A 56,686-nucleotide genomic window follows, 5' to 3' on the forward strand; every position below is an offset into this window, starting at 1 on the left:
GTCCCCAGGCCGAGACGTCACGGCCGCCGTCAGTCACAGGGCATCTGGTCGGCCATTGATCCCAGAGTGATGATGATCTTCCCGGCCGGGTGGCCTTCGGCCAGGTAACGGATGGCGTCGGGGGCATCGGCGAGGGGGTAGGTGCGGTCGACGACCGGGGTGACCGTGCCGGATTCGATCAGTCGCCCCAGTTCCTCCAATTCCTGGGCACGTTCTTTGGAAGCCAGGCCGCGCAGGTGCTGGCTGGTGAACATCGACACCAGGGGTGCGCGCATCTGGCGGGTGTAGCCACCGAGCAGTCCGCCGGCGTCATGCCCGCCGCCGGCCAGCACCAGCGTCCCACGCGGGGTCAGGGCACGTCGCAGCAGCGACAGCGGCCGGCACCCTGCGGTGTCGATGACCACGTCGTAGCGTGGCCCGTCGCGGTCAACCTCCGCATGGGTGTAGTCGATCACATCCTCAGCGCCGAGCGACCGCACCAGCTCCACCTTGCCGGTGCTGCACACGCCGGTCACACTTGCGCCGAACGCCTTGGCGATCTGCACGGCGAACGACCCGATGCCACCGGCCGCGCCGATGACCATCACCTTCTGCCCTGCCTGTACCCGGCCGCCGTCGCGGACGCACTCCAGCGCAGTCACCCCGGAGATGGGCACCGCAGCGGCCTGCTCGAACGACAGTCTGGGCGGCTTGAGGGCGAGCCGTTTGCAGGAGGCGGCCGTATACTCGGCGAACGTGCCGCACGCGCTGGTGCCATACACCTCATCACCGAGCTGGAAGCGGCTCACGCCGGCGCCGACCGCCGCCACAACCCCGGCCATCGCCCGGCCTCGCACCGCCACCCTGGGCCTTGTCAGCCCGAACGCGACACGCGCGCCGTAAGGCCGACCAGTCATGCAGACCCACACGCCCGGGTCGACACCGGCGGCACGCACCTGGACCAGCACCTGGTCCGCCCCGATCGACGGCTGGTCTACCTCGCGTAACTGGAGCACATCGGTCGAACCGTACATGTCCTGAACGATCGCTTTCATTTTGTCCCCTCCTGGGGGTCGGGGTATTGGAATACTTCATCGAGCGGGACCTTGAACACGCGTGCGATCTGGAAGGCCGTCTCCAGGGATGGCGAGTACCGGCCTTGCTCGATGGCGATGACGGTCTGCCGGGTCACGCCGAGGCGCTCGGCCAGTTCGGCCTGGGTCATCTCGTCATGTGCGAAACGGAGTGCACGGATGCGGTTGGTCACACGGGTCGGCTTCACCACTGAGGAAAGCTCCCGCGGTACGCGATGACCTTGGTGACATTGCCCAGGACCGACGACAGCACGAAGCCCAGGTAGATCGCGTTGGCCATCCAGAACCGCTCCCACCCGGCCATCGCCATGAACATCGCCGCGAGTGCGCCGATCGCCACGAACGAGTGGCCGACGTGATCACCCAGCCGTCCGATCTCTCGGTCCCGCACGTCCTTGACCAGGGACGCCTTCGGTTTCACCGCAGCGGCTATGACCTCGGCCACCATCGCGGCGACGATGGCTGTCCCCACGCTCCACAGCAGCGCCGCGGCATAGGGCACCTCGGCCAGCGGCCGCTCGCCGGCCCGGCCTAACACGACGACCACGTATCCGCTGTACGCGGCGACGGTCACCACCAGCCGGATCCAGGCCCGTTTCTCCTCGAGTGTCATGGTCGGCTCCTCGATGTACAGAATCTTTGACATCTCGAAAGTAGCAAATGCTTGACTTCATGTCTAGAAAGTTTGACATCTGATGGGCGGCCGGGGGCTGGTACCGGAACCCTGAAAGGGGTCGCTACCGTCGATCGTCGGCGCTTCCGGGTGGTCCGGCCCCGCCATATCGACGCCTTCACACTGCTGCCCAGTTGAAAGCCCAGGCCCAGTCGGTCAATCGAGCAGGGCGTCATCCACTTTGACAAGTGCCTCGCAAACGAGGGGTCACCGGTTCGAACCCTGGGCCGCGGGTCACCGAGGGCGGTTGCCCTTCCTTCTACGGCCGGCCGGCACGGCCCGGCGACCGGAGCCCTTCTGCGCGGGTTTTTGTGCCTGCCGCTGTGCCGGTTTCTCCGCAGGAGAGGCAGGGGTGCGGCCCCGCGAGCTGTTCACTGTCCGGCCGCGGACGATGCCGATGAAATCTTCCACCAGGTCAGTGGTCGCGTCCGTGGGCCAAGCCAGCGCGACCTGAGACTGCGGCGCGTCCGACACCGGCCGGTAAGTGAGATCCTTGCGATGGTGGAGGCGCGCCAGTGACTGCGGAACCAGGAGAAGCCCGGTGCCGGACGCTACCAGCGCGATCGCGTTCGCCGTTGTGGCCGGGCGGGTGAACGCGGGCAGCCCGGGCCGGACCGTCCACTCGATGGTGTCGTCCAGAGGATGGAGCACCTCGTCGTCGGTCAGGTCGGCGAGGGTCACCTCTTCGGCGGCGGTCGCCGCATGGTCTTTGGGCACCACGACCACCGTGGTCTCCATGTAGAGGGGAATCACGCTGAGTCCGTCCCGGTCGATCGGCAGCCTGACGAATCCGGCGTCGGCGCCGCCGTCCCGCAGGAGCCCCACCACCTCGGCGGCGGGAGCCGCGACCAGGGTGATCGGCACGTCGGGGATCCTCTCGGTCCAGACGTTGACCCATTTCGCGGGTGTCACCCCGGGCACGTACGCCAGCCGGAACACTCTGCCGGTCTCCCCATCAGTCACTTCCTCAGCGTACCGATGTCAGGGAACCCGTTCCGACTGACTACGCTTGGCGCCATGACCTCGCCCAAACCGAAGACCACCCAGACGATGAAGCCCGAGACCGCGGCCAAGAAGCTGGGTGTCCTCCTCTCGGCCACTCCCGCCGAGTTCCAGGCGGGTGTCGTCTCCAGGGACGAGCTGAACAAGTTGCAGTCGACGCCACCCGCCTGGCTCACTGACCTGCGCCGCAACGGCCCGCACCCCAAGCAGGTCGTGGCCGCGAAGCTCGGGGTCTCCATTTCCGGCCTGCTCAGAGGCGGGATCACCGAACCGCTCACCACCGCTGAGATCGACGCGCTGAAAGCGGAGAACCCAGAGTGGCTGGAGCGCGAGCGGTCCACCCAGGCCGAGGCCCGTAAAGACGCACTCCGCCTCAAGCAACGCTAGACAGCTGAGATCCCGCACGTCTCCGACCCGGACGTGCCGAGACGTGCGACCAACTCGTTCACGCGCTGGCTCAGAAGTAAATGTAACCAGGCGCTGGTTACATTTGCTCGAGCTCTGGTTGCATTTCATCCCGTTCCGATTCGGCTCCCCAGATACCGGAGAGTCCGGCATCCAGGAGCCGACTGTCCTCGCGAGGGCTGACGAGTTCTCGGCCGACGTGCTGCCGAGGCGTTCCCCGTCCGGCACCGCACGTCTGATTGAGCGCCTTGCCAGTTGTCTCAAAACCGCCACCGCTGCCCGCTCGCTGGGAGATGGCCTATCTGGAGCACAGTTCGTACACCGTCGCCCGGCACATGCAAGTCCATGCCACTCACCTGGCGCGCTGTCCATCGCCATGGCGCGGCATGTCTCCCTAACGTTGCTGCAATGGTGGAGCTGAAGGCGAATCTGCCCAGGTGGCGGCAGGTGCATGCGATCATCGCCGAGCGTATCCGCACGGGCGAGTACAAGGCGGGAGAGCGGATCCCGTCCTTGATCGACCTCATTGAGGAGTTCGGCATCGCCAACGCCACCGGGCAGAAGGTCATGCGCGCTCTCCGCGCCGATGGGCTGATCCGTACTGAGCCGGGCATGGGCAGCTTCGTGACCACCGCCGAAGAGCGCAAGGAGATCGAGCCCGAGCGGTCGAAGCCCTCAAAGGCTGGGTGACCCAGGAACCGTCATTGGAGGAACGCTCATTTGGACCGAGGGCCTGGCCTGCACGGCTGATGCCTTCTTGGCTGATGGCGGATGGAGTGCGTCAGACAGGGGAGGGGCGCTCCAAGTGGTCCCCGCTGATGCCGAGGCAGGCCACTACGCGCGATGCGTCAGGGGAGAGGAAGAGCTGGAAGTTGTAAGGGGGCTCGATGCTTTCACGATGCCGGGGAGTAGGTGCTGGAGTCCGGAGTTGGTCAGTTGCATGACCGCCTCGTCGAAGCCCAGGGTTGGGATGTTCTTCCGGCGCGTGTGACGTGCGCGACGCTGGTAGATCCTGATCAGGGAGAGCGTCTCGACCCGGTCCGGCCATATCGCGAAGTACGCTCCCGCCGTGAGCGCCCGGCAGCAGGCCTGGTCTGCTTCTCCTGCTTCACGGAGGAGTTGAGCGAGCGTCTCTCTGCCCACGAAGTCAGCGTATGCACCTGATGCCGCGGGGTGAGGTGGTGCGGCGGCGGTAGTAGTGCACGGTGACCAGGGCTAGCAGGGGGCCCCAAGCGGCCAGCGGCCAGTACGTGAGGTGGAAGATCACCGTCTGCCAGCCGTGCGTGACCAGCCCGGTGGGGTCGCCGTTGATCTTCTGCCCGAAGGTGATCATGGTCATCGCGTACGGGAAGATCAGCAACGTGAGCGCGCCCAGTCCCGCGGGGATGGTCGCGGCCATGACCGGTACCTGGCGGCCGCGCAGGACCGGTACCCAGCGCGGCCACCTCTCGCCCCACTCGCTGATCAGGCCAACGGCGAGAAAGGCCGCCGCCTCACTGACCACGCTGAGCAGCAGGATGTACCACCACCCGCCGATCGTCCCCTCTTGGTCGCCGGGAGAGGTGGGGCCGAACTCCAGTAGCGGCATGTTGAGGACGAAGCCGGCGATGCGCCACAGGCTGGAGGGCAGCACAACCAGCGGGATGGCGTAGGCGACCAGTACGGCCCAGCGGGGCACGCCTTCCGCGGTGCGGCCATGCAGTCTGCTCCAGACGGTGTGCGCGGGCATGGGGCTTCTCCTCGAACGAATGTCACGGGGTGGAGCCTTCGAGGATGGCCTTGTCCCGGGTGCCGTTCCTCCCCGGTGTGAGGGAGCGGCCTCCCCCGCGCAGGGGAGATCTCCGGCGTCGGCAGGCTGCGCCGGGTAGTCAGGGGGTCTGGTCTTGAGGGGTGGGGCGGCGTTTGCGGGGGGCGGCGGAGCGGGGCGGCCGGGCGCGCATGTGGTCGCGTACGCGGGTCATGATGTCGCCGAGCCGGCCCAGTTCGTCGTCGGTCAGGGGCTCGAACAGCAGCCGGTGGACGACCTGGATGTGGCCGGGCAGGACGCGGTTGACCAGGGCCACGCCTTTGTCGGTGATGGTGACCAGGGTGGCGCGTTCGTCGTCGGGGCTGGGGCCACGGGTGATGAGGCCGGCTTTCTCCAGCAGGCCGGCTTGGTAGGTCAGGCCGCTGCGGCTGTAGACGACGCCGTCGGCCAGAGAGGTCATGGTCAGCTGGCCGTCGGCGGCGGCGAGGAGGGTCAGGACCTGGAACTGCAGCGAAGTCCTGGTCTACGAGGAGGCGGACCGGCCGGTCGCGGGCGCAGGGCAGGTGGTGGTGCGGGTGGCCGGCACCTCGCTGAACCTGCTGGACGTCGCGATCCGCGCGGGCATCCTGCGGCACACCTACCCGGTGAACTTCCCGCACGTTCCGAACTGCGACGTGGCAGGAGTCATCACCGAGGTCGGCGAGCGTGTGAACGGCTGGAGCGCCGGGGACGCGGTGGTGGCGTTCCTCCCGGCGACCGCACCCGGCGCGGCCGCCGAGTACGTCACCGCCCCCGCGGACCTGCTGGCCGCCGCCCCCCGCACCGTCGAACTGGCCGACGCAGCGGCACTGCCCTTGGCCGGGCTGACGGCCTGGCAGGCGCTGTTCGAGCACGCCGAGGTGAAGGCGGGACAGAGCATCTTGATCAACGGCGCGGGCGGCGGGGCGGGCGGGTACGCCGTTCAGCTCGCCGCGCGGGCCGGTGCCGCCGTGACCGCGACCGCCGGCCCCCGCAGCCTCGACCGCGTCCGTTCCAACGGCGCGGGACGGATCGTCGACTACACCGCCACCCCCGTCCTGGAGGCGATGGCAGGGCAGCGGTTCGATGTGGTGCTGCACCTGGTGCGCAACAGCCCGGAGGAGACCGCGCGGCTGGTGGACCTGGTCGCCGACGGCGGGGCCTTCGTCAGCACGACCACGCCAGGCCCGGAGGACGCCGGGCGTGGGGTGCGAACGGAGCAGGTCTTCGTGCGCAGTGACGCCGCCCGGCTCGCCGAACTGGTTGCCCGCGTGGACGCCGGGACCCTGAGGATCGACGTGGCCGAGCGGAGGTCGCTGGCCGACCTGGCCGCCGTGCACGACCAGGCCGTCGCCGGGCGGCTCCGCGGCAAGACCGTCTTGATCCCATGACCTGGCTCCTGGCCGGCGCGGGTGCCGGAGTCGTACGGGCGATGTACGGATCGGACGCGAGGCCGACGTGGAGGCGATGACGGTCACCCTTGAGAAGGAGGGCCTTGGCTGATTGGCCTGTTTTGTCTGGCTGATCGGAGGAGGCGCGGGGCCGATCTCCGGCTGATGGGAGGAGGGTGGAGATCGGCGTCAGGCAGGATCCGATCGCCTCGTCTCGTTTCTAGATTCGGATCATGAAGACGGATCTGGGTGTTTTCCTCAAAGCGGCCATGCGCAGACCCGCGGTGATCGGGGCGTTCGCGCCCACGTCCGAGATTCTGGCCGCGCAGTTGGTCGAGGTGGTTCCGAGGCGGGGCGCGCCGACCGTGCTGGAGCTGGGCCCCGGGACCGGCGCGGTCAGTGGCCTCATCAGGTCGCGGTTGCCCGATGACGCGCGTTACCTCGCCGTCGAGGTCGATCGGGCGATGGTCGATCACTTGACGGTGACCAGGCCGTGGCTGGAGGTGTTGCACATGAGCGCCGCCGAGTTGGGCTCCCGCATCGGCGCGGGGGAGGTGGACGCGGTGGTGAGCGCGTTACCTTGGACGCTCATCCCCGAACGCACGCAGGGGCAGATCATCGAAGAGGTCGCCAAGGTGCTGGCGCCGGGCGGGAGCTTCACCACGATCGCGTACCTGACCGGCACCTCGTTCGGGCCGGGCAAACGGTTCCGGCGGCGGCTCGGCGCCTCCTTCGACGAGGTCCTGACGACCAGGACCGTCTGGCGGAACCTGCCACCCGCTCGGACGTATGTCTGCCGGCGCCCCATCGTGCCCTGAAGGTCAGGGCACGATCATGGGCTCCCCGTTGGCGCGGACGTTCTTGAGCACCAGGTCCTCGACGTGCTCGACCACGCTCGGCGTCGCGGTGGCGCCGAAGTCGACGTCCATCAGCGTGACCCCGCGGATCGGGGCGTCGGCGTAACCGCGCAGGTTGAGCGCGCGCTTGGCGGTTCGTACGGTCATGTTCCGTACGTCGATCCCGCCCACCCTCGGGTTGAACCCGTGCCCAGGACCCTCCTCGTAGAAGAAGTTGACGTCGATGACCGAGCCGCCGACCTGGCCGATCTCGAGGTCCCTGGCGTGGAAGCCCTCGACGAACCCGCCGCGTACGGAGTTGGTCTTGAACCGCAGCGCGATGTCGAGGTTGGGGCTGGACATCGCGCAGTCCCTGATGAAGACCTCGCGCACGCCGCCGGACATCTCACTGCCGATCGTCATGCCGCCGTGCCCGTCGCGGAAGGTACAGCCCTCGACGAGGATGTACTCGCTGGGGACGTTCACCCGGCGGCCGTCGGCGTTCCGCCCCGACTTGATCGCGATGCAGTCGTCGCCGGTGTCGAACGTGCAGCCGCGGATCACCACCATGCGGCTGGACTCGGGGTTGCAGCCGTCGTTGTTCGGGCCGTGCGTCATGACCGTGACGTTCTGGACGAGCACGTTCTGCGACAGTGTGGGGTGGATCTCCCACATCGGCGAGTTGACGATGGTGACGCCCTCGATCAGCACGTTCTCGCACCGGTAGGGCTGGATGAAGGACGGGCGCAGGTAGCCGCCCTCGCCGTACACCCGCTGCTTGACCGGCACCCCCTGCTCGGCCTGGACGAACAGCGCGGCCCTGGCCTCGGCCTGGCGCGGCTCGCCCGGCTCCCAGCCATGGTCGCCCGAGCCCTTCCACGGCCACCAGTGATCGTTGTCCGCCTGCCCGTCGAGCACGCCGGACCCGGTCACCGCGATGTTCCTCTGGCCGAAGGCGTAGATCAGCGGGGAGTAGTTGAGGAGCTCGACGCCCTCGAACCTGGTCAGCACCAGCGGCAGATACGCCTTCGGGTCGGTGCTGAACAGCAGTCGGGCGCCCTCGGTGACGTGCAGGTCCACGTTGCTCAACAAATGGATGGCGCCGGTCGCGAACCGCCCCTCCGGCACGTCCACGTGTCCGCCGCCCGCCTCGTGACACGCCCTGATCGCGGAACGGATGGCCGCCGTGCAGTCCGTGACCCCGTCCCCGGAGGCGCCGTAGTCCCTGATGTCGAATCGGCGGCGCGGGAACCTCGGCCCGCGCACCCGGGCCGCGATGCTGTCGGCTCGCGCCCACGGGTCGCGAGCGGTTACCGCGCCGAGAACCGGGGCGGCGAAGGCGGACATCGTCATGGCGCGCATGGCGTCGCGGCGGCCTAACATGGGCGGCTCCCTCCTGGTTTGGGGCACCCGGATCGTATGTCAACCCATTGCAGTGATCTAGACGTATCTGCGGCCAAGGCCCAGAAAGCTGGCTGCAACCGATTGCAGCCAGGGGTTCGCACGGCGATGCACGCAGACTGGGTGTAGGTGGTCATGAGGCCGCTTCGTCAGCGTTCGCAGACCACGCCGTCTCCGTCGCGGTCCTGGTGCCACGCGTACTCGGGGTCCTTGCCCCGTACGTACGGGCCGTAGCCCTTGGCGTTCGCCTCGCCGCAGGTCCGGAAGCGCGGGTCGTCGACGGAGGGCTTGGTTGGGGCGGGGGTGGGGGTGCCGCCTGGCTTGTCGCATTTGCCGGACCAGATGCGCAACTTTTCGGCCTGGGCCTTCGACCGTTCGGACCTGAAGAGCTTGAGGTATTTGTCGTTCGGCTTGAACAGGGCGGCCCTGCCGTACCCGAAGCGGATCAGGTTGCGGTTGACGTGCACGCCCTTGGCGGACCACACGTAATAGAGCCGGCGGCCGTAGCGGTCCTTCGCGGATTTGCCGGGGAGCAGGTAGGCGGTTTTCCCGATCGGCAGGAGCGCGGCGGTGCGGGCGGTGGCGGTTGCGGCCCAGCACTGTCCGGGGGACGATGTGAACGGGATTAGGACGTCATGCCCGCCGGGACGGTGTACAGGTCGAGTGGAATATTTACCTTGAGGTATGACCGGCGAACGGGGGATTCGCGGAAATTGAGGTGTGGGGCGGGAAAGATGCCTCTAAGGTCGTGTTCGTGACCAAGCTCAACCAGATCCTCGCGGTCGAAAAGGGCGTGAAGTCCGACGTCCAGCGCAAGGTGACCGACGCCTACCACCAGATCCAGAAGGCACCCCTGCTCTCCGGTATCTCCCGCACCTACCAGCCGATCGACGACGAGGGCGAACAGCTGCCGCCCGAGTCCACCCGGGTGCAGGTGCAGACGGAAGAGGTGCTCAAGGGAGTGGGCGCCGGCCTGACGCGGCTGTTCGACGTGACCGCCACCAAGGACTGGGCGAACTGTCACGCCAAGGCCAGCGTCAAGGTCGACGGCACGGTGCTGCTTGAGGACGTGCCCGTGACGTACCTGCTGTTCCTGGAGAAGCAGCTCACCGACGTCTACACGCTCGTCTCCAAGCTGCCCACCCTGGACCCGGCCGAGACATGGGCCCGCGACGAGCACTCCGACGCCTGGCGCACCGAGCCGGTCAAGACGACCCGCACCAAGAAGGTGCCGCGCAACCACGTGCTGGCCGAGGCGACGGAGAAGCATCCGGCGCAGGTGCAGGTGTACAACGAGGATGTCGTCGTCGGTTACTGGACGAAGGTGGTCTTCTCCGGCGCGCTGCCGCAGCGGCGCGTCAACGAGTTGCTCGCCCGGGTGCAGAAGCTGCAGGATGCGGTGAAGTACGCCCGAGAGGAGGCGAACGGTGCCGAGATCGTCGATCAGAAGATCGGTGAGAAGGTGTTCGGGTACCTGTTCGCCGGAAACGGATAACCCCATAGACCCCCTCGCCGCCGTGCGAGGGTGCGCCAGGAGCGCAAGCTGAGGCTGATGCCTGAGGCTGACCCAACGGTTGAAGTGGAGGTTCGAATCCTCCCCGGGGCTCGACGCGCCCCGGTAGCCCAATGGCAGAGGCGGCCGATCAAGTTCAGATTCTCGCTCCAGAATCAGCATTGACCGTCGAGCGCCGAATCGATCGAGAACGGGCTGGGATTGTTGAGTTGCCGGTTCGAATCCGGCCCGCCGCTCCAATCATGCGGCGGTGGCTCAATGGCAGAGCGCACATCTTGAGAAGTGACCCGTTCTCTTAAATGACGTCGGCGCCGAAACATGGCGGTTTCATTTCAGGCCCCCCGGCTTGGGTAGTCCGGGGGGCCGCCGCCTTTCCGCCGCTACCAGCGGTGGTGCACCTGCGGGCGGATCAGCTCGTCGTAGACCGAACGGACCGCTTCCAGCGCCGCCGCGTCGAGCGGGGCCAGGGCGGCGGCGGACGCGTTCGCGCCGGCCTGGGCGGGGTTGCGGGCGCCCGGAATGACCACGGAGACGCCCTCCTGGTTGAGGATCCACCGCAACGCGAACTGCGCCATCGTCTGCCCCTCCGGCACCAGGGGAGCCAGGCGCCGGACGGCCTCCAGGCCGGTGGCGAAGTCGACGCCCGAGAAGGTCTCGCCGATGTCGAACGCCTCCCCGTGCCGGTTGAAGGTCCTGTGGTCGTCGGGGGCGAAGGTCGTGTGCTCGTCGTAGCGGCCCGACAGCAGGCCGCTGGCCAGCGGGACCCGGGCGATGACGGCCACGCCCGCGGCGCGGGCGGCGGGGAGCACCCGCTCCAGGGGCTTGAGCCGCAACGCGTTGAAGATGATCTGGACGCCGGCCACGCCGGGACGGGCGATCGCCGTCAGCGCCTCATCGCAGGTCTCGACGCTGACCCCGTAGGCGGCGATCTTCTCCTCGGCCACGAGCGTGTCCAGGGCGTCGAACACCGCGTCCGCCGAGTACACCGGCGTGGGCGGGCAGTGGAGCTGGACCAGGTCGATGGTGTCCACGCCGAGGTTCTGGCGGGAACGCTCGTTCCAGGCGCGGAAGTTGGACATCACATAGTTTTCTGGGATTTGTTCCAGGCGGCGGCCCATCTTGGTGGCCACCGTGAGCTCGGGACGGCCTTTGACGAAGCGGCCCACGATCTGCTCGCTGCGGCCGTCGCCGTAGACGTCGGCCGTGTCGATGAAGGTGACTCCCGCGTCCACGGCCGCCCGCAGGGTGGCGAACGCCTCGTCCTCGGTCACCTGGCCCCAATCGGCGCCGAGCTGCCACGCGCCGAGGCCGACCACGCCCACCTGGCGTCCTGTGCGTCCCAACCCGCGCTCTTCCATGGTGAAACGTCCTTCCCCGTCTGGTCTGCTGCCTGGACCAGTGTCCCGGATGGCGACGGGTGACCGCGCCCGAGGCGGGGGACGCGCGAAGAGGGCCCGAGGCTCGAACAAAAGGACATGAGATGACGGGCCCACAGGCCCGTACGCTGAATGCCATGATTCGTCCAGCCACGCCCGATGACGTGCCCGCCATCGCCGACATGATCCGCGAGCTCGCCGACTACGAGAAGGCCCTCCACGAGGTGCGTGTCACCGAGGAGCAGCTGCACACGGCGCTCTTCGGCGAGCGCCCCGCCGTGTTCGTGCACATCGCGGAGGACGAGGGCGAGGTGGTCGGGTTCACGCTGTGGTTCCTCACCTTCTCCACCTGGAGAGGGGTGCACGGCATCTACATGGAGGACCTCTACGTGCGCCCGCGGCACCGGGGCGGCGGGCACGGCCTGGCGCTCATGGGGGAGCTGGCCGAAATCTGCGCGGAACGCGGATACCAGCGTCTCGAATGGTCGGTGCTCGACTGGAACGAGCCGTCCATCGGCTTCTACGACAAGCTGGGCGCGGTGCGCCAGGACGAGTGGCTGCGGTACCGGCTGACCGACGAGCCCCTGCGGCGGCTGGCCGAGCGCGACTGAGCGGCGGCCACGCGGGTCACGCAGCGTGACATGACCCGCGTGACGGCCTCGTTAAACGCCCGCGCGCGACCGTTCAGCCTCGGCTCGCTCGAACATCTCCGCGCCCGGTTCGGCCAGGTCGCGGTGGGTCTCCTCGATGCGCAGCGCCACTCCGAGCGCGACGAACGTCGGCGCCCACTCGCCGATGAAGATCCCCCAGCGGTCGGCCCGGTCCAGGCCCGATCGTGCCGCGTTCTTCGACATCAGCCAGGCTCCGCAGGCCAGGATGATCGACCCCGCCCCCGCGATGTACATGTGATCCGACCTGACGCCCATTTCGTGTAGCTTTTTGATCATATTTCCCCCTTTGCTGGAAATGCAGGTACCCGGGGGTCGGGTCGGTAACCGATCATTTCCAGCATGTTTCCGCGGTGACACTTGTGCGTGGCTTGTTACCGAGGTGAATCACATGTAACGAACGCACAGCCACGGACCGTCAAAGTGCGTAACGAGCGCTTCCTAGCTTGGGCATCCCGGACGCCGAGTGTAGGAGAGATCGATGGCGCGCTGGATCGCCGAGTGGCACCCCGATGACCCGGCCTTTTGGGAGAGTTCAGGCAAGCGCGTGGCACGGCGCAATCTGATCTTCTCGATCGCCGCCGAGCACCTCGGCTTCACCGTGTGGACGTTGTGGAGCATCGTGGCCACCAAGCTCGGGGCCTACGAGTTCACCACCGACCAGCTCTTCTGGCTGGTCGCGCTGCCCAACCTCGTCGGCTCGGTGCTCCGGGTGCCCTACACCTTCGGCCCCGCCAGATTCGGCGGGCGCAACTTCACCGTGGTCAGCGCGGTGCTGCTGCTCATCCCCGCCGTGCTCCTCGGCGTGGCGGTGAGCAACCCCGCGACGCCGTACTGGCTGTTCCTGGTGATCGCGGCGCTGGCCGGGTTCGGCGGCGGGAACTTCGCCTCCAGCATGGCCAACATCACCTACTTCTACCCCCGCAACCAGCAGGGGGTGGCGCTGGGGTTGAACGCGGCGGGCGGCAACATCGGGGTCAGCTCCGTCCAGCTCGTCATGCCGCTGGTGATCGGCGCGCTGGGCCTGGCCGCGGCCGGGTGGTTCTGGATCCCGTTCATCGTCGTGGCCGCCGCCTGCGCCTGGTTCTTCATGGACAACCTCACCAGCGCCAAGGCCGACCCGCGCGAGCAGCTCGCGGTGGCGGGCAAGGCCCAGACATGGATCATGTCGTTCCTCTACATCGGCACCTTCGGCTCCTTCATCGGCTACTCCACCGCCTTCCCCCTGCTGAGCGCGAACCTGTTCCCCGAGGCGCCCTTCGCCGCGGTGGCGTTCGCCGGGCCGCTGATCGGGTCGCTGATCAGGCCGGTGGGCGGCTGGCTGGCCGACAGGCTCGGCGGCGCCCCCGTCACGCTGTGGAACTTCGCCGCGATGGGCGGCGGAGTAGTGCTGGTCTGGATGGCCAGCACGTCGGGCAGCTTCTGGCTGTTCTTCCTGGCCTTCCAGGTGCTCTTCCTCACCTCCGGCGTCGGCAACGGCTCCACCTACCGGATGATCCCGGCCATCTTCCAGGCCAAGGCCGTGGCCGAGCGCGGCGAGGGCGAGGAGGCCCTGCTGTACGGCAAGCGCCAGGCCTCGGCCGCCATCGGCATCATCTCGGCCGTCGGAGCGCTCGGCGGGTTCCTCATCAACCGGGCGTTCGGCATGTCGTTCGCCGCGGCGGGCACCCCGGCCCCCGCCTTCCTCGCCTTCGGGGTGTTCTACATGGCCTGCCTCGCGCTGACCTGGTGGTGCTACACCCGCAAGGTCGGCGCCAAGGTCGTGGCGAGCCTGGCCTACGCCCGGGTCTGACCCAGTGGAAGAACCCGTGACCAAGACGCACTGCCCGTACTGCGCCCTGCAGTGCGGCATGGAGATCGGCCCGGGGCTGGCCATCAGCCCCAGGACCGACATCCCGGCCAACGCCTCCGGCGCCCTGTGCCAGAAGGGCTGGACGGCGGGCGAGCTGCTCACCAACGGCACGCGCCTGACCGCTCCGCTCCTGCACGGCCAGCCCGTGGAGTGGGACGTGGCGCTCGACTACGTGGCCTACCGGCTGTCCGCCATCCGCGCAGAACACGGCCCCGACGCCGTGGCCGTGTTCGGCGGGGGCGGGCTGACCAACGAGAAGGCCTACCAGCTCGGCAAGTTCGCCAGGGTCGCGCTCGGCACCAGCCAGATCGACTACAACGGCCGCTTCTGCATGTCATCGGCGGCCGCCGCCTCCATCAGGGCGTTCGGCATGGACCGGGGGATGCCGTTCCCGATCACCGACCTGGCCGGTGCCGACGTCGTCCTGCTGGCCGGCGGGAACGTGGCCGAGACCATGCCGCCGTTCGTGCGCCACCTGTCGGGCCCGCGCGTGATCGTCATCGACCCGCGCCGCACCCAGACCGCCAAACTGGCCTGGCTGCACCTGCAGCCCACGCCCGGCACCGACCTGGCGCTCGCGCTGGGGCTGCTGCACCTGGCCATCGCCGACGAGCTCGTGGACGAGGCGTACGTCGCCGCCCGCACCACCGGGTTCGACGAGGTACGCACCTCGGTGTCGGCCTGGTGGCCCGAGCGGGTCGAACGCGTCACCGGGGTGCCCGTCTACCGGATGCGCCAGGCCGTCAGGGCGCTGGCCGCCGCAGGCAACGCCTACGTCCTGACCGGGCGCGGTGCCGAGCAGCACGCCAAGGGCACCGACACCGTCTCGGCGTTCATCAACCTGGCGCTGGCGCTCGGCCTGCCCGGCACGTTCGGATCCGGCTACGGCTGCGTGACCGGCCAGGGCAACGGCCAGGGTGGCAGGGAGCACGGGCAGAAGGCCGACCAGCTCCCCGGCTACCGCAAGATCGACGATCCGGCGGCCAGGGAGCACGTCGCCGGCGTGTGGGGCGTTCCCGCCGCCAGCCTGCCGGGGCCCGGGCGCTCGGCGTACGAGCTGCTCGACGCTCTCGGCACCCAGGAAGGGCCGCGCGCGCTGCTGCTGTTCGGGTCCAACCCGATCATCTCGGCGCCTGCTTCCGAACGCGTCGCCGAGCGCATCGGCGCCCTCGACCTGCTGGTCACCTGCGACTTCGTCATGTCGGAGACCGCCGCGCTGGCCGACGTGGTGTTCCCCGTGACGCAGTGGGCCGAGGAGAGCGGTACCATGACGAACCTCGAAGGCCGCGTCCTGCTCCGCCGCCGGGCCGTCGACCCGCCCGAGGGCGTCAGGAGCGACCTCGACGTCATCGCCGGGCTCGCGGGACGGCTCGGGCACGACTTCCCCGCCGACCCCGCCGAGGTCTTCGACGAGCTGCGCCGCGCCAGCGCGGGCGGCCCGGCCGACTACTCCGGCATCACCTACGAACGCATCGCGGACGAGAGCGGCGTGTTCTGGCCCTGCCCGTCGCCGGGGCACCCGGGCACGCCGCGCCCGTTCCTCGACTCCTTCGCCACCCCGGACGGCCGCGCCAGGTTCGTGCCCGTCCAGCACCGTCCGGCCGCGGAGGAGACCGACGAGGACTACCCCGTCTACCTGACCACCGGCCGGGTGCTGGCCCACTACCAGAGCGGCGCCCAGACCCGCAGGATCGCGCCGCTGGTCAAGGCCGCCCCCGAGCCGTACGTCGAGCTGCATCCCGACCTGGCCGAGCAGCTCGGCATCGTCGTGGGGGACGTCGTGCGGGTCAGCAGCAGGCGAGGCCAGAGCAAGGCCGTGGCCAGGATCAGCGACGCCATCAGGCGCGACACCGTGTTCATGCCCTTCCACTGGGAGGGCGCCAACCGGCTCACCAACCCGGCCCTTGACCCGACGTCCAGGATGCCGGAGTTCAAGGTCTGCGCGGTCAGGGTGGAGAGGGACTCATGAGGCTTGTCGTCGTCGGCAACGGGATGGCCGGATCGCGGCTGGTCAGCGAGGTGCGCGAGCGGGATCCCGACATCAGGATCACCGTCTTCGGCGCCGAGCGGCGCCATCCCTACAACCGGGTGCTGCTGTCGAACGTGCTCGCCGGCAGCTCCAGGCCCGAGCAGGTGCGTCTGCTGGAGGCCTCCTGGTACGCCGCGCACGACGTGGAGGCCGTCTTCGGCAGCGCGGTCGCCCACATCGACAGGGAGACCAGGCACGTCGTCACCGAGGACGGGCGGCGCACGCCGTACGACCTGCTGGTCCTGGCCACCGGCAGCGACGCCGTGGTGCCTCCGATCCCCGGCGTGGAGCGGGCCATCCCGTTCCGCACGCTGGACGACTGCGAGCGCATCATCGAGGCCGCGGAACGCGCCGGCAACGCCGTGGTCGTCGGCGGCGGCCTGCTCGGCATCGAGGCCGCCCGAGGGCTCGCGGGCCGGGGGCTGCCCGTCACGCTGCTGCACCTGGCGGGCCACCTCATGGAGCGGCAGCTCGACGTCGAGGCGGGCGAGGTGCTCGGCGAGACGCTGGCCGGGCTCGGCGTCGAGATCCGCACCGGCCTCAGCGCCGCCTCCGTGGACGAGGACGGCGTCCGCGTGACCGGCGGCGAACTCATCGAGGCCGACCTGGTCGTGCTCGCCTGCGGCGTCCGCCCTGTTACGGGGCTCGCCGCCGACGCCGGGCTGGAGGTGCGGCGCGGCATCGTCGTGGACGACGAACTGCGCACCGACGACCCGGCGATCTTCGCGATCGGCGAGTGCGCCGAGCACGACGGCACCGTGTACGGCCTGGTCGCCCCCGCCTGGGAGCAGGCGGGCGTGGCCGCCGACGTCATCACCGGAGGCAAGGCCCTCTACCGAGGCTCCCGGCTGGTCACCCGGCTCAAGGCCAAGAGCGTCGAGCTGGCCGCGATGGGCGAGACCCAGCTGTCGGAGGAGCACGCGGAGGTGGTGCGCTTCAGCCACCGGGCCCGAGGCACCTACCGCAAGCTCGTCATCCGCGACGGCCGGCTGGTCGGCGCGATCGTGCTGGGCGAGAGCGACGCCGTCGGCACGCTCACCCAGCTGTTCGACCGTGGCGGGCCGGTGCCGGGGGACCGGGCCGGCCTGCTGTTCCCCGGGCTGTCGTCGGCGCCCGTGGCCGACAGCCCGGTGCTGATGCCGGACGCGGCCAAGGTCTGCCAGTGCAACAACGTGACCAAGGGCCAGATCAGGGCGTGCTGGGAGGCCGGGGCCCGCGACGTGGCCGGGGTGGCCGCCGCGACCAGGGCCACGACCGGCTGCGGGACCTGCAAGGACGCCGTGGAGGGCATCGTCGGCTGGTTGTGCGAGCAAGAAGGAGTGTCCGTATGAACAGGATCGTCGTCGTCGGATATGGGCCGGCCGCGCACCGGCTCGTCGAGACCCTCACCGGCAAGGGCTTCGAGGGCCGGATCACCGTGATCGGGGAGGAGCCCCGCCCGGCTTATGACCGGGTGGCGCTGACCTCCTACCTGTCGGGTACCGGAGCGGAGGACCTGACCTACGAGGTGCCCCCCGGGATCGTGACACGGCTGAACACCCGGGTGACCGGCATCGAGCGGGACGCCCGCCGCGTCACGCTGGCAGACGGCGGCGTCGAGCCGTACGACGTGCTGGTGCTGGCCACCGGCTCCACGCCGTTCGTGCCGCCGGTGCCGGGGGCCGAGCACGCCTTCGTCTACCGCAGGATCGAGGACCTGGACGCGATCAGGGTGGCCGCCAAGGACGCCGTCGAGGGCGTCGTCGTCGGCGGCGGGCTGCTCGGCCTGGAAGCCGCCGACGCGCTGCGGGCGCTCGGGCTGAAGGCGCACATCGTCGAGATGAGCCCCTGGCTGATGCCCCGGCAGGTCGACGAGGGCGGCGGCGCGCTGCTGAAGTCCCACATCGAGGGGCTCGGCCTGAGCGTGCACGCGGGCGCGGGCGTGCGGGAGATCGTCGCCGACGCGGGCGGCCAGGTCACCGGGCTGCGCAAACCCGACGGGACGCTGATCGAGGCGCAGGTCGTGGTCTTCTCCGCGGGCATCAGGCCGCGCGACGAGCTGGCCCGCTCCTGCGGGCTGGAGGTGGGCGAACGCGGCGGCATCGTGGTGGACCCCGCGATGCGCACCTCCGACCCCGCCGTGTACGCCATCGGCGAGTGCGCACTGGCCGCAGGCATGATCTACGGGCTGGTCGGGCCCTGCAACACGATGGCCGAGGTGGCGGCCGACCGGATCACGGGCGGGTCCTCGACGTTCGACGGCGCCGACATGTCCACCAAACTCAAGCTGCTCGGGGTCGAGGTGGCGCAGTTCGGGGCGATGTCCGGGGCGCTCGACGTGACCTACATGGACCCGGTGGCCGGCGTCTACAAGAAGTTGTTCATCAGCGACGACGCGCGGACGCTGCTCGGCGGCATCTGCGTGGGCGACGCCTCCCCGTACACCTCGCTGCGGCCCTTCGTCGGCAAGGAACTGCCGGCCTCGCCGTCCGACCTGCTGTTCAGCGGGGCGGGGGCCGCCCTGGACCTGCCGGACGACGCGCAGGTGTGCTCGTGCAACAACGTGTGCGCGGGCCAGATCCGCACCGCCATCGCCGACAAGGGCGTCGCCGACGTGCCGGGCGTCAAGGCGTGCACGCGGGCCGGGACGACCTGCGGAAGCTGCGTGCCGATGCTCAAGCAGCTCCTGGAGAAGTCGGGCGTCGAGGTCAGCAAGGCACTGTGCGAGCACTTCCCCTACTCGCGGGCCGAGCTGTTCGACATCGTCCGCGTCCGGAAGGTCACCACGTTCTCCCAGCTCATCTGCGAGCACGGGCACGGCAGGGGCTGCGACATCTGCAAACCGGCCGTGGCCTCGATCCTGGCCTCGCTGCACAACGGGCACGTGCTCGAAGGCGAGCGGGCCACGCTGCAGGACACCAACGACGCGTTCCTGGCCAACATCCAGAAGAACGGCACGTACTCGGTCGTCCCGCGCATCCCCGGCGGCGAGATCACGCCCGACAAGCTCATCGTCATCGGAGAGGTGGCGCGCGACTACGGGCTCTACACGAAGATCACCGGCGGGCAGCGGATCGACCTGTTCGGGGCCAGGATCGAGCAGCTCCCCGAGATCTGGCGGCGGCTGGTCGAGGCCGGATTCGAGTCGGGGCACGCCTACGGCAAGGCGCTGCGCACGGTCAAGTCCTGCGTCGGATCGACCTGGTGCCGCTACGGCGTGCAGGACTCGGTCGGCATGGCCATCGCGCTGGAACTGCGTTACCGAGGGCTGCGCTCGCCGCACAAGCTCAAGTCGGCCGTCTCCGGCTGCGCCCGCGAGTGCGCCGAGGCCCGCTCGAAGGACTTCGGCATCATCGCCACCGAGAAGGGCTGGAACCTGTACGTCGGCGGCAACGGCGGTTTCAAGCCCCGCCACGCCGACCTGCTGGCCAACGACCTGACCACCGACGAGCTGATCAGGACCATCGACCGGTTCCTGATGTTCTACATCCGCACGGCCGACCGCCTGCAGCGCACCGCCGCCTGGATCGAGTCGCTGGAGGGCGGGCTCGACTACCTCCGAGAGGTGATCATGGACGACTCGCTGGGCATCTGCGCCGACCTGGACGCGCAGATGGAACACCACATCGCCACGTACGCCGACGAATGGCAGGCCACACTCGACGACCCGGAGAAGCTGAGCAGGTTCGTCAGCTTCGTCAACGCGCCGGGCATGCCCGACCCGTCGATCGTGTTCGACACCGAGCGCGGCCAGATCAAGCCGGTGATGGCGCGATGACCTGGACGCGGATCTGCGACTACGACGCGCTGCTCCCGGAACGCGGCGTCTGCGCCCTGGTCGAGGGCGTGCAGGTGGCGGTCTTCCGCACCTACGACGGCGCCCTGCACGCGCTGGGCAACCTCGACCCGTTCAGCGGGGCGTACGTGCTCTCGCGCGGCATCGTCGGCACCAGGAGGGGCGAGCCGACCGTGGCCTCGCCGCTGCACAAGCAGGTGTTCTCGCTGGTGTCGGGGGTGTGCCTGGACGAGGGCGAGGTGGGGGTGCCCGTCTATCCGGTGCGGGTGGCGGGCGGGACCGTGGAGGTCAGCCTCGGTTGAGGCGCTTTCTCGCGTATCGGCTGCGCCGAGGGCCCACGCCCACTACGCTCTGGTCTCCACCGGAGGGTAGACGTGTGGGCTCCGGTGGGCCGCCGGCAGCACGCAGCGCCGATCTGAGTCGACATGGGCGCAGCGCTCGGCGTCCTCGCGCTGGGGGAGGGGTTCGGGGTTCGCGTGTGTTCGCGGCACTGGAGGGACGCTATAGGCGGCACCCCGTCGGCTGGTCTCGTGGCGGCAACGATCACAACACTGAACGGTCTCTCCAAAACCAGTGAAGCGTTACTGTGAGTAATACCCGGACCAGGTAAAGGGGTCGTGCGGAGTGGCTAAACTCCGCATTCGCCGACGACCGGCGCGGGCATCAAAGCGGCCATGAGCAAGATTTCTCAGTGCAGGGCACTCCTGCTGGTCGCGATAGTTCCCGCCGTCCTCGTCGCGGGCTGCTCGGGCAGCACCACGCAGGCGATGAAGGGCGCGGCCAGCCCGGCGACGCCGACGGACACCGGCTCCATGTCGCCGGGAGAGACGGGCATGGAGTCTCCGACGAGCACCGGCGGGGCCGGTCAGGCGCAGACGGCCGTCCAAAACTTCTTCAACGCCATGAAGTCGGGGAACGTCGACCAGATCGTCGGCTCCTTCTCCAACGACGCCGTGGTCGCCTGGGCCGGGCAGCCGACGGCCGAGGGCACGGCGGCGATCCGCAAGCTGTTCCAGGACAAGGCCAAGTCGATGGCGCAGGCCACCAACACCATCGACGAGTCGAAGGAACTCGGCACCGAGGACGCCGTGGTGCGCGCGACGAGCAAGACGGCCGACAAGAACTTCCGCGAACTGTTCCTGCTGTCGCAGGCCGGTGGCGACTGGAAGATCTCGCAGTTCATGAACAACCAGTCGTCCTGACACCAACCCTTCTCGACTACTCAGAGTGATGGCGTCGGCGGGCGGCCGGACCCTTCGGACGGCCGCCACGGTCGCCTCCATTGAGCGGACTTCGCCGCTCCGGAGAACCTGGAGTGCCTTCGCGGTGTACCGACAGCGGAGGTGGTCCTCATGAAGAGGCTTATGGCGTTATTGGTCGCCGTCGTGGCGCTGGCGCTCGGAGGCGGTCCCGCTGCCGCCGCCGGCGGGTTGGCGGTGACCTTCCTGGACCCCGGGCCGTCCCGGTTCGAGGCCGGTACGCCGTACACGCTGGGATTCTGGGTGCTGCAACAGGGCACCCATCTGTTCCCGGGCGATCTCGGGACGGTCGCGCTGCGGTTCACCCGCCAGGACGGCGAGAGCCTGCGGTTCGAGGGGACGGCGCTGCCCGAGGCCGGGCACTACGCCACGTCGGTGGTCGTGCCCGGCGGGGTGTGGAAGGTGGAGGGCATCCAGGGGGTGTTCCGGCCGTACGACGTGGGGACGCTCACCGTTCCCGGAGGGCTCACGATCAATCCGGTGCCGCCTGGCACGCTGGTCGGTGGGCAGAAGGACTATTGGGGGGCCGTGCGGCCGCCCGGGTTCCCGGTGGGCAAGGGGGCGCCCGTGGCCGCCTCTCCGGCTCCTTCGCCGTCCTCTGCTTCTTCGGCGCCGGTCGCGCCCGTCGCGGGCTCCGGCGGGGTTCCCGCGTACATGTTGCTGGTCGCCGGTGCGGGCGGGGCGGTGGTCGCGGTGCTGGCCCCGTACCTGTGGCGCAGGGTCCGCCCGGCGCGGTTTCGGGACGAGCCGGAGCGGCCGCTGGACGCCTCCTCCGAGACGATCGGCATCCCGCGTTAGCCGGTCCGCCCCGAACGGCCCTCGGAGATAACGGTTACTCCAGGTCGAACGTCGATTGACGGCGGAATAGCGGTCAGAAAAATGCGGCTTTGTCGGTGTAAGACGGGTTGCGAGCGCCTTGATCAACCCTTAGTGTTCGTGAGACATGTTCGCGTGCTCGGAAAACCTGAAGGGTAAAGGGCCAGTACAGGTTTACGGCCTGCACAGGAACCGCTCTGTGGGGGCATGAATGGCGCTCAGACCGCGCGCAGCATTGGCTGCGGTGGCGGAGACGGCAAGGGTGGGCGGTGTGATCCCACCGCCGCGGCCCGTGATCGTCGACTCCGCTTTCCCGTCGGTCAGCCCGGCCGTGAAGGGTTCCCTGCCGCCTCGGGGGACGTCGGCCGAGGTGAACGCGATCACCCCCGTTCATTCGCTGAGCGAGCGAACCCGGTCGAGGCACCGTACAGACCTCGATGACGTGACCTCCACCGAGGGGGACGCCCTGGTGACCGACTGACGATCGTCCAGCCGGAAAGGCGTCATACCAGCAGCGAACTGCGGAATTTACGTCACGTAAACATGCGTGAAAACTTTGTCCGGTTTTAGGGGGTTTTGTAGTAGCTATGGCTACGTATTACGAGAAACTCGGTGCGTCAACCGTGCGTGAAGTGGTCGACCGCTTCTACGCGGTCATCCTCGACGACGTCGACCTCAAGCCGTATTTCGACGGCATCGACATGCCGAGGCTCAAGCGCCACCTGGTCATGCTGCTGTGCTCCGTCCTCGGCGGCCCCGAGGCATACGAAGGCCGCGACCTGGCCGACGCGCACCGGGGCATGGGCATCACCGAGGAGCACTACGCGAGAGTCGGCGAGATCTTAGTCACCGTGCTCAGGGACGACCACGGCGCCGACGACGACCTCATCCAACACGTCACCACGGTCCTGGGCCAGGTACGCGGATCCATCGTGGAGAAGCCCGCAGAGGCAGCCGGGTAAGTGGACACGCAAGCTCTGAAGGAAAGCTGGCATCTGGTCGCCCGTTCGGGCGATCAGGTGCCGCTGTTCTTTTACTCGGCACTATTCCTGATGTATCCGGAGACCCGGGCCCTGTTCCCGGTGTCGATGGCCAATCAGCGAGACCGGCTCGTCAACGCGCTGGGGCACATCGTCAGCAACGTCGACCGGGTCGACGACCTGGTCCCGTTCCTGCAACAGCTCGGCCGCGACCACCGCAAGTTCGCCGTCGTCGCGCAGCACTATCCCGCTGTCGGGCAGGCCCTGCTCGCCACCCTGCAGCACTTCCTCGGCGACCGCTGGACGCCCGCGCTGGCACGCGACTGGACGGCGGCCTACGGCCTGGTCGCGAAGGTGATGAACGAGGCGGCCGAGGAGTCGGCGGCCACGACGCCGCCCTGGTGGGAGGGTGAGATCATCCTCCACGAACTGCGCGCCCCCGGCATCGCGGTGATCCGGGCCCGCCTGAACTACGCCTATGCCTTCCGCGCGGGGCAGTCCGCGTCCATCGCGACCCCGCTGCGACCGAGAATGTGGCGCTTCTACTCCTTCGCCAACGCGCCGCGCCGCGACAATACCATTGACCTGCACGTACGCGTGGTCGACGGCGGCGTGGTCAGCACCGCCCTGGCCCACGGAGCGCAGCGCGGTGACATCCTGCGGATCGGCGCACCGGTGGGCGACCGGCTGACGCTCGACGCGAACCCGCCCAGGGATCTCCTCCTGATCGGCGGCGGCACCGGCCTGGCTCCCCTCAAGGCGCTCGTGGAGCAGGTGGCCTACGAAGGGCAGCGCCGCAACGTCCACCTCTTCGTGGGCGCCAGGACATCCCGGGAGCTGTACGACATCGAGGCACTGTCCAAGATCGACATTGAGAACCCGTGGCTGCGTGTGGTGCCCGTCGTGTCCAACGACGCCTTCTACAGCGGTGAGCACGGTCACGTCGGGGACGTCGCGTTGAAGGCGTGGCACGGGCAGGATGTCTTCGTGTGCGGCTCAGAAGAGATGGTCCACAGCACGGTCGCCCGGCTCCTCGACGCCGGCGTGCCGCCCGAGCAAATCCGCTTCGACGAGTTCACCAGTGCTGGAGGTAGGGCGCAGTGACGGGAGAGACGCCGTGGGCACAGCACCCAGCGAACGATCGCCAGCCACTTCCGCCGGAACGGGTCCGCAACAAGGAGTTCTCGCGCACCAAGCTCGGCCAGCGCGGCTACAACGCGGAAGAGGTACGGGCCTTCCTGTACCGCATGGCCGACGACATCGCGTCCGGAGACATGGAGAAGGCCGACCTGCGCGCGGAGGTCGATCGCCTGAAGAACTGGTACAAGGACCACGGCACCGACGTCGCCAGCCCGGCCACGCAGCAGGCCAGGCTCAGCGTCGACGCGGTCAACCTCCTCTCCCGCGCCCAGCAGACCGCTGACCAGCAGATCGCCGAGGCGGAGGACTACGCCCGCCGGCTGGTGGCCCAGGCGCGCCACCAGTACGAGCAGATGCTCCAGGAGGCGCAGGTGCGGGCGGAGGAGGCCGCCAGCCAGGCGGTCAACGTCTATCGCTCAAGCGGTGAGGTCCACTCGGCCGAGGCCGAGGAGCTCGAACGCCGCATCGCCTACCTGCGCACCTTCGCCGAGGTCACCCAGGTCCAGTTGCGCGCCGTGCTCGAAGGGCTGGCGAACGAGGTCAACAAGCTGGGCAACGTGCCGGAGAACAGCAGGCAGGCCGCCTACTCCTCGCTCGGCCGGGAGTAGTCCGCGCCGCCGGCCCCGTGGCGATCGGGGCGGAGGCGAGCCCGGAGGCCGACACCTCCGGGCCGCCCGGCCTTCAGAGGCCGCGTTCCTGCTGGTCCAAGATCGCGACCGACACCGCGACCGCCCGGGCCGCGTCTCCGTCCTCGATCGCCCGCAGCAGGTCGCCGTGGGAGGTGTCGGGAACCAGCGCCGCCTGGTCCTGGTCCCTGACGCTGTCGCGCAGCGCCTCGCTCATGCTGCGGTACAGGTCGCCGAGCAGCGCGTTGTGCGCCGCGTCCGCCACCCGCAGGTGGAAGTCGACGTCGGCGTCGGCGAAGGCGTCGAGGTCTCCCTCGTGACCGGCCGCGTCCCGGCGCTCCAGCGTCTCCCGCATCGCCGCCAGGTCCGCCTCCGTGCGCCTGCCCGCCGCCAGCCGGGCCGCCACGAGGTCGAGCCCGCGGCGCACGTCGATGATGTCCATGGCGGCGGCGGTGTCGAGGCGGCGGCGCAGCGCGACCCTGGACTCGTCGGTGGCGGTCACGTACGTGCCGTCGCCCTGCCGGGTGTGCAGCAGCCCGGCGTGGGCCAGGACGCGCACGGCCTCCCGCACGGACAGCCTGCTCATGCCCAGGCTCTGCGCGAGCTGGCTCTCGGACGGGATCTTCGTGCCCACCGGCCACACACCGCCCGCGATCTCCCGCCGGAGTTCCTCGATGGCGGCGTCCACGAGCGAGGTCCGAGCGACGTTACGCATGCACCCTCTTCTCATCCGGCTGGGGGACCTCCACCCTAGACGCTGGAACGACCGTCACGTCCTTCACCTGCCAGCTCGGCGGCCAGACGGTCGATCGTGTCGCGGCCCTCCAGCGGGCGCAGCCACCGGGCGGGCAGGGCGTCGGCACCGTGGAGAGCGCCCAGTAGGTTGCCGCACACCGAGCCGGTCGAGTCGCTGTCGCCCGAGTGGTTGACCGACAGCAGCAGGGCGTCCTCCACCGAGGGCTCGACCAGGGCGCAGTACACGCCGATCGCCAGGGCCTCCTCGGCGATCCACGCGCCGCCGAGCGACTCGACCCGTTCCGGCGTCGGCTCGCCGTCGGCGGCCAGCGCCACGGCCGCGCGCAGGGCCGCGGTCGTCTCGTCGTGCGCCGGGCAGGAAGCCAGCAGGTCCAGGGTGAGGCGCACGGCCGACTCCAGGGGCTCGCCCGCCATGAGGTGAGCGATGATCGCGGCGAACGCCCCGGCGGCCAGGTAACCGGTCGGGTGCCCATGGGTGATCTGCGCGCACGCCACCGACAACCCGAACGCCTCCCGAGCCGCGCCCCCGCCCCCAGCCCCGGCCGTGGGGGTGGGCAGCAGGCCGAAGGGGGCGGAGCGCATGACCGTGCCGCAGCCCTTCGAGTTCGGGTTCACCGGCCCCGGCTCCCCGAGTGGGGCGGGGCCGGGGAACGGGTGGTGCAGGCCCGACAGGCAGGCGTTGCCCGGCGCCCGCCGCGAGTACAGCCACGCCTCCTCCCGCAGCCGGCCCGTGCGGTGGGGCAGGTCCGCGAGCGGCGGCGCGTGGTGGTCCTGGGTGTCGAGCCAGCGCAGGTACGCCTCCCGCACCGCCCCCAGCGCGCCGCCCGTCCAGTCGGCGCCGGGTTCGTTAGCATGATCGGCGCGGGCACGGATCAGGCCCTCGACGGTGAAGAGGGTCATCTGCGTGTCATCAGTGATAAGGCCGGTTTTACCGCGCCAAGTCGTGACATATCCAGTGATGCCGTCCGCCCCGTGATCCCTGCGGATCTCCCGCAGCGACTGGAACTCGATCGGCGCCCCGAGGGCGTCACCGATCGCGCCCCCGAGGAGGCAGCCCCGGACTCGATCCTGTACATCCATGTGTCGGATCTTGCCAGCTTCCGAGCCTTCTGGGAGATTTCACGGTATTTCGACATTCGTCCCGGAGGTAACGCGTGTCACCATTACGCCCAGCCCTCTTCGCAGTCGCCCTCACCCTGGCGATCGCCGCACCGGCCCAGGCCGTGGCGGCTCCGAAGATCACCGTTGAGAACGGCCGTACGCAGCCGGTCTTCTCCTACGCGGACGCCGTCCGCGAGCACGTCTACGTCGAGTCGCCCGTCGACAGCGACCTCGACGGCAAGCTCGACAAGGTCCGGGTGGACATCATCAGGCCCAAGGAGTCCGGTCCGGGGCTCAAGGTGCCGGTGATCATCGATGAGAGCCCCTACTACGACAACTCGGGCCGAGGCAACGAGGGCGAGCGAAAGGTTTACGACGCCGCCGGAAATGTCGTGAAATTTCCGCTCTTCTACGACAACTACTTCGTCCCCCGCGGCTACGCCGTCCTCAACGTCGACATGCTCGGCACCACCAAGTCTGAGGGCTGCCCCGACATCGGCGGCAAGGCCGACGTGCTGGGCGGCAAGGCCGTCATCGACTGGCTGAACGGCCGCGCCAAGGCGGTCAAGCCGGACGGCACCCCGGCGGTGGCCGACTGGACGACGGGCAACGCCGCCATGATCGGCAAGTCGTACGACGGCACCCTGGCCAACGCCGTCGCCGCCACCGGCGTCGAGGGCCTGAAGACCATCGTCCCGATCTCGGCCATCAGCTCCTGGTACAAGTACCAGCGCTCCAACGGCGTGATCTACAACTACGACTACGCCTCCTGGCTGGCCGGTTACATCGACACCGACCCCGCGGCCAAGTGCCAGCAGGTGCGCGACAGGATGGACGCCGAGGACGGCGACGACACGGGCGACTTCAACCGGTTCTGGGCCGAACGCGACTACATCGGCGGCCTGCTCGGCGACGTCTCCAAGGTCAAGGCCAGCGTGTTCGTCGTGCACACGGTCAACGACCTCAACGTCAAGCCCGACAACTTCTCCACCTGGTGGAAGGCCCTGGCCGACAGGAACGTGCCGCGGAAGATCTGGGTCGGCCAGACCCAGCACGTGGACCCGTTCGACTTCGACGGCCGCAGGGACCTGTGGGTGGACACCCTGCACCGCTGGTTCGACTACTGGCTGCACGGCGTGCGCAACGGCATCACGCAGGAGCCCCGCGCCGACGTCGAGGTCGGCCCGGCCCGCTGGATCACCCAGCGCGACTGGCCGGCGCCGTTCGCGATCAAGGGGACCCTGCGGCCCGCGCCCGACGGCTCGCTCGGGCTCAAGCCCGCCGCGAAGAACAGCACCGCCTCCTTCACCGACGTCGCCATGTCGGAGAACGACATGGTGGCCGACGTGGGCACGGCCAAGCCAGGACGCGTGGCGTTCACCACGGGCGCGCTCCCGCTCGACCTGCGTCTGTCCGGCACCCCGACAGCGGACCTGCGGGTCAAGCTGGACAAACCAACCGCCAACCTGACGGCCCTGCTCGTCGACTTCGGCGAGGACGCCCGCGTCGACTGGCGGCGTAACCAGGGCATCACCACGCTCACCGAGGAGGACTGCCACGGCGAGAGCACCGCGGACGACGACGCCTGCTACAAGAAGGTCGTCACGAACGTGGCCACCCGCCCGCTGGAGATCGTCGCCCGAGGCTGGATCGACGTGCAGAACCGCCGCTCGCTCAGCGCCTCCGAGCCGCTGCCCGTGGGCACGTACGGGACGGTCAAGTGGCTGACCCTGCCGCAGGACTACACCTTCAAGAAGGGCCACAGGATCGGCCTGGTGGTCGCCGGCACCGACTCCACCTACAGCGACGAGACCGGCACCGGCGCGAACGTCACGATCGACCTGGTCAAGAGCGGCGTCGTCGTCCCGTTCGTCCTGGGCACGCCGCTGGCCGAGATGCCGAAGGACACGGCGAAGTTCCGCGGCCCGCAGCAGCCGGACCTGCCCAAGCCCGAGACGAAGTTCCAGTTCTTCTAGTCACGTGAGGGGGTCTCGGGTCCGCCCGGGGCCCCTCACTCGCAGTTGCTCCAGTGGACGCCACGCTGCGCGTCCAGCACCCGCGTGCCCCTGTCCGTGGCCACGCTCCAGGCCACGGCCATGGTCAGGGAGCCCTTCCCGGCGGTGACGCCGCCGGTGCGGGTGCCGTCGCCGGTGGTCCTGCCCGTCCACCGGATGGTGATCCGGCCCCGCTCCACGGCCGGGCGCGCCGAGCAACCTGGCCGGGACCGCGGCGCCTGGATCTTGAAGGACGTGCCGGACACCGTGATGCCGTCCGTGGCGGTGGCCGAGGTGATCTGGCAGCGTCCCGTGCACGACAGCGAGAACGATCCGCCGCGCCCGGGACCCAGCGACAACGACGACGGCGACACCTTCGCCACCGGCGGCGCCGGTTTGGGCAGATCGGCCTTCTTGGCCACGCTCGCCAGCGCGGCCCCGGCGGCGGGGGCGGCGGTCGCGCTCGGCTTGGTGACCTCGGCCACCCGGCGCGAGGGCTCCTCCAGCAGCACGTTCGTCTGCGCGGCGGCCTTGGTGATCGCGGCCGGGTGCTGGCGGGCGTTCATGACGGCCCAGACCAGGCCCGCCACCAGCAGCCCGATGCCCAGCATGAGCCCGAGCCTGGCCACGGCCCTGATCGGCGCGCCCGTCTCGGCGTCGTCGTCCTCGGGCCGTTCGCGCCAGTAGTCCTCCAGGCGCGGGCCCGTGTCGCGCAGCGCGGGCAGTTCGCCGTTCAGCGTGATGCCGCCGTAGCGGACGAGCGTGCCGCCCGTGTGCGAGCCGTTGCTCTCGCCCTTGGAGACGGTGGTGTAGACGAGCTTGTCGCCGTACGCGCCGCCGCGGAAGGGCCGCGTCCGGCTGGGCGGTGTGAACGGATGCCGTCCCCGCGCCGCGCGAGCAGGCGGGGGCTCCTGGTCGGCGGCGTCCGCGCCCGCCGCCGACCAGGGCTTTCCCGAGGTCGCCGTCGTGGGGCCGGCGACCGGGGCGGATGGCTCGGCGTCGGCGGCGGGCGGAGGCGGCGTCGAGCCTGCCTCCACCAATGTGCGGGCCTGCACAGGAAAGCCGTCCGCCCGCCAGATGGGCCCTTCGCCGGGCAGCGGCTGCGCCAACGCCAGCCGGTTGGCCAGCGTGCCGGGCAGTGTTGTGATCGGCAGGCGGCGCAGCAGCGCGCCCGCCGTCATCGTCCTGGGCGCGGCCCGGCAGGTCGCACAGGACTGGATGTGACGGCCGATTCTGGCCCTGGCCCGCCGGCCGGGGGCCGTGACCCACTCCGCCACCCTGGCCGTCAGGTCGGTGCACCCGTTGCGGGAGCGGGCCGCGATGATCGCGGCGAACCACTTCTCCAGGGCGGCGGAGGCGTCCTCGACCAGGCTCCGCACCTCGGCCTGCCCGAGCTCGAAGATCGCGGCGAGCTCGGGGTCGGACAGGCCGTGGCGGACGGACAGGTCGAGCAGTTCCCGGTGCGGGCGCTCCAGGGACAGCAGGGCCTCGGGCAGCAGCTCCGACATGCGCCCTGGACGCGACCAGGAGCCGATGCTCGCGGGCTTGGCGACGACCGCGCGGTGGGCCCTGGCCACCGCGTACAGCCAGGGCCGGCGCAGGGCCGGATCCACGACCCGGTCGGCGTACAGGTGGGTGGTCAGCATCGCGCCGGCCACCGCCTGCTCCGCGTCGCCCGGCGCGAGCTCGGTGCGGCAGTAGTCGTAGAGGCGAGCTCCGTGCTTGTCGCACAGGTCGCGAATGACTTGGCGTGCATCGTCAGACAGGGTTCGCCACATTCGTCCGCCCTCCTCCTATCGACTACGACGCTGTCAGCTCTTCTCGGGAACGGTGTCCAGCAGCGAGGCCTGCGCCAGGTAGGCGCGGGTCGCGGCGGGATCGCCCGCGATGGCCCGCAGCCCCGCCATGGCCGCCGCGAGCCGGGCGCTGTCGCGTTCGCGCACGCCCGCCGGCCGGGTCTCGCCGCGTGGGACGACCCGCTGCAGCAGCACGGAACGCCGCCGCCAGGCCCACGCCTCCAGCGCGGCGGGCGGGGCGAACCCGCCGATCACCGCCGCGATCACCTGGCCGACCTCGACGGCGTCGTGGATGCCCGCGTTCATGTTGAGCCCGCCGACCGTCGAGGTCAGGTGGGCCGCGTCACCCACGAACAGCACCCGCCCGCACCGGTAGGAGGTCAGCACCCCCCTGGACAACCCGAACCTGTCGGCGCCCGTCACGTGGATCGGTTCGCTGGCCCCGGGCAGCGCCCGGCGGATCAGCAGCGACAGGTTCGCGGCCGACAGCGGCTCGTGCGCGTCGCACGGGATCTTGAAGATGATCCGCCAGTGGTCGGGCAGCGCGAGCAGCGTGCACGACTGCTGCACGTCCCGTACGTACGTCAGCGGCGCCATGCTCGGCAGCAACCGGTCGAGCGGCGAGTCGGTGAACACCCGTAGAGCCTGCGTCGGATACGCCGACCTGGGGAACGGCAGCCCGAGCGAGCCCCGGACGGTGCTGTTCGCGCCGTCGGCGGCGATCATGTACCGGGCCCGCGTCCAGGTGTGGCCGACGCGGACCCGGATCCCTGTGCCGCCCTCGGTCACGCCGTCCACGCGGGTGCCGAAACGCACGTCGACGTCGGGGTAGGCGCTCAGGGCGGACAGCAGCAGCGGGGTGAGCGAGGTCTGGTCGGCGTGGATCCTGAACGGATGCTTGGTCAGGCCGTTCAGCCGGTTCATGCCCATTTCGGCAAGCACGATCCCCGACCGGTCGCGCCACTGCACCCGGTCCACCACGCGGCCCTCGGCGACGAGCCGGGAGGCCACGCCGAGGTCGTCGAGCAGGTCGAGCGTGGCGGGGTGAAAGGTGCAGGCGCGGGCCTGCCTGGGCAGCTCGTTCTCCCGCTCCAGCACGGTGACCGGGATCCCGGCCCTGGCCAGCGAGAGCGCCGCGGCCAGCCCCGCGGGGCCCGCGCCGACCACGATGACGCCGTTCATGCCGGGCGCCTCCCCTGCGCCGCCATGGGGCGGCGGTGGGGCACCTGGCCGAGCGTCACGTGCTCTCCGACGGTCCGCGACAGGGCCCACCAGGCCGTGCAGAGGTTCGAGGTGAGCAGCAGCCGGTCGGTGCCGGTGCTGAGCGGGCCGAGCACGGGCAGCGTGGCCATGCCGGTGCCGGTGAACAGCAGCGCCGCGTCCATGGGCAGCTCCGCGAGCTTGACCTGGCGGATCAGCTCGGCCGGGGTGAGCGCGTAGGAGGAGTAGCCGCCCTTCGCGCTGACCTGCACGACCTGGGTGACGTTGAGCCCGGCGCTCTTCCAGAAGCGCTCGGCCAGCTCCGTCAGCCAGGGCTGGTACGGCGAGACGAGCACGATGTCCTTCACGCCGACGTGCTCCATCGCCTCGCGCGTGGCCTGTGTGGCCGTGGTGAACGGCACTCCCGCCGCCGCGGTCAGCTCGGCGCACTGGTCGCGGTCCTCGTCGGGGCCGAGCAGGTAGCGGGGCTCGCTGCAGGCCATGACCATCGCGCTCAGCGGCAGGCCGTCGAAGGCGCGCAGCATGCCGGGCAGGGCCTCGTTGTAGCCCTCCAGCCGTTCGGCGTAGCTCTCCAGGTGTTCCGCCCTGGCGGGGCCGCTCCGCACGGGGAAGCGGGTGACGTGCATGTCGGCGCGTGACCCGAACAGCCGGGTCAGTTCGGGCTCCGCCGACGGGTTCGCGGGCGCCACGATCACGCCCACTTTCCCTCGGCTCATAACGCACCCCCGAGACATGCGGGTGCGGTGACGGTGCGCATGGGTCTCCTCCTGCGGGGGACGGCGGGGTTCACGAGTCGCGGTCGGAGATCGCCCGCGCGGAGACCTGCCGGATACGCCGCAGCCGGTGCACGGTACGCGCCGGTTCCGCCGCAGGCGGGGCGTCGTCCCGGTCCTCGGCCCAGGACGGCGACGCGCCTGGCCTTGCGCCGCGTGCGTGGACTTCGTGAGGTTGTGACCTGCGCACTTCGTCGGCGAGCATGATCGCTCCTATTCTTCACGGGTTGACGACTCGGGAGCCGGGCAGGCGGAAGCGGGCCTCGGCCGCGCCTCGTACCTGGTCGTGCCGGCGCGGCGAGGAGCCGGCGGGACATCGCCGGCCCCTCTTCCGCCGCGCAGTGAGATCGATGTCCGGTCTCATGACTCGACGCCCCGGCGACCCGCACCAGCGCCGTGGCGGCGAGCAAGACGGCGGCCATGGAACGGCCACCGGCGTGGAGGCGTGTCCGGGCAGGGGCCCGTCCCGCGACGGCCGGTCGATCGGCATCGTGGCGCCTGTCACGCCGATCGCCTGGCCCGCCTTCGCCTCTGTTCCGACGGCGCCCAAAGCGCCCCCGCGACACCGCCGGGGCCGCGGGTCGTGCGCGCCCGCACGGCGCCACGGGATCGCGGGCGATCCCGTCGGCGCTCCTGCGAACGCGCCCCCGCGGCCCGGCGGAGGCGGGCTGAGCCGGCCCCAGGCGCAACCCCTCAAGATGACCAGCACGCCAGCCGCGACCGCGCTGGTCAACAACACCGCGCCGACTGAGTCGGGCACGTGCCGCACGGTGTCGTGGGGGTTGGGAAGCGCCGGGGCCAGCGCTAAAAGCGCTGCCACCAGTCCTGGGCAGGGGACGGACGGGCCGGGTTCGGCCGAAGTCCGCCTGCCGCCTGTTGGCAACGCCGGCATTCCGGCGCCCACGCCCGCGCGACACGGCGCGCGAAGGCGGGTCCGGGGTTCGCGGAGGGGTGCCGGCGTCATCGCGCCGTCCCCGCGGTCATCGTCACGTTGGGCACGCTGACGCAGACCATCCGCTCTGTCAGCCCGGCCCGCGGTCCTGACGCGCGTTCGCGGGCCGGCACCGCACCGCCGGCCACCGTACGCGCGACTTTGGAGGCGAGCGCGAGGTGTTCGCCGCAGCGCCGGCACACCTTGGCCTCCAGCCCGGCCACCTGGGCCAGTCTGAGCCGCAGCGGCTCCAGGGACGACCGGCGTTCGAGGCCGTCCAGGTCGGCCAGCCGTGCGGGCCAGCGCAGCGCGTCACCACAGCGAGCTTCCACCTCGGCAGGAAGTCCCCGGACGGGGAATCCCTCGTGGCGCAGCCGGGTGGAGATCATGACGGCCATGAACGCCGTCTTGTCGAAGTCGGCCAGCCGTCCCGTCAGGGCCGCGCTCAGCATGCGGGCGCGATGGCTCAGGCAGACCGCACTCCACCCGAGCAACAGCAGCCGATCAGGTCCCGCCTCCGTGTGCCAGCCGGCCAGCCGCAGTTCGCGGGCCATCCGGTGGTAGAAGCGCCAACGGTTACGGGGGCTGTCCAGCCAGACCTGGACACCGCCGAGCGGCAGGCTCGCGACGTGCACGCCGGCTCCCACCACCGGCCCGGCCACGCGCGCGCAGATGCGCTGGACCACCTGCTCCTGCCCACTGGGGGCCGGATCGTCCAAGAACCAGGAACTGCCCGACGAATCCATGGTCACGTCCGGCCACCTCCTCGCCGGGGAACTCTCCAGAACCACTCTGACTGTTAAGCCTCAGTTACCACGTGCTCCGATAGTCCGCTTCCGAACGGGTCTATGTCAACTGACAGTTTGCGCATAAGTTGATAGCTACCCGCGCGGCAGAGCTTGCCCGCGTGGGAGGGGACAGTGCGGCTCGCGTCCCTTACGCTGGAAAAGTTCACGGGCGGTAGGAGGTGTGCCGTGGCGAACTTCGCCGAGCGGCTCGATCTCGCGCTGACCAAGCGCGGCTTCACCGGCGCGCAGCTCGCCTCCGCACTGACGGAGGCCGGCATCCCGATCACCCGTGCCTACGTCAGCCAGCTCCGCACGGGCAAGCAGACCAACCCCACGCTCCAGGTGCTCAGGGCGCTGGCCTCGTGCCTGCAGGTGAGCGTCGGCTGGCTGGTCGGCGACGACTACCTGGAGTCGGGCTCGGTCGAGGACCTGCAGGTGCGGGCGGCCACGATCGGCCTGTCCGCGTCAGGGTTGTCGGAGAGCTCACTGGAGGTGCTGCGTGGCGTGGTCGAGCTCGCCCGCAAGGCCGAGGGCCTGCCCGACGAGCCCGAGCCCGCCGCCGGCATCCCCGAGGCGGCCACGCCGCTGAGCGGGTCGCAGCGCAGGGCGCTGGGCGAGCGGCTGCACGGCCTGCGCCAGAGCGCCCAGCTCTCCGTCGAGCAGGTCGAGACCGCGATCGGCAAGGGCGCCGCGGCGATCCCGGCCATCGAGGAGGGCCGCATCGCCCCCGCCCCCATCACCGTCGAGCGCCTGCTCACCGTCTACGGCATCTCCTCGCCGCCCATCCGCGAGTACGTGCTCTCGCTGGCCAGGGGCGAGCGCGAGGCCGCCTGGTACGACGTCGAGTCGGTGCCGGTGTGGCTGGCCACGACCTACGCACTCGAACAGCGGGCCACCGTGATCCGCACGTTCCACACCCAGTTCATCCCGCCGCTGCTGCAGACCGAGGAGTACGCCAGGGCCGCCATCACCGTCTCGGGCCCGGCCATTCTCGGGCAGCCGACGGTCGACGACGCGCTCGCCCTCGTGCAGGCCCGCCAGGAGGCCCTGGCGGCCGACAGCACGGTCGTGTTGTGGGCCGTGATCGACGAGAGCGTCCTGACGCGCTCGATCGTGGGGGCCCACGTCCAGCTCCGCCAGCTCGACAGGCTCGTCGAGCACGCCAAGCGGCCCAACGTCTCGCTGCACATCCTGCCGATGGACGATCCTGCCTACGTGCCGCGCACCGGCCCGTTCACGCTCTGGCGCTTCGTCGAGGCGTTCGAGCCCGACATCGCCTGCGCCCACGGCATCGAGTCCGACGAGCTGATCACCGACACGACCGCGGTCGAGGCCTACCACCAGGCGTTCACGAAGTTGTCGGTCACGACGAGCACCCGCGAGGAGACCTCCGAGGTGCTGAATTTCCATCGCGAAAGACTGTCGCGTTCGCTGGGAAAGTGATCTCTTTCCCACATAAATGATCGTTTATGCCTGGGGGAGGGTTACCCACATATACCCAAAACTAATGGGATTTCGTGTTGTCATCCGTGCCCGAGCGAGCATCATATGTTCTGGGTCATCGAGTGGGGTCCGTAAGGATCAGCTTTTCCCGAGAATGTGGGCGAGGGGAAAGGGGCAACACTCAATGCGTCAGCGTGCCATCCGAAATCTGGCGAAGCTGGAGCTGACCCAAGCAAGGATCACCCGGATTCTCGACGCCGCGGCGGGTGGGAAGAACAACTTCGTCGTGGACAGAGAAGCGGTGCGCCGTTATGACCAGGCCGCCCCCATCGCGACGACGGCCGCCTGCGCGGTGCTCCACTATCTGTGCCGAGTGGTCCGTCATCTGGCGATCGAGGGTGTCGACCAGTTCGTGGTCGTCGGGAGTGGCGTGCCCAGCGGCCTGCCGGCCGGCAGGCAGTTGCACGACGTCGCCCGCGACGCGCTCACGGGCTCGGCGCCCCGCGTGGTGTACGTGGAGAGCGACCCGATGGTGCTCGCCGGAGCCAGGGCGACCATCGAGCCTGTCACCGATCTCGTCCGCGTCGTGGAGGGCGACGTGCGCGAGATCGACGACCTGCTCGACGACAGGGTCCTGCAGACCTTCCTCGACTGGGACCGGCCGATGGCCGTGCTGCTGCTGTCGACCCACAGCCTGAACGACGACGAGTACTTCCAGTACGTGATCAAGCGGATTCGGCAGGTGGTGCCGGAAAGGAGCTGCCTGTCGCTGCTGCAGACCACGTTCGACGCGATACCGCCGGAGCTGCTGCCGGCGATCCGCGACCTGCTGGCGATGACGCTGCCGGGTCACGCGATTCGCACCAGGCAGGAGGTTGAGGCGTTGCTCGACGGTCTGGTGCTGCTGGATCCGGGGCTGGTGTGGGTTCCGGAGTGGCGGCCCGACGGCCACGGCACCGCCTGCCTTGATCAGCCGAGTTCGTCGGGAAACTACGGCGCCGTGGCCCGCGTCCCCTGAGGGGCGCGGCCGCGGCGGCCGGCCCGGTCGGCGGGGCTCAGTCCCACCAGAACGACCAGGCGGGCTCGCCGATGATCTGCTCGGCATAGCTCTGCAGGTCGCCGGGCCCCTGGACGACGTTGTCCGGGCAGAACGCCCAGTGCTCGGCCGCCACGTGTAACGCGTGCTCCGGCTCGACCGGCGGCGCCGCCACGCTCACGTCCAAAGTGTTGAACCCGACGCTCACCACCCTGGCCCCGAACCGCTCCTCCCAGCTTCTGACCACGGCCGCCATGGGGACCATCCACTCGTTGTGGTGCAGCGCGCCCTGCCAGCCCATCACGGCCAGCGCGTCCGCGCCGCTGGGGGCGGCCACCAGGCCGAGCGGCATCCCCTTGACCGCCAGTTCGCCTGCCAGCCAGTCGGCCACCGCCTCAGGATCGGCCCTGAGCGTGCCGGGCGGGGCGGGCCCCGGGCAGATGGCCCCGTACGGCTCCAGCTCGTCCAGCGCCTCCTGCGGCATCTGCGCCACCCACTCCATCCACACCTCGGTCATGAACCCCTCGGCGGTGAAGTGGTCGATCTGGCGGGGTTCGTCCGGCACGATCTGCCCGATTGCCCACGGTTGCGCAGACTCGTCCAGGAGCAGCGGCCACAGGCCGCTGTAGGGGTGCCATTCGCGCAGCCGCGCCCAGTCGCCGGCGTGGGCCGCCTCGTCGCTCATCCAGAACGCCGGCCGAAACGCCTGGCCCTGCCCGGTGAAGCCGGGATCGGGCCAGACCACGTCGCCCGGCGGCAGGCCGACGGGCAGCCTGCGCCCCCCGCCGCCGTCGGCGAACAGCCGGGACAGCTCGGGTGGCAGCCGGTGATCGTTCATGCCCTACCATTCCGATACCGAATCCTGTCTCGGAGATGGTAGTGCCGCCGCCTGCCCGAATACCGGGGGCGGCCCGGGAAACATCGGGACTGAGAGAATATGGGGCTGTGACCCCTTTCGCTGCAGTCCTGTGTGACTTCGACGGCGTTCTGCGCCACTTCGACCACGCCGCCCAGGCCGACATCGAGGCCCGCTACGGCCTGCCGCTGATGAAGACGGCCTTCGACCCCGAGCTGATCATGCCGGCCACGGTCGGCCACGTCACCGAGGAGCAGTGGGCGGCGTCCGTCGTGGCGGCGCTGGGCGGGGACGAACGGGCGCGGCAGGCCGTCGGGGAGTTCATGCGCATCGGGTTCTGGGTGGACGAGGAGGTCAGGGCGCTGCTGGCCCGGGTGCAGGAGCACGTTCCCGTGGTCATCGTGACCAACGCGATGGACACCCTGGAGCAGCACATGGACCTGCTGGGGCTCACCTACTTCGCCGACGACGTGGTCAGCAGCGCCAGGGTCGGCGTGGCCAAGCCGGACCGGCGGATCTACGAGATCGCCGCGGAGCGCGCCGGAGCCGATCCGGAGCGCTGCCTGTTCGTCGACGACCGGCTGCAGAACGTGGAGGCCGCCAGGGCTCTCGGCATGACCGGCCTCCATTACCGGACTTACCAGGATCTGGCGGCCGTGCTGGGCTAACCGGCGGCCATGTCGAAGAAGGCCCGTTCCAGCTCCACCGCCCGGCGGAACACCCCGAGCACCTCCTGCCTCCGCTCCTCGTCGAGCCCCGGGCCCAGCCGGTCGAGCTCGCCGCGCAGGAAGCCCACCCAGGCCCGGAACTCCTCGCCGTCGTGCAGCTCGATCCACTCCCGGTGCACGAACCTCTCGGGGAGCGGCTCCACGGCCCGCGAGGCCCAGCCGAGGTAGCACCACTCGGCCACACAGAGCACGGTGGCGATCAGCAGGTAGTCCTGCGCGGTGCGCACCTCGTCCATGAGCCCCTTGAACGCCGCCGTCACCGGCTCAGGCGGGGCGTCGGTCCGCCCGCCCAGCTCGGCCAGCGCCCGGTGGAAGTAGGTCTTCTTCTCGGTGGTCGCCGTCTGCCCGAGGAAGCGCCCGTACGGCACCCGCGCCTCGAAGCTGTCGGCACTGGCCACGGCCGCCCCGAGCAGCGCTGTGAAGGAGTCGACGAACTGGAAGTCCTGCTCCAGATAGTGCCGCATGCCGGCCTGGCCGGTCGTGATCGCCGTGGCGAACGGATGCGTCACCACGGCCGTCCACTCGGGTTCTGACCGCTCTTTGAGCCATTCGCTGAAAGACTGCTCACTCACGGTCCGACCTTAGGGGTTACCTGACGTTTCCGGCGCGGCTCGCGCCGGCCGCGCCGGAAACGCCGGGTGACCGCCGCCCCCCAGCCCGCGTGGGCGAGCTGCGCTTCCCGCCCGGCCGGGGGGCGACGGCGAGAGAGCACCCGATCAGTACCCGCCGTAGCCATTCTGGGAGGGCGGCCGGGTAGTGGGGGTGCTGCTGCTCGATGAGTGGCCCGACGCGGGTTTGGTCGGGCTGCTGGACGGGCTGCCGGACGGCGACGCCGAGCCCGTGGACGTCGGCTTGGTGCCCTGCGGCGCGATCACGCCGATGAGGCCGTGCTTGGTGCCGTCGATGCCCGCGGAGAACCACAGGGACTTCTCGCCGCCGGTGGCCGCCGTCCCGGGCTCCAGGTCCCAGAGGCCGGGCAGCACGATCGGCTTGCCGCTGGAGGTGGCCAGCGCGCCCAGGTGCCGGTTGTTCTTGTAGCCGTGCACGGTGCCGTCGCCGAAGTTGCCGACGAGCAGGGCGCCGGAGAACTGTCCCCATCCCTTCGGCGCCGCGGTGATGCCCCAGGGGGCGTTCAGCCCGACCCTGGAGATCCGGCCGGTCAGGCGCCCGCTGGCGTTGAAGCGGCTGACGAAGCCCTTGCCGTTGCCGAAGACCGGCTTGCCGGTGGACGGGTCGCGCAGCGCGTAGGCCACCCAGATGTTGCCGTTGGCCACCGCGACGTTGTACGCGTTGTAGCCCTTGGGCATCTGCGGGTCCCTGAACTGCCCGCGAGACAGGCTGATGCGCCTGAAGTCGTCGTCGAAGGCGTGGATGCGCCCGCTGGCGAAGTCGGCGGCCAGCAGGAAGGACTCGTCCTCGGTCTCGACGAGTTCCAGCCCCTTGTAGTCGGCGCCGCGGGTGAACGCCGCTATGATCGCGTTGGCCGGGTCAACCTCGGCGTTCCATCCGCTGATGGCGCCGCTCGGGCTGGAGAAAATGAAGGTGGCGGGCTTGCCCTTGACGGTGAAGCCCTGCCCTGAGTTGAACACCTGGCCCGTGGGGGCTCCGCCCGGGATGGCGACCTCGGTCTGCTCCTTCTTGCCCGTGCCGGAGTAGACGGTGGCGCTGCCGGTGCCGGTGTTGGAGACCCACAGAGTCTTGCCCATGGCCAGGCCCCACGGGTTGACGACCTTGGGGTCGGTGACAGGGGCCTTGCCCTTGACATCCGACACAAGGTTGATGACGTCGAAACGTGTCCTGGTGGTGGCGTGTGCGGGAGTGGTGAGAGTCGCTCCCAAAACGACCGCAACAGCGCAGAGTGTAATGATGCGTGGCCGCATCCGGTGCCTCCTAGTTAGCGCTTGTGACGCGAGATACGCGGAGGGGCGGGAGCGGGTTCAGTCGGTCCGGAAATATCGGCTAACAAGGTTTTTGCCCCCAGTGGGGGAAGAGGAAGTGTTATGAACGTGTTGGGCATCGACATCGGCGGCTCGGGAATCAAGGGCGCGCCCGTCGACACCGTGGCGGGCAAACTGGTCGAAGAGCGGTTGCGCATTCCCACGCCTCAGCCGTCCAAGCCCGACGAGGTGGCGGAATCGGTGGCGGCGATCGTCGAGCATTTCGGGTGGAACGGCCCTGTCGGCGTGACCTTTCCCGGCGTGGTCAAGGAGGGGGTCGTGCTGACGGCCGCCAACGTGCACCACTCGTGGATCGGCGTGGACGCCGCCGCGCTCTTCGGCGGCGCGAGCGTGCTGAACGACGCCGACGCGGCCGGTGTCGCCGAGATGACCTTCGGGCACGGCCGGGGCGAGCACGGGACCGTGCTCGTGCTGACGTTCGGCACGGGCATCGGCAGCGCGCTGTTCATCGACGGCACGCTCGTGCCCAACACGGAACTGGGGCACCTGGAGCTGCGCGGCAAGGACGCCGAGCACCGGGCGTCGGCGCGGATCAGGGAGGAGCACGAGCTGAGCTGGGACAAGTGGGCCGAGCGGGTCGAGGAGTACCTGCGGCACGTGGAGATGCTGCTGTCGCCCACGCTGATCGTGATCGGCGGCGGCGTGAGCAAGAAGGCGGGCAAGTTCCTGCCCCACGTCCACCTCGACACGCCCGTGATGCCCGCGGTCCTCCAGAACGAGGCCGGCATCATCGGCGCAGCCCTCTCGGCCGTCCCCCACCCGTAGCCCGCTCCTCGGCGCCGCGATATTGGGGTGCGCGCATGCGCCACGATCGGGCAGCATGGGGCCGGTTGGCTCCGGGGAAGCGGGGCTCAAATATCCTGAAAGCAGTATGGGAACCTCTTCCTTGTCCTCTCCACTGGCCGAGCTCCAATCCCGCCTGCCCGAGCTCATGCCGCGCGACCAGCGGCGGCTGCGGCGCAGGCTCGACGGCATGCGCCGGGTGCGCTCCCGCGACGCCCGAGACAAGATCGTGGCCGAGATCCTCGCCGACGTGGAGCGGGCCGAGCAGCGACTGGTACGGCGCCGCGAAGCCGTACCAGAGGTGAAATATCCGCAGCAGCTGCCGGTCGCCGCGCGGAAGGACGACATCCTCGCCGCCATCCGCGACAACCAGGTCGTGATCATCGCCGGAGAGACCGGCTCCGGCAAGACCACCCAGATCCCCAAGATCTGCCTGGAGCTGGGCCGAGGCGTACGCGGGCTGATCGGCCACACCCAGCCGCGCCGCATCGCCGCCCGCACCGTCGCCGAGCGCATCGCCGAGGAACTCGGCACCGACCTCGGCGAGGTGGTCGGCTACAAGGTCCGCTTCACCGACCAGGCGAGCGATCGCACCCTGGTCAAGCTGATGACCGACGGCATCCTGCTGGCCGAGCTGCAGAACGACCGCATGCTCGACCAGTACGACACGCTGATCATCGACGAGGCGCACGAACGCAGCCTCAACATCGACTTCATCCTCGGCTACCTGAAACAGCTCCTGCCCCAACGCCCCGACCTCAAGCTCGTCATCACCAGCGCCACCATCGACCCCGAACGTTTCTCGCGCCACTTCGACGACGCGCCGATCATCGAGGTGTCCGGGCGCACCTACCCCGTCGAGGTCCGCTACCGGCCGCTGGACGAGGACGACGACCAGACGCAGGGCATCGTCGAGGCCTGCAAGGAGCTGATCGGCGAGGGCCCCGGCGACATCCTGGTGTTCCTGTCGGGCGAGCGAGAGATCCGCGACGCCGCCGACGCCCTGGCCAAGGCCGAGTTCCGCAACACCGAGATCCTCCCCCTGTACGCCCGCCTGAGCGCCGCCGAGCAGCACCGCGTCTTCCAGCGCCACACCGGCCGCCGCGTCGTGCTGGCCACCAACGTGGCCGAGACCTCGCTCACGGTCCCCGGCATCAAGTACGTCGTCGACCCCGGCTACGCCCGCATCTCCCGCTACAGCCACCGCACCAAGGTCCAGCGCCTGCCCATCGAGCCCATCTCGCAGGCCAGCGCCAACCAGCGCAAGGGCCGCTCGGGCCGCACCTCCGACGGCATCTGCATCAGGCTGTACGAGGAGGAGGACTTCCTCACCAGGTCCGAGTTCACCGACCCCGAGATCCTGCGCACCAACCTGGCCTCCGTCATCCTGCAGATGACCTCGATCGGGCTCGGCGACATCGAGGCCTTCCCCTTCGTCGAGCCACCCGACCGCCGCCAGGTCAAGGACGGCGTCAACCTGCTCCACGAACTGGGCGCGTTCGACGCCCAGAGCAGGCTCACCCCGGTCGGCCGCAAGCTGGCCGGGCTGCCCGTCGACCCGCGCCTGGGCCGCATGGTGCTGGAGGCCGAGAAGAACGGCTGCCTGCGCGAGGTCATGGTGATCGCCTCCGCGCTGTCCATCCAGGACCCGCGCGAGCGGCCCTCCGACAAGCAGCAGCAGGCCGACGAGAAGCACCGGCGCTTCACCGACCCGGAATCCGACTTCCTGGCCTACCTCAACCTGTGGCAGTACCTGCGCGACAAGCAGAAAGAGTTGTCCTCCAGCGCGTTCCGGCGGTTGTGCAAGGCCGAGTTCCTCAACTACCTGCGGGTACGCGAGTGGCAGGACATCTACAGCCAACTCCGCCAGGCGCTCGGGGTCCAGCCGGGCAGCCAGGCCGCGCAGCCGTACCACGTGCACGCGTCGCTGCTGGTCGGCCTGCTGTCCCACATCGGCGTCAAGGACGTCATGGACAAGCAGCGTGGGCAGGACGGCCGCAGGCCGATCCAGGAGTACCTCGGCGCCCGCAACGCCCGCTTCGCCATCTTCCCCGGCTCCGCGCTGGCCAAGAAACAGCCGCAGTGGGTCATGTCGGCGGAACTGGTCGAGACCTCCCGCCTGTGGGCTCGCGTCAACGCCAAGATCGAGCCCGACTGGGTCGAGCCGCTCGCCCAGCACCTGGTCAAACGCACCTATTCCGAGCCCCACTGGGAGAAGAACCAGGGCGCCGTGATCGCCCTGGAGAAGGTCACCCTGTACGGCGTGCCGCTCGTGGTCGACCGCAAGGTCAACTACGGCCGCATCGACCCCGAGCTGTCACGTGAGCTGTTCATCAGGCACGCGCTGGTCGAGGGCGACTGGGACACCCACCACCGCTTCCTGAAGGACAACAGGCGGCTGCTCGAAGAGGTCGAGGAGCTGGAGAACCGCGCCCGCCGCCGCGACATCATGGTCGACGACGAGGCGCTCCACGATTTCTATGATCGGCGGATACCCGCCGATGTGGTCTCGGCCCGCCACTTCGACTCGTGGTGGAAGAAGGCCAGGCAGGAGCAGCCCGAGCTGCTCACGTTCTCGCCGGAGATGCTGGTCAACGAGGGCGCCGACGTCAGCGCCCGCGACTACCCCGACACCTGGCGGCAGCTCGGCCAGCGGATGAAGCTGACCTACCAGTTCGAGCCGGGCACCGACGCCGACGGCGTGACCGTGCACGTGCCGCTCCAGGTGCTCAACCAGGTCAACTCCGACGGCTTCGACTGGCAGATCCCCGGGCTGCGCGAAGAGCTGATCACGGCCCTGATCAGGTCGCTGCCGAAGAACCTGCGGCGCAACTTCGTGCCCGCCCCCAACTACGCCAAACAGGTGCTGGCCGCCGTCGAGCAGGGCGGCGAGCCGCTGCTGGCGGCCGTGGAGCGGGAGCTGCTGCGCCTGACCGGCGTCCGCGTGCCGCACGACGCCTGGCAGCTCGACCAGGTGCCCGATCACCTGCGCATCACCTACCGGGTGATCGACGAGCGCAGGCGCACGGTCGCCGAGGACAAGGACCTCGACGCGCTCAAGCGCCGCCTGGCCCCGCGCCTGCGCCAGACGCTCTCGCAGGCCGGCGACGACCTGGAGCAGACCGGCCTGCACACCTGGAGCTTCGGCACCCTGCCCAAGGTCTTCGAGCAGGGCCGCATGAAGGGCTACCCGGCGCTCGTGGACGCCAAGGACTCGGTGTCCGTCAAGATCTTCGAGACGGAGGCCGAGCAGCGCCGCTCCCACTGGCCAGGCGTGCGCCGCCTGCTGCTGCTGAACGTCACCAACCCGGCCAAGTCGCTGCTCGGCGGCCTGTCCAACCAGGCCAAGCTGGCCCTGTCCCGCAGCCCGCACGGCGGCGCGGTGGCGCTGTTCGACGACGTCGTCAACGCGGCCGTCGACAAGCTCGTGCTCGACATGGGCGGCCCCGCCTGGGACCCGGTCGGGTTCGACCGGCTCTACCAGCACGTCCGGGCCAACCTGTACCAGACGGCGGCCGACGTGCTGGCCAAGGTCGAGCAGATCCTGAGCGTCTGGCACGAGGCCGGGGCCAGGCTCGACGCGCTGCGCTCCGACGCCGCCACGGACGACGTCCGCGACCAGCTCGGCAAGCTTGTCTACCCGGGGTTCGTGACCGCCACCGGCGATCGGCGCCTGTCCGACATCCTGCGCTACATGCGGGCCATCGACCGCCGGCTCACCAAGCTCCCCGAGGAGCCGTGGCGCGACCAGGAGTGGATGGACCGGGTGCACAAGATCGAGGACGACTACCACGACCTGCTGGAGCGGCTGCACCCGGCGCGGCGGCGCGATCAGGACGTGCTGGAGATCCGGTGGATGATCGAGGAGCTGCGGGTGAGCTTCTTCGCCCAGACGCTGGGCACGCCCACGCCGGTGTCGGAGAAGCGGATCACCAAGGCGATGCAGAAGTTCACCCCCTGACGCGCGCCGAACCCCTGCGGGGGCTCGGCGCGCGACACACGGCCGCGAGGGTGGCCCTGCGCGCCCAGTCGTGCCCTTGGCCCCCGCTTACGCGGGGATGCCGGTGATGTCCCGGTCGTAGAAACGGTGCGCGGCCACCGCGTCGGCGAACGCCGAGGCGATGTCGTCCCCGACGATCACCCCGTCCTGGCCGGGGACCCGCGCCGCCTCCAGCAGTTGCCGGCCCGAGCCCACCGCCCCGATGGCCTTGCCGTGCCTGAAGGCCTCCAGGACGAAGAACTGCGCCCGCCCCACGGAGGCCAGCGCGCCGCCGTCCGCGGCCACCACGGCGTCGTACAGGACGGACCCGGCCGCGCTGAGCTGCCGGTCCACCTGGAGGCCGCCCACGGCGCCCTCGTGCGGGGCCACCACCTCGCAGACCGCCCCCTGCCCCTCCAGCGCCTGGCGCAGGGCGGAGACGGCGGCGGCGTCCGTGCCGTCGGCCACGAGGATGGCGATCTTGCGGGTGGCGACGCTGCGCGGCTGGTTGGTCATGCTGAGCGCGGGTGAGGCGTTCGTGTGCACCTGCCCGGGAATGGGCACGGGCAGGCCGAGCCCCTCGGCCACCCGCCCGGCCAGGTCGGGGTGGATCGCGCCCAGGTGCCTGACCACGCCCTCCTTGATGGGCCTGCGCTCCACGTGCCCGAGCTCGAACAGGAACGCCTCCACGATGTGCCGCTTCTCCCAGCCGGCCATGCTGTTCCAGAACAGGGTGGCCTGGCTGTAGTGGTCCTGGAAGCTGGGGCTGCGCATGCGGATCTTGGTGCCTTCCACCTTCTCCTGGTAGTGCTGGTAGCCGTCCCTGGCCGCAGGGCAGCCGCCGCTGATGCTGTTGGGGGCGTAGCTGGTGCGCGACTCGTGGATCTGGTGCTGGTGGAAGCCGTCGCGCTGGTCGTTGCGGACCTCGTTGACCGGCCGGTTGACCGGGATCTGCGGGAAGTTCGGCCCGCCCAGGCGCAGGAGCTGGGTGTCGAGGTAGGAGAAGTTCCTGGCCTGCAGCAGCGGGTCGTTGGTGAAGTCGACGCCGGGCACGAGGTTGGCGGTGTGGAAGGCCACCTGCTCGGTCTCGGCGAAGAAGTTCTGCGGGTTGCGGTTGAGGGTCATCTTGCCGATGGGCCGCAGCGGCACCTGCTCCTCTGGGATGATCTTGGTGGCGTCGAGCAGGTCGAAGTCGAAGTCGTGCTCGCGGGACTCGGGCACGAGCTGCACGCACAGCTCGTACTCGGGATAGGCGCCGCGCTCGATCGCCTCCCACAGGTCGCGGCGGTTGAAGTCGGGGTCGTTGCCCTGCACGCGCAGCACCTCGTCCCACACCAGCGAGTACGTCCCCAGCACCGGCCGCCAGTGCCACTTCACGAACGTCCCCTGCCCGGCGGCGTTGACCAGTCGGAAGGTGTGCACCCCGAACCCCTGCATCATCCGGAAACTGCGCGGGATCGCCCGGTCGGACATCAGCCACATGATCATGTGCAGCGACTCGGGCTGGAGCTGGACGAAGTCCCAGAACGTGTCGTGCGCCGACTGCGCCTGCGGGATCTCGTTGTGCGGCTCCGGCTTGACCGCGTGCACGAAGTCGGGGAACTTGATGCCGTCCTGGATGAAGAAGACGGGGAAGTTGTTGCCGACGATGTCGAAGTTGCCCTGGGTGGTGTAGAACTTCGTGGCGAAGCCGCGCACGTCGCGTACGGTGTCGGCCGAGCCGCGCGAGCCCGCCACCGTGGAGAATCGCACGAAAGTGGGGGTTTTGACTGAGGTGTCGTTCAGGAAGGCCGCCGAGGTCAGGTCGCCGAGCGGCTCGTACAGCTCGAAGACCCCGTACGCGCCCGCGCCCCTGGCGTGCACCACCCGCTCGGGGATGCGCTCGTGGTCGAAGCGGGTGATCTTCTCGCGGAAGTGGAAGTCCTCCATGAGGGTCGGCCCGCGGGTGCCCGCTTTCAGCGAGTTGTCGGTATCGTCGACGGGGCTGCCCTGATCGGTGGTCATCGTACGGTCGTCCAGTGGGACGCGGTGGGCGTCGAGCTGGCGGTCCTTCGCATCACGCTCTGACTGCATGAAAAAATCCCCCTTGTAGGTTCTTATCGGGCGTTTCCCTAGCGCCCGGACGAATGAGTCAAGACTTGGCTTGAACAGGGGGATCGATGATCAAGGCCGTGGTGTTCGACGTCGGGGAGACGCTCATCGACGAGACGCGCATCTGGTCGCGCTGGGCCGGCCGGCTCGGCGTGAGCGAATTCGTGCTCATGGGCGCGCTCGGCGGCATGGCCGCGCTCGACCGGCCGCACAGCGACGCCTTCCGGCTCGTCCGGCCCGGCTTCGACCTGCGCGCCGAGGAGGCCGCCTGGGAACGCGACGACCCCGACGGGCTGCGCAACCACTTCGACGCCGACGACCTCTACCCGGACGTACGCCCGGCCCTGGCCGCCCTGCGCGCCGCCGGATTCCAGGTCATCATCGCCGGAAACCAGCCCAAACGCGCCTACGACGCGCTGATCGCCATGGACCTGCCCGCCGACTCCGTGCACACCTCCGACGGATGGGGCGTGGCCAAGCCCGAGCAGGAGTTCTTCGCCAAGGTCGCCGCGGTCGCGGGCCGGGAGTCCGCCGAGATCCTCTACGTGGGCGACCGGCTCGACAACGACGTGCTCCCCGCGGCGGCCGCGGGCATGCGCACCGCCCTGCTGCGCCGTGGCCCCTGGGGCTACCTGCACGCCGAGCGTCCGGGAGCGCAGGACGCCGACGTGATCGTCGACGACCTCCACGCCGTGCTGCCGGCTCTGCGGCGGCTTATGTGAGGTTCTCATCGGGATCGATGCGAACGGCGCGCTCCTCCGCGGACAGATCGTCGTCGCTGCCGTACTCCCGCCCGATCTCCTCGTCCTCCGTGTCCGGCCCTGTGCCCTCGTCCGGCTGGATCAACTGGTACTTGGGCCGTGGCCGGTGGAGTTTCTCGGGAGCCTCCCGCCGCAGACGCTCGTCCAGGGTGTCCCTGACACGTGGGTCGTCGGGGACCACTTCGTGACGGAAGCCGAGATCGTCGGTCCACTCTGCGACCTCGATCTCCTGCTCGTCGGCGAAGCCGAATCGGTCCGGAGGTTGTTCGGTCATATCCGTCCCCTACCCAGAGAACAGAGCGAAATCCAAAGACTTGACCTCCCCTGGGGTCCCTGCCGCCCCTTCCTTGCCCATCTGTCACGGCGTCAGGTCGCGTCCCTGCGAGGGGTTCACACGAGTTCGAGTGGTTCGTCCCTGTTGGCGAGTGCCGCGTAGTGGCCGCCGAGGGTCATCAGTTCGTCGTGGGTGCCGCGTTCGACGATCTTGCCGCGGTCGAGCACGATGATCTGGTCGGCGTCGCGGACGGTGGACAGGCGGTGGGCGATCGTGATCGTCGTACGGCCGCGCGCCAGCGCGTCGAGCGCCTCCTGCACGGCCCGCTCGGTCTGCGTGTCCAGGGCGCTGGTGGCCTCGTCGAGGATCAGCACCGGCGGGTCGCGCAGCAGCGTACGGGCGATGGCCAGGCGCTGCTTCTCGCCCCCTGAGAAGCGGTAGCCGCGCTCGCCCACCAGTGTGTCGAAGCCGTCCGGGAGCGCGGCGATGTGGTCGTGGATGCGCGCGGCCCGCGCCGCCGCCTCCAGTTCCTCGTCGGTGGCCGACGGCTTGGCGAAGCGCAGGTTCTCGGCGATCGAGGCGTGGAACAGGTACGTCTCCTGCGACACCACGCCGACCGCCTCGCTCAGCGTCTCGAACGTCAGTTCCCGAACGTCCACCCCGTCGATCGTGACCCGCCCGTCGTTGACGTCGTAGAGCCTGGGAGGCAGGTAGCTGAGCGTGGTCTTGCCCGAACCCGTCTCGCCGACGATGGCCAGGCTGCCGCCCGGGGGCACGGTGACGTCCACGCCGGTCAGCGTGGGGGAGCCGTCGTAGGAGAAGTCGACGTTCTCGAAGCGGACCTCGCCGCGTACGCCGTCGAGGGTGCGCGTGCCGGGATGGATGTCCACCGGCAGGTCCAGGTACTCGAAGATGCGCCCGAACAGCGCGAGCGAGATCTGCACCTCGACCCCGAGCCGCAGCAGCGAGACCGCCGGCCTGAACAGGCTGGTCTGCAATGTCGTGAACGCCACCAGCGTCCCGACGGAGATCGCGCCCGTGTGCCCGACGGCCCAGTAGATCATCGCGGGCATGGCGGCCATGACGATCTGGATCGACGACTGCCGCCAGCGCCCGGCCATGCTCATGCGAACGCCGAGGTCGGCCAGCTCGTCGGAGGCCCGGCCGAAGCGCTCGGTCATTTCGGCGGAGCGGCCCATGGTGCGGCCGAGCAGGATGCCGCTGATCGACAGCGACTCCTGGACCATCGCGGAGATCGTGGCCAGCTTGCGCTGCCGCTCGGAGGTGATGCGCTTGCGTTCTGTGCCGACCTTGCGGCTGATCCACACGAAGATCGGCAGCGTGGCGAGCGAGAGCAGCGTCAGCCGCCATTCGAGCGCGGCCATGGCCACGATCGTCGCGATCACGGTGGTGAGGTTGGAGATGAAGGAGGAGGCGGTCGTGGTGAGCACCGACTGCATCCCGCCGATGTCGTTGGCGATGCGCGACTGGACCTCGCCGGTCTTGGTGCGGGTGAAGAACGCCAGCGACATGCGCTGCAGGTGGGTGTAGACGGAGATGCGCAGGTCGTGCATCACGCGCTGGCCCATGGTCGTGGAGACCAGGGTCTGCAGCACGTCGAACACGCTGGTGGTGACCGCCACGCCGATCATGCCCAGCGCCAGCAGCGTCAGCAGGCCGGCGTCCCGGGCGGGGATCGCCACGTCCAGCACCTCGCGCAGCAGGAACGGGGAGGCCAGTGACACCAGCGACGAGGCCAGGATGAGCACGGCCACGAGGGACAGGCGGCCTCGGTAGGGGGTGAACAGCTTGATGATGCGCCCGAGCGGCGCGCGTGGTTCGTCCGCCAAGGGGGAGCTCCTTTCAGATGTCCACTCAAACAGAGGTTAGCTCATAATTGTTCCGGCTAAACTTGTTGCCATGGAGGAGAAGGAGCTCGCCGAGCTCTTGCACCTGGTCAGCAGGCGGTTGCGGCACGGTTATGTGCGTCGGCTGGTGCCGCTCGGGCTCAATCCCGGGCAGGCGCGGGCGCTGCGGGCGCTGGCCGACGCCGACCGGCCGCTGCGGATGGTGCAACTCGCCGACGAGCTGCGGATCGTGCCGCGCTCGCTCACGCCCGTGGTGGACGCCCTGGAGGAGGCGGGGCTGGCGCGCAGACAGGTCGATCCGGCCAACCGCCGTTCCACACTGGTCGTGATCACCCCCGAGGGGCGGACGCTGTCGGCCCGCGCGCGAGGGGCGCGTGTGGAGGCCGGCGAGGATCTGTTCGCGGTGCTGTCGAAGGATCAGCGCGAACAGCTCAGCGCGCTGCTGACGCTGGTGGACGGCCAGTTCCGGTGACAGCGCCCGGCGATGGGCTGACGGCGGGTGGGGCGATGACGGGCCAGGCGACGCCCGGCGGGGTGACGGCGGGCCAGGTTCCAGTTTCCGTGGTGGCGGGCTAGGTTCCGGTTTCCGTGACGGCGCCGCCGACGACTGTTGCGAGGCAGGGCGGCTGGGCCAGCAGCGCCGTGTACGGATAGCGCCCGCGGGCGTCGAAGACGGCGAAGTCGGCCCGGCTGCCGGGGGCCAGCGTCCCGATCCGCCCCGCGCCCCGGTTCATGCCCAGCGCCCTGGCCCCGCCCATCGTCGCGGCCCGCACCAGCCGGCCGTCGAGCCCTTTGGTGCGCAGGCCGCGTTCGCGGGCGCCGCGCCTGATGGCCCCTGCCATGGCGAGCAGGCTTTCCGTGCCCGGTGGCGAGCCCGTGCCGAGGGCGACGTGGTTGCCTTCGTCCAGCAGCGTCAGCACGTCGGCCGCCGAGGCGGGCCCCGACGGGCAGACGGCGACCGCGCTCCCGCGCAGCCTGAGCAGCTTGCGCTCGCCGGGATCCAGTGGCCGGGCGCACGCGACGTGGCACAGCGGTCCCAGCACCCCGGCCTCGTCGAGTGCAGTGGGGGAGTGCCGGTCCAGGTCCACCAGCAGCCGCAGCCCGAACGTCCTGGCCAGCACGGCCACGTCCTCCAGCACCAGCGGGTGCCGCGTGTTCGCCGCGATCCCGACCGCGTACGGCCGATCGACCTCGCGGATGGCGGTGATGACCGCGTCCCGCTCGCGTTCCTCCCACTCCTCCTCGTTGCCGCTGGTCACCTCGACGTAGGAGATGCCCGGCGCCCCGCAGGGCTCGGCCAGGTCGGAGACCACGTACGCGCGTGCCGTCACGCCGGGGGAGGGGACGCAGGCGCGGGCGTCGACCAGCCCGGCCACGATCATCCCCGTCCAGCGCACCTCGTGGGCGACCGGGCCTGAGGCGAGCACGTCGGTCCGCGATCCCACCCGCAGCACCCGTTCGCCGCGCACGGCGACGGCTCCGTCGCGGATGGGCTCGGCGCTGACGGGCAGCACCAGCGGAGCGGAGTGGACCACGACGGGCGCGGGCGCGCGCCTGCCGAGAGCCGGACGGGCACGCTTTGCAGGAGGCATAGGTTCTCCCGTCGGATCTTCTCTTCACGGCATTAAACGTGAGCCAAGGACAGTACGCAATCTGGACGAACCCTACGAATCTTTAGGTAAGTATCGCCCGGAGAGCCGGGCCAGTTTCAGGCTCAGGTGCAGCGCGAGCCGCTCGCCGCCGTCCTTGAGGTCGGTGCGCGCCAGCTCCTCCACCCGTTGCAGCCGGTAGTACAGCGAGGTCCTGTGCAGCCGCAGCGCCCGCGACGTGGCGCTCGCGCTCCCCGCCAGGTCCAGGTACGTCTCCAGCGTCTCCAGCAGCGGCAGGTGCTGCGCGTCCGCCAGCAGCCCTTCGAGCCCCGGATGCAGCTCCTGGTCGGGCAGATGGGTGAGCATCCGGTAGACGCCCAGGCGGGCCCATTCCGCGGTCCGTCCGAGTCCCGGCACCCGCGCGGCCACCTCGGCCGCGTGCCTGGCCTCCCGGTACGACTCCGCCGCGGCGGTCAGAGCGGGCCGCGAGCGCCCGACCCCGACGGTCACCGGCACCGGCATGGCCAGGTGCAGTTCGTCGGCGGAGACCGGCGGCCCCGCGGTGAGCAGCACGGCGTGGTCGTAGCGGACCAGGTGCAGCGGGTGGTGCCCGCTCAGCCGCCGCCGCAGCGTCAGCAGCCCGCGTTCCAGCGCCAGCCGCAGCGCCTCGTCGGGTTCGGCGGCCGACGGACGGGCCACCAGCACCGTCACCGGCCGCCCCTGCGGGAACGCGCCCGCCTCGATGAGCTGCGTGGCCGCCTCCCGCTCGCCGAGCAGCAGCCCGGTCACCGCCTCCAGTTCCCGGTGCGAGGCCAGGCCGCTGGCCAGGCTCTCGTGGAACAGGGCCAGCGCGAGCCCGGGGGCGGCGGCCCCGGCCTCGGCGATCTGGTCGCCGGTCATGGCAGGCTCGGAATCGATGAACCACATGAAGCCGAGCAGCCCGTCGGCGTGGCGTACCGGGACGCAGAGGCGCGGCAGCAGGCCCAGGTGCGGCGCGCCCGGGGTGCGCAGCGGGCCGGCCGCGTCGTGCACGCCTGCCTCGCGCAGCCACTGGCGGACCTCGGGGGTGGTGTGCCGGCGCAGGATCGAGTCGCGGCGGACGACGTCCATGGCGCCGTTCTGCTCGCTGTATGCCACCACGCGCTGCATCCGGTCCTCAAGCAGGAGGGGACGGCCGAGACGGGCGGCGAGCTCGTCGACGATCCGCTGGAGATCCGCCACACCACACCCTTACGTGGATATTTCAACAATTGTCGGATGGATCACTACATGTCTTCCCTACAACTGATCGGTGATCTCCGTCAATAACGTCTATACCGTCGATTCGTGATTGCCCCGAAGAAGCTGCTGAAGGGTTTGCTGGCGGCCCTCGTGCTGATCCCGGTGAGCCTGATGGCGACCCCTGCTTCCGCAGCACCCCCTGATGACCTCGAATATCCGTGGCGGCAGAACCACTGGCCGCGAACGCAGCCCTGGCAGATGGACGCACCCGCCGACGGCCAGGCGCTGCGCACCCGCCCACCCGGCGGCCTGCAGCCCATCGATCCGCAGAACTGGAAGAACCCCGACCATATGACGTGGGCGGACTACAAGAAGCCGCCCGGCACCAACTGGAACGACCCTGCCGTCAAGGGCTCGAAACGCACCTTCAAGGGCGCGCTCGTGCTGCTCGACTACCCCAACCAGCCGTTCGTGGTCACCCAGGGCAAGGGCTCGACGATCTTCGCCAACCCCAGCGCCGAGGCCCACGACATCCCGCGTGACCAGGTGGCGAAGTTCTACCAGGACTTCCTCAACACCCCGAACCAGCTCAACCGCGGCCACACCATCCACGAATACTGGATGGAGGACTCCGGCGGACGAATCGGCGTGGAGCTGACCGGCTTCGGCCCCTACACGATGCCGGGCAAGGACCACGAGTACGCCATGGAGTACCAGCGTGACGCCTGCCCCGCCGGCGACACCTGCACCAAGAACCTGCGCTCCGACGGCAACGCGGCCTGGGTGGCCGACGTCGGCGACGAGGCGGCCGGCCAGTTCGACTTCGTCTTCTACCTGAGCGCCGGCCAGGACGAGTCGTCGACCTGGCAGGAGTTCGGGATGATGAAGTTCCCGAACAAGGAGGCCGTGACCGACGAGTGGGGTCCGCCCGACCCCGCGCTGCCCAACTGGTCCAAGACCCGCTACGTCGAGTGGACCTCCTGGCAGGCCGGCTCCACCTTCTGGCCCAACGCCCGCTTCGGTGTCGACTCGGTCCAGGCCGAGAGCTCCGGCATGGCCGTCTACGCCCACGAGTTGAGCCACATCATGGGCATCGCCGACAACTACAACAACCCGTACGCGGTGCCGCCGCGCCGGGCGTACACCGGCATCTGGGAGATGCTCAGCCGAGGCAGCTTCAACGGCCCGGGCGGCCCGCACTCGCGCTGGCTGATCCCGCCGACCTCGGGCGGGTCCATGGGTGCTCAGCACATGCTCCGCAACAAGATGAAGCTGGGCATGGTCGACGAGCGCAACGTCCTGCGCCTGTCGCGGGCGGCTCTCGGCGAGTCCGGCCTGGTCACGGCGAAGGTTCTGGCCCGTGCGGTGCAGCCGGGCAAGAACGAGCTGTCCGGCGTCAACATCTCCTTCGACACCAAGGACCTCAGCACCTGCCAGGCGAGCGACCCGCTGTGCGACGGCGGCGGCTACGACAACTACACCGTCGAGGTCGTGGACCGCATGGGCTCCGACTCCTTCACCCCCGACTCGGGCGTGCTCCTGGCCAAGACCAAGAACCAGGACAACTCCCCGTTCGAGTGGGTGATCGACGCCAATCCGCAGGACATCGGCATGACCGACTACGTGCTGCCCGACGGGACCGAGGTGCCGATCACGATCGGCGACTACCGCCAGCTCTCCGACGCGCTCTTCCACGCCGGCACCGACTCCGGCAGCGAGTACGAGTACGTGGACCAGGCCAACCGCCTGCACTTCTACGTCACCGACGTGGAGCGCGACCGTGACGGCGAGCTGTCCTACACGGTCTCGATCCGCTCGCTGGACGGCGCGGGCCCGCAGAAGCGCGGCGTCAGGCTGCTGCCCGCCGCCGGGATCCCCACCGGGAAGGACGTCACCACCTGCAAGTTCCCGCTGTTCAACACGGGCAGGGCCGCCCCCGCCAAGGGGCAGCACCCGCAGGACGTCAGCGCCTACCTGAACTCCGATGTCTACCGCCTCAAGGCCGAGGTCCAGGGCAAGGGCTGGGCCGCCCGGCTCCCGAACGCGCTGGCCTCCGTCGCCTTCGGCAAGCAGGAGTTCGTGAGCGTGAACGCGGTCCGCCAGCCCGGCGCGGACCCGCTGGCCAAGGTCAAGCTCACCGCCACCTCGGAGAGCGATCCGGGCAAGACCGTGACCGCCACCTGTCATGTGATCGCGATTTAGCGAGATCGGTGGGGTACGGCTGGCGCGGGCCGTACCCCATCGGCTTGAATCACCCCGAGGGGGTGTTCGTTGACAGGGGATCTACCGGATAAACCTCGACAACGACGGCGAAAGCTTCGATGGGCCGCGCCCGTTTCGGCGGGTCTGGCGGCAGCCGCGGCGAGCGTGCTGACGGCGTCCGTGGATTGGGAGATCCCGCCCGTCGCCAAGATCGGCGTGACCATGGCGGCGGCCCTCCTCGTCGGGCTGACCACCTGGGCCACCACGGACACGCGGCCCCAGCGCGAGCTGCCCGCCGACCCCGGCTCGCTCGCGCCCGACCAGTGGCCGCCCGTGCCCGAGCACTTCACCGGGCGCGCGGAACCGCTCGCCGAGCTGCGCGAGGTCTTCTCCGCCCGCCGCAATCCCTCCGACCTCTCGCCCCCGATCGTGGTCTCCGTGTACGGCCGAGGCGGCGTCGGCAAGTCGGCGCTGATGACCAGGTTCGGGCAGGAGGTCGCCGACTGGTTCCCCGACGGCAGGCTCTACGCCGACCTGCGCGGCGGCGTCGACGCCCCGGTACGCCCCGACGAGGTCCTGATCGGGTTCCTGCGCGCGCTGGACGTACGCCTGACCACCGACCCCGGCGGGCTGGACGAGTTGCGCAAGCTCTGGCTGACCTGGACCAAGGGCCGCAGGATCCTCATCGGCCTCGACAACGCCCACGACGCCGACCAGGTCAAAGCGCTGATCCCGGCCGAGCAGGGCTGCGCGGTGCTGGTCACCTCGCGCGCGCCGCTGTACCTGAACGGCACGCACGACACGCGGCTGGGCGTCTTCAGCGAGGCGCACGGCGTGGAGCTGCTGGCCAGGCTGGCCGGCGGCGCCAGGATCGTGGACGACCTCGACGCCGCCAAGGAGATCGTCCGGCTCTGCGACTACCTGCCGCTGGCCGTCAACATCTGCGGCGGCCGGCTCGCCACCCGCGAGCAGTGGACGCTGCGCGAGATGGCCGGCCGGCTGGCCGACACGCGCCGCCGTCTCGACCAGCTCGAAGTCGCCCAGACCGTCGACAAGAGCGTGCGGGCCTCGGTCCAGCTCAGCTACGACGACTGCACGGGGATGCAGCGCCGCCTGCTGCGGCTGCTCAGCGCGCTGCCCTCGGCCGACGTGCCCGGCTGGGTGGCCGGCGAACTGCTCGACATCTCCGGGCTCGACGGCGCCGACCAGCTCGAAGCCCTCATCGACGCCCAGCTCGCCGAGTGCTCGGGCACCGACCAGACCGGCACGATGCGCTACCGCCTGCACGACCTGGTCAGGGTGTTCGCGGCCGAGCTGGCCGAGCGGGACGAGGCAGAGCGGCGACGCGCCGCGATCGAACGGGTGCTCCACGGCTACCGCCGCCGCGCCGAGGATGCGGCCCAGAACCGCTGGCCGCAGGACTGGAGCAGAGGCGGCCGCCGCGCCAGCGCCGACGGCCAGCTCAGGGCCGGTGACTGGCTCAACGCCGAGCGGCTCACGCTCCTCGCCATGATCTACCTGGCCCGCCAGCTCCGGCTGTGGGAGCTGACGTGGGGGCTGGCCAGGGCGTTCTGCTCGTTGTGCCACTCGCTGCGCGCGTACTGGTCCGACTGGTCCGCCGTGGCCGAGATCGGCCGCGAGGCCGCCTCACAGACGGGCGACCGGCGGGCGCTGGCCATCGCGCTGCTCGACAGCGCCTCCGTGCACGGCGGACTCGGGCTGCGCGAGCGGGCGCTGGGGGAGGCCGAGCAGGCGCTGGAGATCTTCACCGAACTGGGCGAGTCGTGGTGGGCGGCCAGGGCGATGCGCACGATCGGGATGACGCTGTTCAGCGACGGCCACCTCGACCGGGCACAGGACTACCTGATCGGGGCCATCACCGGGTTCAAGGGCGAGGACGACCTGTGGTGGATGGCCCGCACCCAGCGCAACCTGGCCGAGATGCGCATGGCCGAGC

Annotated in this window: 52 protein-coding genes (1 of these 52 only partly in view); 27 read left to right on the forward strand and 25 right to left on the reverse strand. The window is 69.9% G+C overall.

The genetic code is table 11. The annotated features are described in order from the left end of the window. Positions 1-29: 29 nt before the first annotated feature. The 4 genes from ACFOY2_RS05695 to ACFOY2_RS05710 form a co-directional block, all read right to left on the reverse strand. Positions 30-1,034 carry an NAD(P)-dependent alcohol dehydrogenase gene (locus ACFOY2_RS05695; protein WP_379526841.1) on the reverse strand — a complete coding sequence of 335 codons (1,005 nt, stop codon included), beginning with the start codon at positions 1,032-1,034 and terminating at the stop codon, positions 30-32. Continuing rightward, positions 1,031-1,264, reverse strand: coding sequence for a helix-turn-helix transcriptional regulator (locus ACFOY2_RS05700; RefSeq protein WP_379526842.1), 234 nt, complete (start codon positions 1,262-1,264; stop codon positions 1,031-1,033). The genes ACFOY2_RS05695 and ACFOY2_RS05700 overlap by 4 nt, the downstream gene beginning before the upstream one ends. Further along, the gene (locus ACFOY2_RS05705) at positions 1,258-1,686 is read right to left on the reverse strand and encodes a hypothetical protein (RefSeq protein WP_379526843.1); all 429 of its coding nucleotides are present in this window, start codon (positions 1,684-1,686) and stop codon (positions 1,258-1,260) included. The genes ACFOY2_RS05700 and ACFOY2_RS05705 overlap by 7 nt, the downstream gene beginning before the upstream one ends. Positions 1,687-1,980: 294 nt before the next feature. Further along, a complete protein-coding gene (locus tag ACFOY2_RS05710) occupies positions 1,981-2,709 on the reverse strand; it encodes a LysR family substrate-binding domain-containing protein (RefSeq protein WP_379526844.1) in 729 nt (242 codons plus the stop codon). Between the two features lie 54 nt (positions 2,710-2,763). Between ACFOY2_RS05710 and ACFOY2_RS05715 the strand changes: the two genes are divergently transcribed. Continuing rightward, positions 2,764-3,135, forward strand: a complete 372-nt coding sequence (locus ACFOY2_RS05715) for a DUF5997 family protein (protein ID WP_379526845.1) — start codon at positions 2,764-2,766, stop codon at positions 3,133-3,135. Between the two features lie 426 nt (positions 3,136-3,561). Beyond that, on the forward strand, positions 3,562-3,843 hold the full coding sequence (locus ACFOY2_RS05720; RefSeq protein WP_379526846.1) for a GntR family transcriptional regulator: 282 nt from the start codon (positions 3,562-3,564) through the stop codon (positions 3,841-3,843). A 457-nt stretch (positions 3,844-4,300) separates the two neighbouring features. On the opposite strand, the gene ACFOY2_RS05725 is transcribed toward ACFOY2_RS05720, so the two are convergent. Both ACFOY2_RS05725 and ACFOY2_RS05730 read right to left on the reverse strand, forming a co-directional pair. Then, positions 4,301-4,882 carry a hypothetical protein gene (locus tag ACFOY2_RS05725; RefSeq protein ID WP_379526847.1) on the reverse strand — a complete coding sequence of 194 codons (582 nt, stop codon included), beginning with the start codon at positions 4,880-4,882 and terminating at the stop codon, positions 4,301-4,303. Between the two features lie 139 nt (positions 4,883-5,021). Beyond that, positions 5,022-5,360: a MarR family winged helix-turn-helix transcriptional regulator gene (locus tag ACFOY2_RS05730; protein ID WP_379526848.1), complete on the reverse strand. Its 339-nt coding sequence runs from the start codon at positions 5,358-5,360 to the stop codon at positions 5,022-5,024. On the opposite strand from ACFOY2_RS05730, the gene ACFOY2_RS05735 reads away from it, so the two are divergent. Then, positions 5,359-6,309, forward strand: coding sequence for an NADP-dependent oxidoreductase (locus ACFOY2_RS05735; protein WP_379526849.1), 951 nt, complete (start codon positions 5,359-5,361; stop codon positions 6,307-6,309). The genes ACFOY2_RS05730 and ACFOY2_RS05735 overlap by 2 nt on opposite strands. Before the next feature lie 233 nt (positions 6,310-6,542). Continuing rightward, positions 6,543-7,127, forward strand: coding sequence for a class I SAM-dependent methyltransferase (locus tag ACFOY2_RS05740; RefSeq protein WP_379526850.1), 585 nt, complete (start codon positions 6,543-6,545; stop codon positions 7,125-7,127). 3 nt (positions 7,128-7,130) lie between these two features. Here the strand turns inward: ACFOY2_RS05740 and ACFOY2_RS05745 are convergent, their stop codons facing one another. Then, on the reverse strand, positions 7,131-8,528 hold the full coding sequence (locus ACFOY2_RS05745) for a glycoside hydrolase family 28 protein (RefSeq protein ID WP_379526851.1): 1,398 nt from the start codon (positions 8,526-8,528) through the stop codon (positions 7,131-7,133). A gap of 167 nt (positions 8,529-8,695) precedes the next feature. Further along, positions 8,696-9,250, reverse strand: coding sequence for a thermonuclease family protein (locus ACFOY2_RS05750; protein WP_379527004.1), 555 nt, complete (start codon positions 9,248-9,250; stop codon positions 8,696-8,698). 50 nt (positions 9,251-9,300) lie between these two features. Here ACFOY2_RS05750 and ACFOY2_RS05755 point away from each other — a divergent pair, with 50 nt between their 5' ends. Then, complete coding sequence (locus ACFOY2_RS05755) at positions 9,301-10,041, forward strand: DUF7873 family protein (protein WP_379526852.1); 741 nt, start codon at positions 9,301-9,303, stop codon at positions 10,039-10,041. Positions 10,042-10,439: 398 nt separating this feature from the next. Here the strand turns inward: ACFOY2_RS05755 and ACFOY2_RS05760 are convergent, their stop codons facing one another. Then, a complete protein-coding gene (locus ACFOY2_RS05760; RefSeq protein WP_379526853.1) occupies positions 10,440-11,417 on the reverse strand; it encodes an aldo/keto reductase in 978 nt (325 codons plus the stop codon). 155 nt (positions 11,418-11,572) lie between these two features. Here ACFOY2_RS05760 and ACFOY2_RS05765 point away from each other — a divergent pair, with 155 nt between their 5' ends. Beyond that, positions 11,573-12,046, forward strand: coding sequence for a GNAT family N-acetyltransferase (locus tag ACFOY2_RS05765; RefSeq protein WP_379526854.1), 474 nt, complete (start codon positions 11,573-11,575; stop codon positions 12,044-12,046). 51 nt (positions 12,047-12,097) lie between these two features. Here ACFOY2_RS05765 and ACFOY2_RS05770 read toward each other — a convergent pair whose 3' ends face one another. Further along, the gene (locus ACFOY2_RS05770; protein ID WP_379526855.1) at positions 12,098-12,382 is read right to left on the reverse strand and encodes a hypothetical protein; all 285 of its coding nucleotides are present in this window, start codon (positions 12,380-12,382) and stop codon (positions 12,098-12,100) included. Between the two features lie 202 nt (positions 12,383-12,584). Here ACFOY2_RS05770 and ACFOY2_RS05775 point away from each other — a divergent pair, with 202 nt between their 5' ends. The 11 genes from ACFOY2_RS05775 to ACFOY2_RS05825 all read left to right on the forward strand — a co-directional run bounded on the left by ACFOY2_RS05775 (position 12,585) and on the right by ACFOY2_RS05825 (position 24,562). Beyond that, on the forward strand, positions 12,585-13,895 hold the full coding sequence (locus ACFOY2_RS05775; RefSeq protein ID WP_379526856.1) for an MFS transporter: 1,311 nt from the start codon (positions 12,585-12,587) through the stop codon (positions 13,893-13,895). A 16-nt stretch (positions 13,896-13,911) separates the two neighbouring features. Beyond that, complete coding sequence (locus tag ACFOY2_RS05780; RefSeq protein WP_379526857.1) at positions 13,912-15,924, forward strand: molybdopterin oxidoreductase family protein; 2,013 nt, start codon at positions 13,912-13,914, stop codon at positions 15,922-15,924. After that, the gene (locus ACFOY2_RS05785) at positions 15,921-17,315 is read left to right on the forward strand and encodes an FAD-dependent oxidoreductase (protein WP_379526858.1); all 1,395 of its coding nucleotides are present in this window, start codon (positions 15,921-15,923) and stop codon (positions 17,313-17,315) included. Before ACFOY2_RS05780 ends, ACFOY2_RS05785 begins: the two co-directional genes overlap by 4 nt. Further along, positions 17,312-19,741, forward strand: coding sequence for a nitrite reductase large subunit NirB (nirB, locus tag ACFOY2_RS05790; protein WP_379526859.1), 2,430 nt, complete (start codon positions 17,312-17,314; stop codon positions 19,739-19,741). The genes ACFOY2_RS05785 and nirB overlap by 4 nt, the downstream gene beginning before the upstream one ends. Next, on the forward strand, positions 19,738-20,061 hold the full coding sequence (nirD, locus tag ACFOY2_RS05795; protein WP_379526860.1) for a nitrite reductase small subunit NirD: 324 nt from the start codon (positions 19,738-19,740) through the stop codon (positions 20,059-20,061). Before nirB ends, nirD begins: the two co-directional genes overlap by 4 nt. A gap of 372 nt (positions 20,062-20,433) precedes the next feature. Beyond that, positions 20,434-20,961: a YybH family protein gene (locus tag ACFOY2_RS05800; RefSeq protein WP_379526861.1), complete on the forward strand. Its 528-nt coding sequence runs from the start codon at positions 20,434-20,436 to the stop codon at positions 20,959-20,961. Positions 20,962-21,111: 150 nt separating this feature from the next. Next, complete coding sequence (locus ACFOY2_RS05805; protein WP_379526862.1) at positions 21,112-21,816, forward strand: hypothetical protein; 705 nt, start codon at positions 21,112-21,114, stop codon at positions 21,814-21,816. Between the two features lie 289 nt (positions 21,817-22,105). Then, positions 22,106-22,315, forward strand: coding sequence for a hypothetical protein (locus ACFOY2_RS05810; RefSeq protein ID WP_379526863.1), 210 nt, complete (start codon positions 22,106-22,108; stop codon positions 22,313-22,315). 106 nt (positions 22,316-22,421) lie between these two features. Continuing rightward, entirely contained in the window at positions 22,422-22,796 is a 375-nt protein-coding gene (locus tag ACFOY2_RS05815) for a group I truncated hemoglobin (protein WP_379526864.1), read from the forward strand. After that, complete coding sequence (locus tag ACFOY2_RS05820; RefSeq protein ID WP_379526865.1) at positions 22,797-23,918, forward strand: globin domain-containing protein; 1,122 nt, start codon at positions 22,797-22,799, stop codon at positions 23,916-23,918. Then, positions 23,915-24,562, forward strand: coding sequence for a DivIVA domain-containing protein (locus ACFOY2_RS05825; protein WP_379526866.1), 648 nt, complete (start codon positions 23,915-23,917; stop codon positions 24,560-24,562). Before ACFOY2_RS05820 ends, ACFOY2_RS05825 begins: the two co-directional genes overlap by 4 nt. A gap of 73 nt (positions 24,563-24,635) precedes the next feature. Here ACFOY2_RS05825 and ACFOY2_RS05830 read toward each other — a convergent pair whose 3' ends face one another. Together ACFOY2_RS05830 and ACFOY2_RS05835 are read right to left on the reverse strand one after the other, a co-directional pair. Then, complete coding sequence (locus ACFOY2_RS05830) at positions 24,636-25,295, reverse strand: FadR/GntR family transcriptional regulator (RefSeq protein ID WP_379526867.1); 660 nt, start codon at positions 25,293-25,295, stop codon at positions 24,636-24,638. A gap of 35 nt (positions 25,296-25,330) precedes the next feature. Continuing rightward, the gene (locus tag ACFOY2_RS05835; protein ID WP_379526868.1) at positions 25,331-26,416 is read right to left on the reverse strand and encodes an ADP-ribosylglycohydrolase family protein; all 1,086 of its coding nucleotides are present in this window, start codon (positions 26,414-26,416) and stop codon (positions 25,331-25,333) included. A gap of 74 nt (positions 26,417-26,490) precedes the next feature. On the opposite strand from ACFOY2_RS05835, the gene ACFOY2_RS05840 reads away from it, so the two are divergent. Continuing rightward, positions 26,491-28,413 (forward strand): Xaa-Pro dipeptidyl-peptidase, encoded by a 1,923-nt coding sequence (locus tag ACFOY2_RS05840; protein ID WP_379526869.1) that lies wholly within the window; start codon positions 26,491-26,493, stop codon positions 28,411-28,413. Positions 28,414-28,448: 35 nt separating this feature from the next. Here ACFOY2_RS05840 and ACFOY2_RS05845 read toward each other — a convergent pair whose 3' ends face one another. The 5 genes from ACFOY2_RS05845 to ACFOY2_RS05865 all read right to left on the reverse strand — a co-directional run bounded on the left by ACFOY2_RS05845 (position 28,449) and on the right by ACFOY2_RS05865 (position 33,904). Then, positions 28,449-30,209, reverse strand: coding sequence for an RNA polymerase sigma factor (locus ACFOY2_RS05845; RefSeq protein WP_379526870.1), 1,761 nt, complete (start codon positions 30,207-30,209; stop codon positions 28,449-28,451). Positions 30,210-30,242: 33 nt separating this feature from the next. Next, positions 30,243-31,409, reverse strand: coding sequence for an FAD-dependent oxidoreductase (locus ACFOY2_RS05850; RefSeq protein WP_379526871.1), 1,167 nt, complete (start codon positions 31,407-31,409; stop codon positions 30,243-30,245). Further along, positions 31,406-32,164: a maleate cis-trans isomerase family protein gene (locus ACFOY2_RS05855; protein ID WP_379526872.1), complete on the reverse strand. Its 759-nt coding sequence runs from the start codon at positions 32,162-32,164 to the stop codon at positions 31,406-31,408. The genes ACFOY2_RS05850 and ACFOY2_RS05855 overlap by 4 nt, the downstream gene beginning before the upstream one ends. Positions 32,165-32,234: 70 nt before the next feature. Then, positions 32,235-32,426: a hypothetical protein gene (locus ACFOY2_RS05860; protein WP_379526873.1), complete on the reverse strand. Its 192-nt coding sequence runs from the start codon at positions 32,424-32,426 to the stop codon at positions 32,235-32,237. A gap of 755 nt (positions 32,427-33,181) precedes the next feature. Next, positions 33,182-33,904 carry a hypothetical protein gene (locus ACFOY2_RS05865; RefSeq protein WP_379526874.1) on the reverse strand — a complete coding sequence of 241 codons (723 nt, stop codon included), beginning with the start codon at positions 33,902-33,904 and terminating at the stop codon, positions 33,182-33,184. 222 nt (positions 33,905-34,126) lie between these two features. On the opposite strand from ACFOY2_RS05865, the gene ACFOY2_RS05870 reads away from it, so the two are divergent. Continuing rightward, positions 34,127-35,383 carry a Scr1 family TA system antitoxin-like transcriptional regulator gene (locus ACFOY2_RS05870; RefSeq protein ID WP_379526875.1) on the forward strand — a complete coding sequence of 419 codons (1,257 nt, stop codon included), beginning with the start codon at positions 34,127-34,129 and terminating at the stop codon, positions 35,381-35,383. A 184-nt stretch (positions 35,384-35,567) separates the two neighbouring features. Beyond that, positions 35,568-36,401, forward strand: a complete 834-nt coding sequence (locus ACFOY2_RS05875; protein ID WP_379526876.1) for an SAM-dependent methyltransferase — start codon at positions 35,568-35,570, stop codon at positions 36,399-36,401. Between the two features lie 37 nt (positions 36,402-36,438). On the opposite strand, the gene ACFOY2_RS05880 is transcribed toward ACFOY2_RS05875, so the two are convergent. After that, the gene (locus ACFOY2_RS05880; RefSeq protein WP_379526877.1) at positions 36,439-37,257 is read right to left on the reverse strand and encodes a DUF4253 domain-containing protein; all 819 of its coding nucleotides are present in this window, start codon (positions 37,255-37,257) and stop codon (positions 36,439-36,441) included. A gap of 107 nt (positions 37,258-37,364) precedes the next feature. On the opposite strand from ACFOY2_RS05880, the gene ACFOY2_RS05885 reads away from it, so the two are divergent. Further along, positions 37,365-37,943 carry an HAD family hydrolase gene (locus ACFOY2_RS05885; RefSeq protein WP_379526878.1) on the forward strand — a complete coding sequence of 193 codons (579 nt, stop codon included), beginning with the start codon at positions 37,365-37,367 and terminating at the stop codon, positions 37,941-37,943. On the opposite strand, the gene ACFOY2_RS05890 is transcribed toward ACFOY2_RS05885, so the two are convergent. Then, complete coding sequence (locus ACFOY2_RS05890; protein WP_379526879.1) at positions 37,940-38,575, reverse strand: TenA family protein; 636 nt, start codon at positions 38,573-38,575, stop codon at positions 37,940-37,942. The two genes, ACFOY2_RS05885 and ACFOY2_RS05890, sit on opposite strands and share 4 nt — an antisense overlap. A 144-nt stretch (positions 38,576-38,719) precedes the next feature. Further along, on the reverse strand, positions 38,720-39,775 hold the full coding sequence (locus tag ACFOY2_RS05895; RefSeq protein WP_379526880.1) for a TIGR03118 family protein: 1,056 nt from the start codon (positions 39,773-39,775) through the stop codon (positions 38,720-38,722). A 228-nt stretch (positions 39,776-40,003) separates the two neighbouring features. Between ACFOY2_RS05895 and ppgK the strand changes: the two genes are divergently transcribed. Then, on the forward strand, positions 40,004-40,726 hold the full coding sequence (gene ppgK, locus ACFOY2_RS05900) for a polyphosphate--glucose phosphotransferase (protein ID WP_379526881.1): 723 nt from the start codon (positions 40,004-40,006) through the stop codon (positions 40,724-40,726). 106 nt (positions 40,727-40,832) lie between these two features. Next, positions 40,833-44,705 (forward strand): ATP-dependent RNA helicase HrpA, encoded by a 3,873-nt coding sequence (gene hrpA, locus ACFOY2_RS05905; protein ID WP_379526882.1) that lies wholly within the window; start codon positions 40,833-40,835, stop codon positions 44,703-44,705. 87 nt (positions 44,706-44,792) lie between these two features. Here hrpA and ACFOY2_RS05910 read toward each other — a convergent pair whose 3' ends face one another. Further along, positions 44,793-46,796: a catalase gene (locus ACFOY2_RS05910; protein WP_379526883.1), complete on the reverse strand. Its 2,004-nt coding sequence runs from the start codon at positions 46,794-46,796 to the stop codon at positions 44,793-44,795. 86 nt (positions 46,797-46,882) lie between these two features. Between ACFOY2_RS05910 and ACFOY2_RS05915 the strand changes: the two genes are divergently transcribed. Beyond that, a complete protein-coding gene (locus ACFOY2_RS05915) occupies positions 46,883-47,536 on the forward strand; it encodes an HAD family hydrolase (RefSeq protein WP_379526884.1) in 654 nt (217 codons plus the stop codon). Here ACFOY2_RS05915 and ACFOY2_RS05920 read toward each other — a convergent pair. After that, a complete protein-coding gene (locus ACFOY2_RS05920; RefSeq protein ID WP_379526885.1) occupies positions 47,529-47,849 on the reverse strand; it encodes a DUF5709 domain-containing protein in 321 nt (106 codons plus the stop codon). The two genes, ACFOY2_RS05915 and ACFOY2_RS05920, sit on opposite strands and share 8 nt — an antisense overlap. 116 nt (positions 47,850-47,965) lie before the next feature. After that, on the reverse strand, positions 47,966-49,699 hold the full coding sequence (locus tag ACFOY2_RS05925; protein WP_379526886.1) for an ABC transporter ATP-binding protein: 1,734 nt from the start codon (positions 49,697-49,699) through the stop codon (positions 47,966-47,968). A 70-nt stretch (positions 49,700-49,769) separates the two neighbouring features. On the opposite strand from ACFOY2_RS05925, the gene ACFOY2_RS05930 reads away from it, so the two are divergent. Beyond that, a complete protein-coding gene (locus ACFOY2_RS05930) occupies positions 49,770-50,189 on the forward strand; it encodes a MarR family winged helix-turn-helix transcriptional regulator (RefSeq protein WP_379526887.1) in 420 nt (139 codons plus the stop codon). 100 nt (positions 50,190-50,289) lie between these two features. On the opposite strand, the gene ACFOY2_RS05935 is transcribed toward ACFOY2_RS05930, so the two are convergent. Beyond that, complete coding sequence (locus ACFOY2_RS05935) at positions 50,290-51,309, reverse strand: amidohydrolase family protein (protein WP_379526888.1); 1,020 nt, start codon at positions 51,307-51,309, stop codon at positions 50,290-50,292. Positions 51,310-51,381: 72 nt separating this feature from the next. Next, positions 51,382-52,527 carry a PucR family transcriptional regulator gene (locus ACFOY2_RS05940; protein ID WP_379526889.1) on the reverse strand — a complete coding sequence of 382 codons (1,146 nt, stop codon included), beginning with the start codon at positions 52,525-52,527 and terminating at the stop codon, positions 51,382-51,384. A gap of 105 nt (positions 52,528-52,632) precedes the next feature. Between ACFOY2_RS05940 and ACFOY2_RS05945 the strand changes: the two genes are divergently transcribed. Together ACFOY2_RS05945 and ACFOY2_RS05950 are read left to right on the forward strand one after the other, a co-directional pair. Then, entirely contained in the window at positions 52,633-54,729 is a 2,097-nt protein-coding gene (locus tag ACFOY2_RS05945; RefSeq protein ID WP_379526890.1) for a M6 family metalloprotease domain-containing protein, read from the forward strand. A 165-nt stretch (positions 54,730-54,894) separates the two neighbouring features. Beyond that, a protein-coding gene (locus ACFOY2_RS05950; RefSeq protein WP_379526891.1) for an ATP-binding protein crosses the window boundary here: on the forward strand, positions 54,895-56,686 show its 5' portion. 635 nt of this gene lie beyond the right edge of the window; only the first 1,792 of its 2,427 coding nucleotides appear in the window; it begins with the start codon at positions 54,895-54,897; its stop codon lies beyond the right edge, outside the window.

The sequence above is a fragment of the Nonomuraea purpurea genome, from assembly GCF_042650645.1.
Classification (GTDB): domain Bacteria; phylum Actinomycetota; class Actinomycetes; order Streptosporangiales; family Streptosporangiaceae; genus Nonomuraea; species Nonomuraea purpurea.

Excerpts from the sequence above, each read along its gene's own strand:
- nirD (WP_379526860.1), top strand. The coding sequence starts at position 19,738 with ATGACCTGGACGCGGATCTGCGACTACGACGCGCTGCTCCCGGAACGC.
- ACFOY2_RS05765 (WP_379526854.1), top strand. The coding sequence starts at position 11,573 with ATGATTCGTCCAGCCACGCCCGATGACGTGCCCGCCATCGCCGACATG.
- ACFOY2_RS05930 (WP_379526887.1), top strand. The coding sequence starts at position 49,770 with ATGGAGGAGAAGGAGCTCGCCGAGCTCTTGCACCTGGTCAGCAGGCGG.
- ACFOY2_RS05720 (WP_379526846.1), top strand. The coding sequence starts at position 3,562 with ATGGTGGAGCTGAAGGCGAATCTGCCCAGGTGGCGGCAGGTGCATGCG.
- ACFOY2_RS05800 (WP_379526861.1), top strand. The coding sequence starts at position 20,434 with ATGAGCAAGATTTCTCAGTGCAGGGCACTCCTGCTGGTCGCGATAGTT.
- ACFOY2_RS05910 (WP_379526883.1), bottom strand. The coding sequence starts at position 46,796 with ATGCAGTCAGAGCGTGATGCGAAGGACCGCCAGCTCGACGCCCACCGC.
- ACFOY2_RS05740 (WP_379526850.1), top strand. The coding sequence starts at position 6,543 with ATGAAGACGGATCTGGGTGTTTTCCTCAAAGCGGCCATGCGCAGACCC.
- ppgK (WP_379526881.1), top strand. The coding sequence starts at position 40,004 with ATGAACGTGTTGGGCATCGACATCGGCGGCTCGGGAATCAAGGGCGCG.
- nirB (WP_379526859.1), top strand. The coding sequence starts at position 17,312 with ATGAACAGGATCGTCGTCGTCGGATATGGGCCGGCCGCGCACCGGCTC.
- ACFOY2_RS05745 (WP_379526851.1), bottom strand. The coding sequence starts at position 8,528 with ATGTTAGGCCGCCGCGACGCCATGCGCGCCATGACGATGTCCGCCTTC.
- ACFOY2_RS05695 (WP_379526841.1), bottom strand. The coding sequence starts at position 1,034 with ATGAAAGCGATCGTTCAGGACATGTACGGTTCGACCGATGTGCTCCAG.
- ACFOY2_RS05920 (WP_379526885.1), bottom strand. The coding sequence starts at position 47,849 with ATGACCGAACAACCTCCGGACCGATTCGGCTTCGCCGACGAGCAGGAG.
- ACFOY2_RS05830 (WP_379526867.1), bottom strand. The coding sequence starts at position 25,295 with ATGCGTAACGTCGCTCGGACCTCGCTCGTGGACGCCGCCATCGAGGAA.
- ACFOY2_RS05785 (WP_379526858.1), top strand. The coding sequence starts at position 15,921 with ATGAGGCTTGTCGTCGTCGGCAACGGGATGGCCGGATCGCGGCTGGTC.
- ACFOY2_RS05875 (WP_379526876.1), top strand. The coding sequence starts at position 35,568 with ATGCGTCAGCGTGCCATCCGAAATCTGGCGAAGCTGGAGCTGACCCAA.
- ACFOY2_RS05855 (WP_379526872.1), bottom strand. The coding sequence starts at position 32,164 with ATGAGCCGAGGGAAAGTGGGCGTGATCGTGGCGCCCGCGAACCCGTCG.
- ACFOY2_RS05815 (WP_379526864.1), top strand. The coding sequence starts at position 22,422 with ATGGCTACGTATTACGAGAAACTCGGTGCGTCAACCGTGCGTGAAGTG.
- ACFOY2_RS05915 (WP_379526884.1), top strand. The coding sequence starts at position 46,883 with ATGATCAAGGCCGTGGTGTTCGACGTCGGGGAGACGCTCATCGACGAG.
- ACFOY2_RS05775 (WP_379526856.1), top strand. The coding sequence starts at position 12,585 with ATGGCGCGCTGGATCGCCGAGTGGCACCCCGATGACCCGGCCTTTTGG.
- ACFOY2_RS05860 (WP_379526873.1), bottom strand. The coding sequence starts at position 32,426 with ATGCTCGCCGACGAAGTGCGCAGGTCACAACCTCACGAAGTCCACGCA.
- ACFOY2_RS05935 (WP_379526888.1), bottom strand. The coding sequence starts at position 51,309 with ATGCCTCCTGCAAAGCGTGCCCGTCCGGCTCTCGGCAGGCGCGCGCCC.
- hrpA (WP_379526882.1), top strand. The coding sequence starts at position 40,833 with ATGGGAACCTCTTCCTTGTCCTCTCCACTGGCCGAGCTCCAATCCCGC.
- ACFOY2_RS05735 (WP_379526849.1), top strand. The coding sequence starts at position 5,359 with ATGGTCAGCTGGCCGTCGGCGGCGGCGAGGAGGGTCAGGACCTGGAAC.
- ACFOY2_RS05850 (WP_379526871.1), bottom strand. The coding sequence starts at position 31,409 with ATGAACGGCGTCATCGTGGTCGGCGCGGGCCCCGCGGGGCTGGCCGCG.
- ACFOY2_RS05725 (WP_379526847.1), bottom strand. The coding sequence starts at position 4,882 with ATGCCCGCGCACACCGTCTGGAGCAGACTGCATGGCCGCACCGCGGAA.
- ACFOY2_RS05845 (WP_379526870.1), bottom strand. The coding sequence starts at position 30,209 with ATGTGGCGAACCCTGTCTGACGATGCACGCCAAGTCATTCGCGACCTG.
- ACFOY2_RS05805 (WP_379526862.1), top strand. The coding sequence starts at position 21,112 with ATGAAGAGGCTTATGGCGTTATTGGTCGCCGTCGTGGCGCTGGCGCTC.
- ACFOY2_RS05835 (WP_379526868.1), bottom strand. The coding sequence starts at position 26,416 with ATGGATGTACAGGATCGAGTCCGGGGCTGCCTCCTCGGGGGCGCGATC.
- ACFOY2_RS05730 (WP_379526848.1), bottom strand. The coding sequence starts at position 5,360 with ATGACCTCTCTGGCCGACGGCGTCGTCTACAGCCGCAGCGGCCTGACC.
- ACFOY2_RS05715 (WP_379526845.1), top strand. The coding sequence starts at position 2,764 with ATGACCTCGCCCAAACCGAAGACCACCCAGACGATGAAGCCCGAGACC.
- ACFOY2_RS05770 (WP_379526855.1), bottom strand. The coding sequence starts at position 12,382 with ATGATCAAAAAGCTACACGAAATGGGCGTCAGGTCGGATCACATGTAC.
- ACFOY2_RS05880 (WP_379526877.1), bottom strand. The coding sequence starts at position 37,257 with ATGAACGATCACCGGCTGCCACCCGAGCTGTCCCGGCTGTTCGCCGAC.
- ACFOY2_RS05705 (WP_379526843.1), bottom strand. The coding sequence starts at position 1,686 with ATGACACTCGAGGAGAAACGGGCCTGGATCCGGCTGGTGGTGACCGTC.
- ACFOY2_RS05760 (WP_379526853.1), bottom strand. The coding sequence starts at position 11,417 with ATGGAAGAGCGCGGGTTGGGACGCACAGGACGCCAGGTGGGCGTGGTC.